Annotated in this window: 43 protein-coding genes and 2 pseudogenes; 26 read left to right on the plus strand and 19 right to left on the minus strand. The window is 53.9% G+C overall.

Annotated elements, in window-relative coordinates; all coding sequences use genetic code 11:
- Positions 1-171 precede the first annotated feature (171 nt).
- Both AC19YX_RS34525 and AC19YX_RS34530 read left to right on the plus strand, forming a co-directional pair.
- Positions 172-504: a DUF2790 domain-containing protein gene (locus tag AC19YX_RS34525; protein WP_042561925.1), complete on the plus strand. Its 333-nt coding sequence runs from the start codon at positions 172-174 to the stop codon at positions 502-504.
- Positions 505-724: 220 nt separating this feature from the next.
- Positions 725-2,050, plus strand: a complete 1,326-nt coding sequence (locus AC19YX_RS34530) for an OprD family porin (protein WP_042556881.1) — start codon at positions 725-727, stop codon at positions 2,048-2,050.
- A gap of 440 nt (positions 2,051-2,490) precedes the next feature.
- On the opposite strand, the gene AC19YX_RS34535 is transcribed toward AC19YX_RS34530, so the two are convergent.
- From AC19YX_RS34535 to AC19YX_RS34560, 6 genes are all read right to left on the minus strand, one after another.
- Positions 2,491-2,958 (minus strand): DUF411 domain-containing protein, encoded by a 468-nt coding sequence (locus AC19YX_RS34535; RefSeq protein ID WP_042561924.1) that lies wholly within the window; start codon positions 2,956-2,958, stop codon positions 2,491-2,493.
- The gene (locus AC19YX_RS34540; RefSeq protein ID WP_080963326.1) at positions 2,948-3,763 is read right to left on the minus strand and encodes a c-type cytochrome; all 816 of its coding nucleotides are present in this window, start codon (positions 3,761-3,763) and stop codon (positions 2,948-2,950) included. Before AC19YX_RS34540 ends, AC19YX_RS34535 begins: the two co-directional genes overlap by 11 nt.
- A 9-nt stretch (positions 3,764-3,772) precedes the next feature.
- Complete coding sequence (locus tag AC19YX_RS34545) at positions 3,773-4,747, minus strand: copper resistance protein B (RefSeq protein ID WP_042556880.1); 975 nt, start codon at positions 4,745-4,747, stop codon at positions 3,773-3,775.
- Complete coding sequence (locus tag AC19YX_RS34550) at positions 4,719-4,967, minus strand: hypothetical protein (protein WP_176393382.1); 249 nt, start codon at positions 4,965-4,967, stop codon at positions 4,719-4,721. Before AC19YX_RS34550 ends, AC19YX_RS34545 begins: the two co-directional genes overlap by 29 nt.
- Positions 4,968-4,979: 12 nt before the next feature.
- Positions 4,980-6,941 carry a copper resistance system multicopper oxidase gene (locus AC19YX_RS34555; RefSeq protein WP_042556879.1) on the minus strand — a complete coding sequence of 654 codons (1,962 nt, stop codon included), beginning with the start codon at positions 6,939-6,941 and terminating at the stop codon, positions 4,980-4,982.
- A 176-nt stretch (positions 6,942-7,117) separates the two neighbouring features.
- The gene (locus AC19YX_RS34560; protein ID WP_042556878.1) at positions 7,118-7,324 is read right to left on the minus strand and encodes a co-regulatory protein PtrA N-terminal domain-containing protein; all 207 of its coding nucleotides are present in this window, start codon (positions 7,322-7,324) and stop codon (positions 7,118-7,120) included.
- Positions 7,325-7,674: 350 nt separating this feature from the next.
- Between AC19YX_RS34560 and flgB the strand changes: the two genes are divergently transcribed.
- Entirely contained in the window at positions 7,675-8,088 is a 414-nt protein-coding gene (flgB, locus tag AC19YX_RS34565) for a flagellar basal body rod protein FlgB (protein ID WP_042556877.1), read from the plus strand.
- 115 nt (positions 8,089-8,203) lie between these two features.
- Here the strand turns inward: flgB and AC19YX_RS34570 are convergent, their stop codons facing one another.
- Entirely contained in the window at positions 8,204-8,404 is a 201-nt protein-coding gene (locus tag AC19YX_RS34570) for a heavy-metal-associated domain-containing protein (protein ID WP_080895979.1), read from the minus strand.
- 6 nt (positions 8,405-8,410) lie between these two features.
- Positions 8,411-8,623, minus strand: coding sequence for a hypothetical protein (locus AC19YX_RS34575; protein ID WP_140396035.1), 213 nt, complete (start codon positions 8,621-8,623; stop codon positions 8,411-8,413).
- A 139-nt stretch (positions 8,624-8,762) separates the two neighbouring features.
- On the opposite strand from AC19YX_RS34575, the gene AC19YX_RS34580 reads away from it, so the two are divergent.
- The 4 genes and pseudogenes from AC19YX_RS34580 (at position 8,763) to AC19YX_RS34595 (ending at position 10,582) form a co-directional block, all read left to right on the plus strand.
- The gene (locus AC19YX_RS34580; protein WP_042556876.1) at positions 8,763-9,038 is read left to right on the plus strand and encodes a metal/formaldehyde-sensitive transcriptional repressor; all 276 of its coding nucleotides are present in this window, start codon (positions 8,763-8,765) and stop codon (positions 9,036-9,038) included.
- A 20-nt stretch (positions 9,039-9,058) separates the two neighbouring features.
- Positions 9,059-9,988, plus strand: coding sequence for a CDF family Co(II)/Ni(II) efflux transporter DmeF (gene dmeF / locus AC19YX_RS34585; protein ID WP_500607998.1), 930 nt, complete (start codon positions 9,059-9,061; stop codon positions 9,986-9,988).
- Between the two features lie 39 nt (positions 9,989-10,027).
- Positions 10,028-10,408 (plus strand): hypothetical protein, encoded by a 381-nt coding sequence (locus AC19YX_RS34590; RefSeq protein ID WP_042556874.1) that lies wholly within the window; start codon positions 10,028-10,030, stop codon positions 10,406-10,408.
- Positions 10,401-10,582: pseudogene (locus AC19YX_RS34595) on the plus strand (DUF1289 domain-containing protein). The gene AC19YX_RS34590 and the pseudogene AC19YX_RS34595 overlap by 8 nt, the downstream one beginning before the upstream one ends.
- 149 nt (positions 10,583-10,731) lie before the next feature.
- Here the strand turns inward: AC19YX_RS34595 and AC19YX_RS34600 are convergent.
- The 4 genes from AC19YX_RS34600 to AC19YX_RS34615 form a co-directional block, all read right to left on the minus strand.
- Positions 10,732-13,089, minus strand: coding sequence for a heavy metal translocating P-type ATPase (locus AC19YX_RS34600; RefSeq protein ID WP_080895977.1), 2,358 nt, complete (start codon positions 13,087-13,089; stop codon positions 10,732-10,734).
- A 2-nt stretch (positions 13,090-13,091) separates the two neighbouring features.
- Positions 13,092-13,343 carry a DUF2933 domain-containing protein gene (locus tag AC19YX_RS34605; protein WP_080895976.1) on the minus strand — a complete coding sequence of 84 codons (252 nt, stop codon included), beginning with the start codon at positions 13,341-13,343 and terminating at the stop codon, positions 13,092-13,094.
- 79 nt (positions 13,344-13,422) lie between these two features.
- A complete protein-coding gene (locus AC19YX_RS34610) occupies positions 13,423-13,959 on the minus strand; it encodes a cupredoxin domain-containing protein (protein ID WP_042556872.1) in 537 nt (178 codons plus the stop codon).
- A 167-nt stretch (positions 13,960-14,126) separates the two neighbouring features.
- Positions 14,127-14,480 (minus strand): co-regulatory protein PtrA N-terminal domain-containing protein, encoded by a 354-nt coding sequence (locus AC19YX_RS34615; RefSeq protein WP_042556871.1) that lies wholly within the window; start codon positions 14,478-14,480, stop codon positions 14,127-14,129.
- Positions 14,481-14,684: 204 nt separating this feature from the next.
- Between AC19YX_RS34615 and AC19YX_RS34620 the strand changes: the two genes are divergently transcribed.
- The 12 genes from AC19YX_RS34620 (at position 14,685) to AC19YX_RS34675 (ending at position 29,859) form a co-directional block, all read left to right on the plus strand.
- Positions 14,685-15,374, plus strand: coding sequence for a heavy metal response regulator transcription factor (locus AC19YX_RS34620; protein ID WP_042556870.1), 690 nt, complete (start codon positions 14,685-14,687; stop codon positions 15,372-15,374).
- Positions 15,371-16,759 (plus strand): heavy metal sensor histidine kinase, encoded by a 1,389-nt coding sequence (locus tag AC19YX_RS34625; protein WP_042556869.1) that lies wholly within the window; start codon positions 15,371-15,373, stop codon positions 16,757-16,759. Before AC19YX_RS34620 ends, AC19YX_RS34625 begins: the two co-directional genes overlap by 4 nt.
- A 363-nt stretch (positions 16,760-17,122) precedes the next feature.
- Positions 17,123-17,506, plus strand: a complete 384-nt coding sequence (gene copC, locus AC19YX_RS34630; protein ID WP_042556868.1) for a copper homeostasis periplasmic binding protein CopC — start codon at positions 17,123-17,125, stop codon at positions 17,504-17,506.
- 3 nt (positions 17,507-17,509) lie between these two features.
- Positions 17,510-18,448 carry a copper homeostasis membrane protein CopD gene (copD, locus tag AC19YX_RS34635; protein ID WP_042556867.1) on the plus strand — a complete coding sequence of 313 codons (939 nt, stop codon included), beginning with the start codon at positions 17,510-17,512 and terminating at the stop codon, positions 18,446-18,448.
- Between the two features lie 73 nt (positions 18,449-18,521).
- Complete coding sequence (locus tag AC19YX_RS34640; protein WP_080896087.1) at positions 18,522-18,863, plus strand: hypothetical protein; 342 nt, start codon at positions 18,522-18,524, stop codon at positions 18,861-18,863.
- 99 nt (positions 18,864-18,962) lie between these two features.
- Positions 18,963-20,219, plus strand: coding sequence for a TolC family protein (locus AC19YX_RS34645; RefSeq protein ID WP_042556865.1), 1,257 nt, complete (start codon positions 18,963-18,965; stop codon positions 20,217-20,219).
- Positions 20,216-21,700 carry an efflux RND transporter periplasmic adaptor subunit gene (locus tag AC19YX_RS34650; RefSeq protein WP_042556864.1) on the plus strand — a complete coding sequence of 495 codons (1,485 nt, stop codon included), beginning with the start codon at positions 20,216-20,218 and terminating at the stop codon, positions 21,698-21,700. Before AC19YX_RS34645 ends, AC19YX_RS34650 begins: the two co-directional genes overlap by 4 nt.
- A complete protein-coding gene (locus AC19YX_RS34655; protein ID WP_042556863.1) occupies positions 21,697-24,840 on the plus strand; it encodes an efflux RND transporter permease subunit in 3,144 nt (1,047 codons plus the stop codon). Before AC19YX_RS34650 ends, AC19YX_RS34655 begins: the two co-directional genes overlap by 4 nt.
- Positions 24,841-25,194: 354 nt before the next feature.
- Positions 25,195-26,361: an SAVED domain-containing protein gene (locus AC19YX_RS34660; RefSeq protein ID WP_042556862.1), complete on the plus strand. Its 1,167-nt coding sequence runs from the start codon at positions 25,195-25,197 to the stop codon at positions 26,359-26,361.
- Positions 26,362-27,612: a nucleotidyltransferase domain-containing protein gene (locus tag AC19YX_RS34665; RefSeq protein WP_047297384.1), complete on the plus strand. Its 1,251-nt coding sequence runs from the start codon at positions 26,362-26,364 to the stop codon at positions 27,610-27,612. It begins immediately after the preceding gene.
- Entirely contained in the window at positions 27,596-29,380 is a 1,785-nt protein-coding gene (locus AC19YX_RS34670; protein ID WP_047297383.1) for a ThiF family adenylyltransferase, read from the plus strand. Before AC19YX_RS34665 ends, AC19YX_RS34670 begins: the two co-directional genes overlap by 17 nt.
- Entirely contained in the window at positions 29,377-29,859 is a 483-nt protein-coding gene (locus tag AC19YX_RS34675; protein ID WP_042556859.1) for a Mov34/MPN/PAD-1 family protein, read from the plus strand. Before AC19YX_RS34670 ends, AC19YX_RS34675 begins: the two co-directional genes overlap by 4 nt.
- 26 nt (positions 29,860-29,885) lie before the next feature.
- Here AC19YX_RS34675 and AC19YX_RS34680 read toward each other — a convergent pair whose 3' ends face one another.
- Both AC19YX_RS34680 and AC19YX_RS34685 read right to left on the minus strand, forming a co-directional pair.
- Positions 29,886-30,434, minus strand: coding sequence for a 3'-5' exonuclease (locus AC19YX_RS34680; protein ID WP_010565120.1), 549 nt, complete (start codon positions 30,432-30,434; stop codon positions 29,886-29,888).
- Between the two features lie 170 nt (positions 30,435-30,604).
- Entirely contained in the window at positions 30,605-31,039 is a 435-nt protein-coding gene (locus AC19YX_RS34685; RefSeq protein WP_080896083.1) for a MerR family transcriptional regulator, read from the minus strand.
- Positions 31,040-31,130: 91 nt separating this feature from the next.
- Here AC19YX_RS34685 and AC19YX_RS34690 point away from each other — a divergent pair, with 91 nt between their 5' ends.
- Positions 31,131-32,093 carry an arsenic resistance protein gene (locus AC19YX_RS34690; protein WP_108184780.1) on the plus strand — a complete coding sequence of 321 codons (963 nt, stop codon included), beginning with the start codon at positions 31,131-31,133 and terminating at the stop codon, positions 32,091-32,093.
- 25 nt (positions 32,094-32,118) lie between these two features.
- On the opposite strand, the gene tnpC is transcribed toward AC19YX_RS34690, so the two are convergent.
- The 3 genes from tnpC to tnpA all read right to left on the minus strand — a co-directional run bounded on the left by tnpC (position 32,119) and on the right by tnpA (position 34,371).
- Complete coding sequence (tnpC, locus tag AC19YX_RS34695; RefSeq protein WP_047297381.1) at positions 32,119-33,645, minus strand: IS66 family transposase; 1,527 nt, start codon at positions 33,643-33,645, stop codon at positions 32,119-32,121.
- Positions 33,646-33,706: 61 nt separating this feature from the next.
- Complete coding sequence (gene tnpB / locus AC19YX_RS34700) at positions 33,707-34,042, minus strand: IS66 family insertion sequence element accessory protein TnpB (RefSeq protein ID WP_042561913.1); 336 nt, start codon at positions 34,040-34,042, stop codon at positions 33,707-33,709.
- Complete coding sequence (tnpA, locus tag AC19YX_RS34705) at positions 34,039-34,371, minus strand: IS66-like element accessory protein TnpA (protein ID WP_108184288.1); 333 nt, start codon at positions 34,369-34,371, stop codon at positions 34,039-34,041. Before tnpA ends, tnpB begins: the two co-directional genes overlap by 4 nt.
- Before the next feature lie 294 nt (positions 34,372-34,665).
- Between tnpA and AC19YX_RS34710 the strand changes: the two genes are divergently transcribed.
- Complete coding sequence (locus AC19YX_RS34710) at positions 34,666-35,298, plus strand: antitoxin Xre/MbcA/ParS toxin-binding domain-containing protein (protein ID WP_080963325.1); 633 nt, start codon at positions 34,666-34,668, stop codon at positions 35,296-35,298.
- Between the two features lie 288 nt (positions 35,299-35,586).
- Here the strand turns inward: AC19YX_RS34710 and AC19YX_RS34715 are convergent, their stop codons facing one another.
- Positions 35,587-35,994, minus strand: a complete 408-nt coding sequence (locus AC19YX_RS34715; RefSeq protein WP_042562261.1) for a MerR family transcriptional regulator — start codon at positions 35,992-35,994, stop codon at positions 35,587-35,589.
- A 95-nt stretch (positions 35,995-36,089) separates the two neighbouring features.
- On the opposite strand from AC19YX_RS34715, the gene AC19YX_RS34720 reads away from it, so the two are divergent.
- Together AC19YX_RS34720 and AC19YX_RS34725 are read left to right on the plus strand one after the other, a co-directional pair.
- Positions 36,090-36,530: a disulfide bond formation protein B gene (locus tag AC19YX_RS34720; RefSeq protein ID WP_047297380.1), complete on the plus strand. Its 441-nt coding sequence runs from the start codon at positions 36,090-36,092 to the stop codon at positions 36,528-36,530.
- Entirely contained in the window at positions 36,527-37,171 is a 645-nt protein-coding gene (locus tag AC19YX_RS34725; RefSeq protein WP_042561909.1) for a DsbA family protein, read from the plus strand. The genes AC19YX_RS34720 and AC19YX_RS34725 overlap by 4 nt, the downstream gene beginning before the upstream one ends.
- A gap of 81 nt (positions 37,172-37,252) precedes the next feature.
- Here AC19YX_RS34725 and AC19YX_RS34730 read toward each other — a convergent pair whose 3' ends face one another.
- Positions 37,253-37,777 (minus strand): hypothetical protein, encoded by a 525-nt coding sequence (locus AC19YX_RS34730; RefSeq protein WP_162184570.1) that lies wholly within the window; start codon positions 37,775-37,777, stop codon positions 37,253-37,255.
- Here AC19YX_RS34730 and AC19YX_RS34735 point away from each other — a divergent pair.
- The 3 genes and pseudogenes from AC19YX_RS34735 to AC19YX_RS34745 form a co-directional block, all read left to right on the plus strand.
- Positions 37,719-39,812, plus strand: a complete 2,094-nt coding sequence (locus AC19YX_RS34735; RefSeq protein WP_047297379.1) for a heavy metal translocating P-type ATPase — start codon at positions 37,719-37,721, stop codon at positions 39,810-39,812. The two genes, AC19YX_RS34730 and AC19YX_RS34735, sit on opposite strands and share 59 nt — an antisense overlap.
- A gap of 177 nt (positions 39,813-39,989) precedes the next feature.
- A complete protein-coding gene (locus AC19YX_RS34740; protein WP_080896081.1) occupies positions 39,990-40,346 on the plus strand; it encodes a TFIIB-type zinc ribbon-containing protein in 357 nt (118 codons plus the stop codon).
- A gap of 158 nt (positions 40,347-40,504) precedes the next feature.
- A pseudogene (locus AC19YX_RS34745) lies at positions 40,505-40,798 on the plus strand (cation diffusion facilitator family transporter); the annotation flags it as partial.
- Between the last annotated feature and the right edge of the window lie 127 nt (positions 40,799-40,925).

The following is a 40,925-nucleotide window of genomic DNA, read 5'->3' on the forward strand; positions in this document are numbered from 1 at the left end:
GCGCTGACTAAGACCTTGATATTGCCCGACCTGGATCGTGGCGCGTTCTTCGACGCTGAGTTCTGTATAGGACATGGCGGCACCTTACCGGAGGGTGAGGTGTTGCACTCAGTTTTTGCGGCCGCCCTCTTTAACTCAGAAAATTGAGCTTAGGAGAAAATCATGAAAGCAATGACAGCAGTGAAAGCGTTTTGCGCCGCTTCGGTTTTGACCTTATCTTCATTAGCCATGGCTGAAGGAGGCGGTGACCGCGTGTATGGTCGGATGATGCAAGAAAACCAACAGGCGATGGAGCAATATGCCTTAAGAAATGGTAAGGCCGTCCCTGAAGTTGTTCATTATGAATATGGTATGAACCTCGATATTCAGAAGGTGATCAGTGTCACACAGGCCAACAAAAACTGTAGTGTTGCGCCTTCGCGCATGACCTATGAAGATTCGGCGGGCAAGCTTAATACCGTGGAATACAAGATTATGGGTACCGACTGCCCACATGGGAGTTAGCCCCTTAAGGTCATGTCTACATCAAATCATTCATTTACGCTTTTTAAGCATGCTTGCTGGTCGCTGACATAGAAGTAATTTTCAGGTCACGCTGAAGTTATCTTTTGTATGAAATTATGTCTGTCGGCACGTAGAGGGAATCCCTATGTGCCGGTGGCTTTTTATAATGATAAAAATATTTCATAAAGAAACTCTGCCAAGCAAAAGCCTGGAGTGTTAAATGAACAATAAAAGCTTTTATGGTCTTTCTCTCATTGCCCTTGGCATGAGCATGGGGCAAGTTGCAGTGGCCGTTGAGCAAAAACCTGAGGGGTTCATTGAAGGGAGCTCCCTTAGTCTTCTCAATCGTAATCTCTACTTCAATCGTGACAATCGAAAGGGCCAGTCAAGTCCCACAGGCAATGGTTACGCTGAAGAATGGGCTCATGGGATTATCGGGCGATTTGAGTCTGGCTTCACCCAAGGCACCGTCGGGTTCGGCATAGATGCATTTGCAATGGTAGGACTCAAGCTTGATTCGGGTGATGGGCGCTCGGGGGCTCGAAGCTCAGTGGATGTCATGCCCTACAACAGCAAAGGCCAACCTGAAGACTCTTACTCAAAAGTAGGCGGAGCCGCGAAGGCTCGCTTTATGGATACGGTGGTCAAAGTAGGAGATGTCTTTCCATCCACGCCTGTCGTGGCATATGGCGATTCTCGACTGCTGCCAGAGAGCTTTAAGGGGGCAACGTTCACCAACACCACCATTAAAGACCTGACCATTCAGGGGGGGCGGCTGCATGCGATGAGCCAACCCAACTCCAGCAGCATGCGTGACGGCTTTTCGACTTTCTATGCCGGTGCTGTTGATGCTCCATGGATTGCTTACCTTGGGGGCGATTACACCGTTAATGAGCATGTTGGTGTGAGTCTTTACGCCAGCCAATTTAAGGATGTTTGGAATCAGTATTACGCAGGCACTTCCCTGAGCTACCCGCTCTCAGAGAGCGTCGCGTTGATCGGTGGATTTAATTACTACCGCGCGGTCGACGAGGGTAAAAAACTCCTGGACAGCTTTGATAACAATATCTGGAGTGGCAAAGCCGGGGTTAAATTCGGCGTCCACACGGTGACCGTTGGCTATCAGCGCAGCAACGGCAATGACGACTTTGATTACCTGCGCCAATCGGACTCGATTTTTCTGGATAACTCCATCCAGTACAGCGACTTCAACTCACCGAAAGAGCAATCCTTGCAGCTTCGCTACGACCTGGATATGCAAGCGTTCGGCATCCCAGGCCTTAGCTTCATGACCCGCTACGCGAAGGGGTGGGACGCTGATTATTCCAACGCGAACAGCGTGTATATGCGTCGCGGAGCAGATGGAGCGCCATTGCAAGACCAAAAGCGTTGGGAGCGAGACATTGAGGCTAAGTACATCATCCAGTCAGGCTCTCTGAAGGACATGTCGCTGCGTGTTCGCCAAGCAACCACGCGTGCTACCGATTTCGAATCTGATTTGGATGAGGTCCGACTGATTGTCGAGTACCCACTGCAACTGCTTTAACGAGCGCTAACCTGCGGCACCAATTGTTCGACTACCAGGTACACCCCGTCTCCTTGTTTCTCCTTTGGTTTGGGAGGCGGCTTAGGCGCCCTAGTGGCGCCTTTTTTTGTGTGGATTGACATAAGTGCGGGACGTCCTGTTGTCAGTACCTGTGTTCGCCCCGCTTGGCAAACCTGCTGTCTAGGAGCTTTTGATCCGTTGACAGGCAATCTCCATTCATAACTGAGACTGAAGGTGCAGAGTCATCGTCGATATTCACTTCGACTGCGTGCGCATCGTTTAGCTGAGGGCGTTATAGAGTGGGGCTGGGGGGAACAGCAGGAGAGACGGCCAACAGTAGCTCATTGTCTTTGCGTGTTACTTGAGCGCGGAATGGACAGTATGTGTCCCGCTGCATGGCTATGTCGCTAACCACGCAGGGACAGGATTGAGGGGCCAGATTAGTTTCCGGGGTATTCAGCAATGACCTGGTCTGCGCCTGCTTTGGACAAACCGATTACCTGGTAAGCATCATGTTTTCCGTTGACTTCCATGCCCGGGGATCCAGCCGGCATGCCAGGAACGGCGATCCCGAGAAGGTCGTCACGTTTGCTCATCGCAATGATTTGCTCGGCGGGCACGTGACCTTCAACAAACTTTCCATTGATCATTGCTGTGTGGCAGGACGAGAGTCGTGGAGCAACACCGAGATCCTGCTTGACCGCGCTCATGTTGGTTTCTACATGATCAACGACGGTGAAGCCGTTAGCTTCAAGGTGCTGGATCCACTTCTTGCAGCATCCACAGTTAGCGTCACGATGGACGTCGATCGTCAGCGACTCTGCTGCATGACCAGCTGAACTGATAAACAGAGCCGCAAATGCAGCGAGGCGAAGTGCCCGACCGGGACGAAGAAAGTTATTTCGCATGGGTATGTTCCTTCCCATCAGCGTGGGTATGAGTTTTTGGCTGAGTGGCCGGAGTTGCAGGGGCGTCATGTGAAGCCTCCACAACCTGAGGATGGGCGTGTTCGGTACTTTCATCCTGAGAAGGCGCTTCGGCCGCCTCATGGGCATGAGCGCTGTTTCTCTCGCCATGATGGTCGCCTGCTTCGGCTATTTCTTCGCCTGTACCCGCATCATGATGCCCCGCGACAGCGCCTTTTTGGCCCTCATGCTGGCCTTCATGGTTATGCATTTTGCTCTCGCCGCCACCGTGTTGATGACCACCGCTGCTGGTTGCGAGAGCTTTGTATTGCTCTGCATCCATTGAAGGCAGCTGCTGGAGAAATGCGACCATTCCCCATATGTAGGGATCGGCCATGCTTTTACCCCAAGCGGGCATGCCTGTGGATTTGATTCCATGCTTGATGATCCAGAAAGCTGCGGCAGGGTTTCCATCAACGCCCAGTTTTGAAAGATTCGGAGGTGCGGGGTAAAGGCTATTACTTAACTCGGTTCCTTCAATACCCGGAGCGAGATGGCAACCGATGCACATAGAGTTGTAGTTGCCAGCACCTGCGCGGATTAGAGCTTCTTCGCTCAGGTCGGGGACTTTAATGTCGCGTGAGCGCACTTCGATCGAGCGATCCCGAGCGGTGGAAAGTAGCGCGTAAACGGGATCGGAGTGTGGTTCATCCGCCCCAACATTGATCACACCAAAATAAACCACGCCGGCACCTGTTATTGCGGCAACCACCCCGGCAGCAGTCAATGTTTTCAACGTTCTTTTCATGTCAGGCTCTTAAAACCACATCCGAATACCGGCGACAAATCGCGCCTCGTTCGCATGCTCTCCTTCATCGCTGGCCAGGTCTGCCGTATTGCCGTAGGAGCGGCTCCAGCTAACCCCAATGTAAGGGGCAAATTGGCGAACAATCTCATAACGCAATCGGAGCCCTACTTCGGTGTTTGCCAATCCAGACCCAATGCCGCGTTGAGGATCATTTTTTCCGTAAAAATTGGCTTCGGCCGTTGGCTGCAAGATCAGGCGATTGGTCAGCAGAATGTCGTAGTCGCCTTCCAATCTAGCAGCGGTTTGACCGTTCTCACCGATATAGGCAGTCGCTTCGGCTTCAAAGTTATAGAGGGCCATGCCCTGAATACCGAGCGCTCCCCAAGTTTGTGGTGATCCGGGCTTGAAGTCTTGTCGTACGCCGGTGACGACATCCCACCATGGACCGATGGAGTGCCCCCAAAGGGCTGAGAGTTCAGCGTTTTCCGTTACGCCATTGGTACGTTCGCCTTCCGAACGCAACCACAGTCGGTCAACGTCACCGCCGATCCATCCTTTTGCATCCCAGGCCAACGCACTACCGTTGTCAGCATCCTGGTACTCAAACTTATCCAGCAGCATGAAGGAGTTGACCTTCTTGTCGTGAACGCCATGACCAGCCACATCAGGGAACGCGGCTGCACGGTCAGCGTCGGTCAGTACAGGGATTGGAGTTCGGCTGGTGGTGGTAGCCCCTCCATCCATACTTTCCATACCGTCCATTGCTCCATTGTCCATGCTCATCTTGCTGTGATCCATTGCCCCCATCTTGCTATGGTCCATAGCTCCCATCGAGCCGCGATCCATCTTGGAGTGATCCATCTCTTCTGCCGCCTGGGCCATGAAAGAGAAAGCAGGACTGGTAGAGACTGCCAGTGCCATCAACGTTGGACGTAAAAACTTACTGGTCATGATCTCAATCTGCCTTTTTGGTTTTTTGGTCATGACCCATCGACTCATGGCTCATCTTGCTGTGATCCATTGATCCGTGATCGGGCTTTGATTCTTTTGTCGCAGTTGCAGGCTTGCTCGTTGGCTCCGCAGGAGTAGCAGGTGAATGAACACTACTATCCTCGACTGCCAGCGCCACGGACGAGAGTCCACCCATCAAGCCGACGGCAAAGAGGCAACCGACCAGCGATTTACGATTTAGGTATGTGCTCACAGATCGTCTCCTTTACTCATCAACCCGTACTTCACGGAACATGCCCATTTCCATATGGAAAAGCAGGTGGCAGTGATAGGCCCAGCGACCTAAGGCATCGGCGGTGACTCGATAGCTGCGCTTGGTACCTGGTGGCATGTCGATTGTGTGCTTGCGCACCATGAACTTGCCGTTTTCATCTTCAAGGTCGCTCCACATTCCGTGAAGGTGAATGGGGTGCGTCATCATGGTGTCGTTTACCAAGGTGATGCGAAGACGCTCCCCATACTTGAGACGAAGGGGCTCAGCGTCAGAAAATTTGATGCCGTTGAAGGACCAGGAAAACTTTTCCATGTGACCGGTCAGATGTAGCTCAATGGTGCGATTGGGCTCGCGGCCATCAGGGTCCTCGAAAGTGCTTTTCAGGTCTGAATAGGTGAGGACTCGACGACCATTGTTCCGCAAACCGATGCCTGGATCGTTTAGCTTTGGCGTCGGGGTCATGGCTTGCATATCAACCAAGGGGTTGTTGGTTTCGGAGGCTGGGTGAGTCTGCATTTCTCCACCCATACCGCCCATGCCAGCCATCTTGCTGTGGTCCATACCGGCCATGTTGGACATATCGCCTTTGTCCATGCCCGCCATCTTGCTATGGTCCATGCCAGCCATGTTGGCCATGTCGCCTTTGTCCATACCAGCCATCTTGCTGTGATCCATACCAGCCATGCTAGTCATATCACCGCCGTCCATGCCGGTCATCCCGGTCATGTCACTTTGGTCCATGCCCGCCATCTTGCTGTGATCCATGCCAGCCATGCCGGACATGTCGCCGCTGCCCATACCAGCCATGCTGCCATGGTCCATACCAGCCATACCGCCCATTCCCATGTCATCCATGGACAAAAGAGGCCTAGGGTCGATCGCAGGCACTTGTGCCTTTAATCCTTCGCGAACTGCGAGGGTTCCGCGTGCATACCCGGTTCTGTCCATAGACTGGGCGAAGATGGTGTAAGCCTCTTCACTGGCGGGCTCAACTATCACGTCATACGTTTCAGCTACGGCGATGCGGAATTCGTCGACGCTGACCGGTTTGACGTGTTGGCCGTCGGCGGCCACAACGGTCATTTTCAAGCCAGGAATTCGAACGTCGAAATAGCTCATCGCCGAGCCGTTAATAAAACGAAGGCGCAGCTTCTCACCTGGTTTGAAAATACCGGTCCAGTTACCGTTGGGCGCCTGGCCATTCATGAGGTAGGTGTAAGTATCTCCACTGACGTCTGCGAGGTCAGTGGGGTTCATTTTCATTTCTGCCCACATCTTTCGGTCGGCTACGGTAGATGACCAGCCTTGCTTGCTGACATCGTCGATGAAATCGCCAACGGTACGTTTGTGGTGGTTGTAGTAGTCAGATTGCTTCTTAAGCTTCGCCATGACGCGACTAGGATCTTCATCGGTCCAGTCAGTCAACATCACCACGTAGTCGCGGTTGTATTGAAAAGGTTCAGGTTCTTTCGAGTCGATAACGATTGGCCCGTAAACGCCTGCCTGCTCCTGTAAGCCCGAGTGGCTGTGATACCAATACGTACCGTTCTGATGGATCTTGAATTTGTACTCGTACATACCGTCGGGTGCGATGCCATGGAAGCTTAATCCGGGTACGCCGTCCATATTGGCCGGCAGGATGATCCCGTGCCAATGGATGGAAGTGTCCTGGTCCAAACGATTTTTCACACGCAGTGTGACTGTCTCTCCTTCGCGCCAACGCAGCAAGGGTCCTGGCAATGATCCATTGATGGTCATGGCCGTGCGCGGCGAGCCGGTGATGTTTACAGGGGTTTCACCAATAAACAGATCAAATTCGTTGCCGGTGAGGACGCTCGGCAAGCCTGGACTGGTCACTGCCCATACAGGAGTGCGCCACAGACCAAGGCCGCCAAGGATGCCACCGGCGGCCAGGCCTTTAACGAATGTCCGTCTAGAGGTTTTGGAATGCATGCCGTTTATTTCCAATCAGTCAAAAGGGAGCCGTTCAAAACAACCCGTGAGTTGGCAAGATGAGCTTCGCTTACCGTTAAAAAGACGAATTTTTACAGCAAGCGAGCTCAGAAATTGCCACATCTAAACCACCTTAGTGATTACATTTCTGTCAGGTTGGCCGCGTGCCTAATCGTTCAGCAGTTTTTATGATCCATCGCTTTCGCTTTGCTCTCAGCGACAGGCGGTTGAGAGCTCTGCGTTTGAGCTACCTGGTACGATTCCATCGAATTATTTTTGGCCAATTCCATACGTGCGAAAGTCCGATCACCACCGCCCTCAGCCATAGCCAAAGATGAAATGCTCAGAGCAGCGATGACGAACAAGGATTTGATAGTGTTCATTTGGGGTTTCCTCAGATCAGTACTGGCCGCCCCTGAATCCAATCGTGCATTGATTCGTAGCGGGTGAGCATTAGGCTCAATAGGACTATAAGGGTCACCCGCTGTCGGGAAGCTTAGGCCAATATTACAGTTGCGTCAGGTTGTGATATTTCTCTTGAAGAACATCGTATTTAGTCCTTAAGGTCTCGGTCTTCCAGCGCGCATCGATATTACTCACCAATAATATCAACGGGCGAACCTTTGTAGGTTTTCGTTACTCAAGGTGACTATGTCTTTGAACCTCTATTGGTCGGAGATGTGAATCCGGAGGTATCGCGTAGTAAATAAGTGAGCTTGTTGAGGATTATTGCTTGAGTATTAGTTTCGAAAAAGCGGTCGGCGTAGCGGAAAGAGCTTTGAATCTTCGTAGCCAAAGAGCCGAAATCCTGAGTAACAACATCGCAAATGCTGATACGCCGAACTACAAGGCCCGAGATTTAGATTTTTCTACTGTGCTCGCCCGCGAAATAGAAAAAACACCTGCCACTCTATTTTCTTTGGAAACAACAAATGTAAAACACATTGCCGGAATAGAATCCGTAAGCGATATTTATGGAATTAGTTTGCTTTACAGTACACCGGCTCAACCTGCCATTGACCAAAATACTGTCGATCAGCAGGTTGAGGTCGCAAAGTACACAGAAAATGGAATACGTTTCGACGCCGCTTTTACTCGGTTGAATGGAGCATTCAAAGGTTTGCTCAAAGCTCTGCGAGGTGATTAGTAGCGCAGGGGCTTGCGAGCGGTAATTGTGGTCGACGCTGCTATGGTATCCCTGAATGTTCACCAAGTGGATCCCCCCTGCAACGGGCGTCTGACCAGGGGCAGCTGTCAGCGCTTCAAGCGCTGATCTGGCAAGGAAAACCTACCGCCTCGACAGCTTTACGAATCTGCTCTGGGCTTTCGCTGCTTTCAACTCTCACCTTACCGGCTGACCGATCCACGGAAACCGTAGCTTCGTTATCCATTGACTGAATCGCCTTGGTGATTTTGCTGACGCAACTGCCGCAACCAATGCCGGAAACATTTAAAACGAACATGGTTTTTTACCTCTCAAGCTGAGCGGTTTCTTTTCGCCGCACCAACAGCATCGACGTTGACACGATGGCAAGGTCAACAGTTATCTGTTTCGGGTTGTGACCGTCATTGTGATGGGTAGTTGGGCAGACTTGACCACTCGTTTGCATTTGACCTGACCAACCATTTGCAGCGTATTCGACTTTGGCCATCGCCGGCAGAGAACGGTTAGAGGCGGACATTACAGCTCCTCTCGCTCCTCGCTCGCACTTGAGGCCTCTTTTCTGCCAGGGACTGTAGATGCTCTCTCCGCTCTATGATCTTGCATAGGCATAGGGGGTATGCCTATCATGCGCAATACATAGGTAGGGGGGGTATCCCATGGGCCATATTGCAGCAAACAAAGAAAATCTTCTCAAACGCGTAAAACGCATAGCCGGACAAATCCAAGCCGTTGAACGAGCATTGGAATCGGATCTCGATTGCGCAAAAACATTACACCTTGTTGCTGCCACTCGCGGAGCAATCAACGGCTTAATGGAGGAAATCATCGAGGACCACGCGCGGGAGCATGTCGCGAACCCTGCGCTCAGCGAAGAAGAGCGTAACAGGGGCGTCGAAGAGCTTCTTGAAGCCATTCGCCGTTACGCTAAGTGAACGCATCTAGGTACACACTCATGAGCAACACCAACATCAATTACACACACGACCACGTGTTCCTTGGCTCAGCGCACGACGAAAATGCCAAGCGTACGCTTTGGGTTGTGGCACTGACGGTGCTGATGATGGTCGGCGAGATCACCGCCGGCTATATTACGGGTTCGATGGCGTTACTGGCCGATGGCTTCCACATGGCAACCCATGCCGGCGCATTAGGCATCGCGGCGGCCGCTTACGGATATGCAAAACGCCATGCTTCCAGCGAGCGCTACAGTTTCGGTACCGGAAAGGTTGGAGACTTGGGCGGATTCGCCTCGGCACTGGTTCTCGGTATGGTCTCCCTGGGAATTGGCATTGAGTCTGTCATGCGCCTCTTGCAGCCAACGGAAGTTCAGTTCGGCACCGCTACGCTCATCGCGATTACCGGTTTGATTGTCAACATTGTCAGTGCGTTGTTGCTGGGCCACGGGCACAGTCATGAGCACGACCATGATGATCATGCCCATGCCCATGCCCATGCCCGTCACGGGAACGACAACAACCTGAAATCTGCGTACGTCCACGTTATCGCGGACGCGTTCACTTCAGTTCTGGCCATTGCGGCACTGCTCGCCGGGCGTTATCTCGGTTGGGTTTGGCTGGATCCGGTCATGGGTATCATCGGCGCCATTGTTATCGCGCGTTGGGCCTGGACCTTGATGGGGGGCACCGCAGGTGTGCTGCTGGATCAGACAGATGCGCACGTTGCCGAGGAAATCCGCGAACTGGTTGAGAAGCCGGGGGATGCCATCATCACTGACTTGCATGTCTGGCGGATTGGGCCGCAAGCCCATGCGGCCATCGTCAGCGTCGTTGGTAAGGCCACTGCGAACGCCGACAGCATTCGTGAACGTCTCAAGCCGGTTCACGAAGTCAGCCATCTGACGGTCGAGTTTCGACCGGCCTGATTCAGAGCCTGCCCTCCATTGTCTCCAAAGGAACCCGCAATGCCACCAGGGAAACGCGAACTGGCGCGGATAGAACGCCGGTTGATTACCAGGCTCACCGAAGCGTGTGAAACAGCAAAAGGTGAAATCAAAGGCTTTATCTGGCTCACCCATACCGCTGACCTCAACGCGCTGGCTGAAACCCTGAAGGTCATCTGGGTATTCGAAACCTTGGCGGATAGAAAGCTCGCCTTGTTTGACGCGAAGGCGCGCATCTTTGAGCTGACGGCTATCGCGTTGAAGGAGGCCGACATCGTCCTGACCCCTTCAGACCACAGCGTCCACTTCGACTCTGAGGAGGAGTGTCAGCGAACTCACGGAGGTTACTGGAACACCCGCCTGACTCAATACGTGTGTCCAAAGGTGGCTGACAATGGCTAAAGAAATCGAGAATCCCTGCATCTCAGTTTGTCAACTCAGTGGTGATCTGTGTATGAGCTGTGGGCGAAGCAAGGAAGACATCAGAAAATGGAAACGCATGAAGCGGCCTGAAAAAATGGCCGCTGTGCAAAGGGCGAGTGTGCGCTTGAAGGACTGAAGAAAACACATGGGTAGTCCCTTGCCCAGATTTACCGCTTTGGGTCGTTATGAGCCCCTCAGCTTTGATGTCTGGTTGGTCAAATTCTCAATCACAGATCAGTCAAATGCGAATGACTGGTCAGGTTCTATGCAAACGCATGGCAAGTGCGCTGCAATTTTGAAGTTCAGTCAATTCGGGTATTCCTCAGTCTCAATGCATTGAAAACTACAGATGCAGAACTGACGCTCATGGCTATGGCAGCGATCATTGGCGACAAGAGGTGTCCCGTCAGTGGATAGAGCAAGCCTGCGGCAAGGGGGATACCCATCGAGTTGTAAAGAAAGGCGAAACCCAAGTTTTGCCGCATGTTTTTTACTGTTGCGACCGAAAGAGCCCTTGCTCGCAAAATCCCCATCAGGTCGCCTTTTACTAGCGTGAGTTGCGCGCTATTCATCGCAACGTCAGTCCCTGTCCCCATGGCAATGCCCACATCTGCTCGCGCCAGGGCTGGTGCATCGTTGATACCGTCACCGGCCATGGCGACCTTCCGGCCGTTTTGCTGAAGGTCTGCGACCAGACGCTCCTTGTCCTGAGGTTTCACTTCACCGTGGACTTCTTCAATCCCCATCTCCCTGGCGACAGCCCGAGCGGTGGTGAGCCCGTCGCCAGTAGCCATGATGATTTTGATGTCATCAGCCTTGAGCTTGGTGACTGCTTCTTTGGAGGTCGGCTTAATCGGATCTGATACTGCCAACAACCCTGCCAATACCCCGTCGACTGCGAGGTAGATGATGCTGATGCCGTCAAGTCGCAACAACTCTGCACGCTTTTGTAGGGGCTTGGTGCTGACACCTGCGGCTTCCATCAACGCGGTGTTCCCCAGTTGGATCTTCTTGCCATCAACGATGCCACTGACCCCGATACCTGAACCAGACTCAAAGGATCCTGGCTTGGTGAGCTTAATGTTCTCGGTTCGGGCGTGATCGACGATTGCATGAGCCAAGGGATGTTCGCTGCCCTGATCAAGGCTGGCAGCAAGCTGAAGAACATCGTGGGGATTGAAACTGGGTGTGGCCTCCACACTGTGAAACACTGGCCGTCCCTCTGTCAGGGTGCCTGTCTTATCGACAATCAGTGTGTCGATCTTGCATAGGTTTTCGATGGCACTGGCATCCCTGAACAGCACGCCCATGCTGGCTGCTTTACCTGTCGAAACCATGATCGACATGGGCGTAGCAAGACCCAACGCACAGGGGCAAGCGATGATCAGCACGGCGACAGCGTTGATCAGACCAAACACCCAGCTGGGCTCAGGGCCAAAAAGCCCCCAACCAACAAATGTCAGTATCGCAATCGCGATAACACCCATCACAAAGTAGCCGGCAATCGAGTCGGCCATTCGTTGCATTGGTGCTTTGGATCGCTGAGCCCGAGCGACCATCTGTACGATCTGTGACAGCATGGTCTCGGCGCCGACCTTCTGCGCCTCCATTACTAAGCTCCCATGTGTATTGAGCGTGGCACCGATCAGACTATCTCCAGCTCTCTTCATTACCGGCACTGGTTCGCCAGTAAGCATGGACTCATCCACCGCACTTTCACCTTCCAGTACTGAGCCATCAACTGGAACCTTTTCACCGGGTCTGACCCGTAGATGGTCTCCAAGGTGGACATGGGTGAGAGGAATGTCTTCTTCCTGTCCATCGGTATTGATCCGGCGTGCTGTCTTGGGCGACAGGCCGAGAAGGGACTTGATGGCGGCGGAGGTTTGCGATCGTGCTTTGAGCTCAAGAATCTGCCCAAGCAAGGTGAGTGAGATGATGACCGCTGCGGCTTCGAAGTAGACGCCGATGCGTCCATCTTGCATGAAGGTGGCCGGAAAGCTTTGAGGTAAGAGCGTTGCCATGACGCTGTAAAGGTATGCTGCGGCGGTACCCAACCCAATCAGTGTCCACATATTTGGGCTGCGATTTCTAATAGATGCTATGCCTCTGACAAAAAAAGGCCAACCTGCCCACAAGGTCACCGGTGTCGCCAGAGCCAGCTCGATCCAGTTTTGGATCGGGCCATGGAAAAGTTGTAACGTGTGTCCCGCCATGGCGAGCAAGGTCACTATCACGGTTAATGGCAGCGACCACCAAAAGCGGCGGGCGAAATCCCGGAGTTCAGGATTTTCTTCTTCATCGAGCGCGGGTATGACCGGCTCTAATGTCATGCCACATTTAGGGCAGTTGCCGGGTCCGGGCTGGCGTATTTCCGGGTGCATCGGACAGGTAAACTCAGTGCCTGTTTGTACCGCAGGCTCTGGAGTGGTGACGCGGGACTCGGCGCTCGAAACATTACTGCTGAAGCGTTCAGGATCAGCTCGAAACTTCTCCTGGCATTTCAGGCTACAGAATTGATACTTCTGTCCCTGATAAGACTCACCAAATTTACTTGATGAAGTGACTGCCATTCCGCACACCGGGTCACGTAGATCATCGTCATTTAGCGGAGCAGCATGGGCGTGACTGTGGTCGTGGTGGCTCGATATGTTAGGCATGTCTATTTCCCTTCTTTGTCCTTGTGGGTTGCTGCCTGATCGCCATGGCTATGTCCGCCATGGCTATGTCCAAAAAAATGCATTAATGGACAGATCAACAGAATCAGATAAGGCCAAAATGGATAAACGTGGCTGAAATGCTCCCGCAACACGTAGAAGGCACCAATCGCAATGAGCATGATTAGGACAACGCCTGTTTTGCGCCTCCAATATGGTGCGGTGGTGTTTCCATCCAGGCGCTGATGGTTACTCATGATCTAAGCCTCACTGTGTACTCTGCAACAGAGCGTAGCCAACTCCTGTGTCGAAGCGGTGGGAGAAGCCGGCTTAGGCTTATTTCAGGTCAAACTGACCGACCATTCCCGATTGGTAATGTCCGGGCACATTGCAGGCAAACTGAAGGCCTGTGCTGTTGTTGAAGGTCCAGATCAGCTCTTGGGTTGCGCCAGGCTCAATCAGGACGCTGTTCGGGTCGTTGTGCTCCATTCCGACCATCTTCATTCCACCCATGCTGTGGCTCATACCGCTCATCGTTTTTCCGGTACCGGTGGGGTTAAGCGTCCCGTTCTGGAACATGCTTGCCATTTCTTTTTGGTGTGCTGCATGAGCAGAGGCTTTGCCGATGTTGAACTCGTGCAGCAGCGAACCATCATTGCGAAGGACAAATCGAATGGTTTCACCAGGCTTAACGTCGATGCTTTCAGGTTTGAAGAAAATATCGCCCATCTCGACCTCCACCGTACGAGTAACCTGAGAGGCGACTCCAGGCTGGCCGATGTCCTCTTTCCCATGCCCTGCGCTGGCCATAGCCGTAGCACCGAAGAGGAGAGTGATTGCTGCGATGACAGGGGTAACGAGCTTAGCTTTCATAGTGACCTCGAGAGTAAGAGGAGTGGGAGCACTGGCTATGCTAAAGACATGGAGCTGCCAGTTAACTGACCTGAACACTACATTTCTGTCAGTTTTCAAAAAAGCACGGCGTCCAAATGACGCCGTATTTAACGTTACTGTTCAAAAAGCCCATTGGAAGCCGGTTTTCACTGATGATTCTCTGAAAGCATCAATTTGTGCTCGCGCTGCATTTGGTTCAAAACGTCATCGACGATTTTGTCGTGCTTTTCCATCCAGGCGAGGTGCTGCTGAGGAGACATTGAGGCGTCTGGATGATCTTTATGGAGTTGGCTCATGAGCTCTCCCAGCATCTTCATATGCTCAGTCATGTGGACATGACGCTGACCTTCAGGAGCGTTTTCAGCTTGTATCAGGACAGCTTCTGCCTTGTTGCGCAGACCCTCCATACGCTCTATAACCCGGTCTCCGCCACTTTCAGCCCATACAGAAGCTGAGACGAGTATTGAGCTCACAAAAAACAGAATTTTCAGGCGATTCATGGGGCAACTCCTTATGGAATTGTTTTCCGGCTCCTAAACGTTTCATGCTGAAGAGTCGGTCGAGCACTAGGAAGTACTCATGCTTGAACCCTAGACAGCGCTCGCTGACATCTACCTGAAGCCAATATTACTTTTCTGTCAGTTGCTGGTTGGCTGCCGGTTTTCGTTGCAGACTCCGCTTCATCACTATCAGAGAACGACCTCATGAGACTTCTTGTCGCTGAAGACGAACCAAAAATAGGTATCTATTTGCAGCAAGGACTCACCGAGGCGGGGTTCAATGTTGATCGTTTTACTAATGGAAAAGAGGCGCTTCAGCACGCTTTGAGCGAAGCGTATGACCTGTTGATTCTCGACGTCATGATGCCTGGATTGGATGGCTGGGAAGTTCTGCAGAAGGTTCGCGCTTCCGGGAAAGACGTCCCCGTACTCTTTCTCACAGCGAGAGACCGCGTTGAAGATCGAGTTAAAGGACTTGAACTCGGCGCAGATGACTACCTGATCAAACCCTTCGCATTTTCTGAATTGCTTGCTCGAGTCAGAACGTTGCTGCGTCGCGGTAACAGCGCGCCTTCGCAAACCTACATGAAATTGGCTGATCTGGAGGTGGACCTACTCAAGCGTCGGGCCATTCGTGCAGGTAAGCGCATCGACCTTACGGCCAAAGAGTTTGCGTTGCTTGAGCTGTTGCTGCGACGTCGTGGGGAGGTGCTGCCAAAGTCACTTATCGCTTCCCAGGTTTGGGATATGAACTTCGATAGCGACACCAACGTTATCGAGGTTGCGGTTAGACGGTTGAGGGCCAAGATAGATGACGACTTTGAGGTCAAGTTGATTCATACCTCGAGGGGAATGGGTTACATGCTAGACGCGCCTGATTCGGAGTCGGAATGAATCGGATGTCCCTGACAACTCGCATGAGTCTGATGTTCATGCTCGCGGTAACGGCCGTGCTTACGGTCGCCGGACTTAGTTTCAACAACCTCAGTCGGCATCACTTTAAGATGCTGGATCAGCAGGCATTGAACGAAAAGCTCCACTCGACCCAGAGAATTTTGTCCGGGTTGAACACCATCGATCAATTCAGCGAATTTAAGCCTGAGCTGGAAGCGCTGCTGGGTGCTCACCGGGATTTGACGGCCCTAATAATCGATGGTGAAGGCAAGCTGCTGTTCGCAGATCCCGGTCCGGTAGATATTCCGAAGGAGTTCCGCACAACCACAAACAACAACGTCTGGGAGTGGCGGGAGCAAGAGCAGATGTTCCGTGGCGTGACAGCACAAGCCGTTGTGACGGGGCAAGACAAGCCGTTGACAGTCATTTTGATCTTTGACGTTACTCAGCATATGTCCTTTTTCGAGACGCTTGAGCGCTGGTTTTGGATAGGGCTGGTAATTAGCGCGCTGGTCAGTGCGGCGCTTGGCTGGATGGTAGCAAGCAGTGGCATGCGGCCTATTCGCCAGGTCACGCGGGTCGCCGCCTCTATGTCAGCAAAATCACTAAAAGAGCGCATCCCTTTAGCGCCTGTTCCTAAAGAACTTCAGCAAATGGTGCTGTCCTTTAACGCAATGCTGTCCAGACTCGACGATGCATTTGTCCGGTTATCGAATTTTTCCGCAGACATTGCCCACGAACTACGGACTCCTGTAAGCAACTTGATGACCCACACCGAAGTCGTGCTTTCAAGAAAAAGGAATATAGAAGACTACGAAGACAACCTGTACTCAAATCTTGATGACTTGAAGCGTATGAGTCGGATGATTGATGACATGCTATTTCTGGCGAAGTCAGACAATGGTCTGATCACCCACGAGAACAAACCAATAGATTTGGTGGAAGTCGTGGAGAAACTGCTTGAATACTACCGTCTTTTGGCAGATGAGCGAGGGATAGAACTGAAGGTTTCAGGAAGGGGCAGCGTCCGAGGCGATGTCCTTATGCTCCACAGAGCTATATCTAACCTGCTCTCTAATGCGCTTCGCTACACCTCGGAAGGGAAGATGATCAGTGTCGAAATCCTCCAGAAGGAGATGTCGGTATTGGTCGTCGTGGAGAACCAGGGTGAACCCATTGCCCCCGAACATCTTGAAAAGCTCTTCGATCGTTTTTATCGCGTGGACCCAGCGCGCAGGGAAGGAAGCCCAAGCAACGCAGGGCTAGGTTTGTCGATTACCCGATCAATTATTGAGGCGCATGATGGCAAAATCTGGTGTACGTCATGTGACGGTAAAACGGCCTTTCATCTCGAGTTTCCTAGTGTTGACTTGCAGGTCAGCTGAGCAATGCCGCATTTGTGATCAACGGCGTTAGCGCGACTTGGGCCTGCATCCAGTTTCGTAATTTTTTGAATGAGTGAATACCCCAGTATTTGCGGCGTGCGGTCTCGTTTCTAAGACTTGCGACCTTCGCCAATTCGATCCCAAACAGCGTGTCAAGCTGACTGAAATGTAATCGAACAGTTTGCGTTCGTGTGGCATCGTGTTCTTGCACTGTGACGTTGGGGCTTAGCGAGATTTTCGTGTTCAACCTGCACTAGAGATGGAAGCTCCGAGTTAACCATCAGTGGTTTTAAATTGAAAATTACAAACTAGTTCTTCCCAAACAAACCTCAAATCAACAGCTCTTGCTGTGAGGAGTCTTGCATGTCATTCCTTAAAACTACGACCGTAGCTGTTGCACTTACTGCTGGTTTGCTTCTGAGTGCCGTAGCTCAAGCACATCCAAAGCTCCTTTCTTCCACTCCGGCGGAAGGCTCGGATGCGGCGGCCCCTTCGAAAATTGAACTGCACTTTTCCGAGAATCTCACCACTCAGTTTTCCGGTGCAAAACTGATCATGACTGATATGCCTGGCATGCCGAACTCTCCAATGGGTGTAAAGGCCGCCGTCGCTGCTGGCGGTGATCCGAAAACGATGGTGATTACGCCGGCTGCACCTCTGACGACCGGTACCTACAAAGTTGAATGGCGTGCAGTCTCCTCGGACACCCACCCGATCACCGGCAACTTTTCCTTCAAAGTGAAATGATCCATGAGCGACTCAATAAATATTGTGGTTCGCTTTGCTCTCTATTTTGACCTGATGTTGTTATTTGGATTGGCCATATTTGGCTTGTACAGTCTCAGGGGAAAAGAAAGGGTATCGGGCACGGTCTTGAATTTTGAGTCGCTTCTTTACGGTACTTCTGTTGCAGGTGTAGCTCTGTCCCTTGCCTCGATGTTGTTGCTTGCGAAAGCAATGAGCGGTGTATCGGAGCTTATGGAGCTACATCACCACATTTTTGAAATGGTCATCATGGGCACCGACGTTGGGTTGACCTGGATGGTCCGAATAGCCGCCTTGGTTGGGGCAATTATGGGCGTCGCGTTGAACAAACGATTTCCGACACCCAGCCTCTGGATCGTCACCGTGTGTGGAGCAATCGCGTTGGCCACGCTAGCCTGGACAGGGCACGGTGCCATGGACGAAGGCAGCCGCCGCTACTGGCATTTTCTGAGCGATATTTTCCATTTATTAGCGGCAGGTGGCTGGTTGGGTGCTCTAGCGGCCTTCGCTCTACTGCTGCGGTTGAAATCGCTGAAGGGCGAGGAGGAAGCACGAATTCTTGCCCGCGTGCTGACTGGCTTTGAGTCGGCCGGCGGTGTGATTGTTGCGATCATAAGCGTAACGGGAGTCGTGAATTACCTTTTCATCGTCGGTCCAAACCTTGATGAGGTCATGCTGAGTACCTATGGTCAGCTGCTGTTTTTGAAGATCCTGCTCTTTGCCGGGATGATCGTTTTAGCCACACTGAACCGCTTTCACTTAAGCCCGCAGTTGGAGCGCTCAGTTCGCAATGGTCAATACTCTGTAGCGGTTAATGCCTTGCGCCGCAGCATGAAATTCGAATTCCTGATGGCAATCCTCATCATCTGTCTGGTCGCATGGTTAGGCACGCTAAGTCCTGAAATGGAAATGAGCGCGCAATAGAGGTTTCTGGCAGCTAACCAAGAAGCCGGGAACGGGATTGTTAGCACCATTTCTACTGGCTACACTTCAGTCCATGACACGCTATGTACGGTTTTGCCTGATATTCCTGATTAGCTTGGCGCTTCCCCTCAGTGGGATGGCGGGTGTTCAGGCGCCGACAGAGCCGTGTCCCATGCAAACCATGGGCATGGCGATGATGGACGGCATGGGCCAAGACTGCTGCCATGACATGAAAAGTCCCACCGAGCATGGTAAACCCTGCAAGCCGGGCCAGGAGTGTAAGACCGGCGGCATGCTGCAAGTCTCTATCATCAAGCCTCTGGTCCCCCTATCTAGCCCCCTCGAAGCGTCCATCTCCATAGACTCCCATCCTGTCCAAACCCCTTCAGGGGTATGGCGACCGCCCCGCATTTGATTCCTGTACCACACTGAGCCTCATTCCGCGTTAGCGGGATGGCATATCTGCGTGCATGTCTGATGAAGCGCGCAGTGGATCATCACAGGAATCGTGAACATGAACTCCAAGTGCTATTGCACAGGGTGGTCCCTCGTGGCCGGCCTGGCGGCAAGCGTACTGGCATTGCCGAGTCTCGCTGCCGCATTGACACTCGATGAAGCTTTGCAGCTGGCTGAAAACAATGCGCCGTCGCTGACTGCACAAGACGCGAAAATTCAGGCTGCCAGTAGTGCGGCCATCCCCGCTGGTGAACTACCCGATCCCAAGTTGCTGCTAGGCGTACAGAACTACCCCATTGGGGGGCCGGATCGCTGGAGCATCGACCAAGACTTCATGACTATGCGAATGGTCGGAGTCAGTCAGGAGATGCCCAGCAGCGCTAAGCGCAAAGCCCGAATCGAGGTCGCTGATGCGGCCATTGAACGCGCCGCCGCTGAGCGCCGGGTCGAACGTCTAAAGGTTCGTCAGGCCACGGCGTTGGCCTGGATCAACAGCTACTCGGTTGAGCGTAAAGACACTCTGTTTCAGGACCTCTACAAAGAAAACCGTCTGCTGGCCGATACCGTCCGGGCACAAATTGCCGGTGGCCGCGCTCAACCTGCTGATGCAGTAACGCCCAAACAGGAAGCGGCACAACTGGAAGAGCAGCAGGACGATCTGATTCGTCAGAGAGCGCAGGCCCGAGCTGCCCTGAAGCGCTGGATTGGACCAGCCGCCAATGACAAACCTGTGGGCAGCTTGCCTGAATGGCCTGTCGAAGCCTCTGACTACTCTCATAAGCTGCAACATCACCCAGAATTGGCAGCTTTTGCGCCAATGACCCGCGAAGCGCAAGCCAAGGTCCGTGAAGCCGAAGCGGAAAAACAGTCGGATTGGAGCTGGGAAGTCGACTATCAGAATCGCGGCCGACAGTTCGGCGACATGGTCAGCGTGCAATTTTCCTGGGATCTACCACTGTTTCCTGACTCTCGGCAAAACCCCAAAATTGCGGCCAAGCACGCTGAACTCAACCAGCTAGAGGCCGAGCGGGAAGCCCTGTCACGCAAGCATACCCAGCAACTGGAGGACGATCTGGCCGATTATGAACGCTTGAATCGTGCCGTTCGCCGAACCCTGGACAGTCTGCTGCCTCTGGCCAAGGAGAAGGTCGAGCTCAGCATGGCCAGCTACCGCGCCGGCAAAGGCGATTTGAACTCCGTCGTGGCTGCTCGGCGCGAGCTTATCGAAGCCCGTCTCAAGCAGATTGATGTTGAAGAGCAGCGTGCTCTCACCAGCGCTCGCCTGTATTTCGCCTATGGGGAGTCCGCTCAATGATCTCTAGAACACGGAAAGGGGTATTTGTTGTCAGCATCTCAGTTGCTTTGGGGGTTGCCGGTGGTTACTGGTTGGCCCAACCGAGGGTGAGCTCGGTACCGGATGCAGCACCGGAGCAGAAGCCTGAGTCATCAGTCGATCGCAAAGTTCTGTATTGGTACGACCCCATGTACCCACAACAGAAATTCGATAAGCCGGGTAAGTCGCCCTTCATGGACATGCAAATGGTCCCTCAGTACGCGGATAGCAAGGGGGACAGTGACACTGTTCGCATTGATCCAAGCCTGACCCAGAACCTCGGTGTGCGACTGGCTACCGTCAGTCGAGGTGTGTTTGCTTCGAGTCTGGACGTTGTCGGAGTGTTGGCTTTCAACGAACGGGACGTCGCCGTCATTCAAGCCCGTACGGCGGGTTTCGTCGAGCGCGTGTATGCCCATGCTCCTGGCGACGTGATCAAAGCCAATGCCGCCATGGCGGATATCCTTGTACCTGAGTGGGCTGCGGCTCAGGAGGAATTTCTCGCACTCAAGCGCAGTGGCGATACAGGCTTGCTGGCAGTGGCTCGCCAGCGCTTGCGGCTCACCGGGATGCCGGCGGCATCAATTGCTCAAGTAGAGCGCAGTGGCAAAGTCCAACCAAACCTGACCCTCACCAGCCCTATTAGTGGTGTGCTGCAAGAGCTCAATGTGCGCGAGGGTATGACGGTGGCCGCCGGCGAGACACTGGCACGCGTTAATGGTTTGAGTAGCGTCTGGCTGGCCTTGGCCGTTCCGGAGACTGAATCTGGATCGATCCTCATGGGGCAAACGGCAGAGGCGCATTTGCCCGCGTTCCCTGGGGTTGTGCTCAAGGGCGTCGTCAGCGCGATTCTTCCGGAAACCAATCCGGATAGCCGCACCCTTCGCGTACGCGTCGAGTTACCCAACCCAGAAGGCCGTCTCAGGCCGGGTATGACCGCACGAGTGAGCCTCAATCGTTCAACGGAGCAAAGTGTGTTGTGGGTGCCGAGCGAGGCCGTCATTCGCACCGGTCGACGTGCTCTGGTGATGCTTGCTGAAGACGCTGGCCGCTATCGTCCTGTTGAAGTGTTGATCGGGCAGGAAAACGATGACAAGACGGCGATCTTGAAAGGTCTGGAAGAGGGCCAGAAGGTGGTTACCTCTGGCCAGTTCCTGCTCGACTCGGAGGCCAGTCTCAAGGGCATCGTTGCAAGCTCGGAGGAAGAGTCACCACCCAGCGCAGCAGTCTCCAGTTTTCATGAGGCGGATGGGCAGATCGTTGAGATCAACGACAAAGAAGTCACACTCGCCCATGGTCCCTTCAAAACGTTGGGCATGCCTGGCATGACGATGACGTTCCCACTCGCTACTCCGGCGCTGATGCTGGGCCTCAAAACGGGCGATAAGGTTCGGGTTGCGGTGAGTCAGACCGACGATGGCCTGCGTGTTGAGCGTCTAGACAAATCGGGGAGCCAGCCATGATCGCCGCCCTGATTCGCTGGTCAGTGGCCAACCGATTCCTGGTGCTACTGGCGACACTTTTTGTCACGGCTTGGGGCATCTGGTCGGTGCAGAGCACGCCCATTGATGCGCTGCCGGATCTCTCCGATGTTCAGGTGATCATCCGCACCCCGTATCCGGGACAGGCACCGCAGATTGTCGAGAACCAGGTGACCTATCCGTTGGCCACCACCATGCTTTCGGTGCCTGGCGCCAAGACCGTGCGCGGCTACTCCTTCTTTGGTGACAGCTTTGTCTATGTGCTGTTCGAAGACGGTACTGACTTGTATTGGGCCCGCTCGCGGGTGTTGGAGTACCTGAGCCAAATACAAAGTCGCTTGCCGGCCAGCGCCAAACCGGCGTTGGGGCCAGATGCGACAGGCGTTGGCTGGATTTTCCAGTACGCGCTGGTAGATCGCAGTGGCGGACACGATCTGGCGCAACTTCGTGCACTTCAGGACTGGTTCCTCAAGTTCGAACTCAAGACTCTGCCCAATGTTGCCGAGGTGGCCACCGTGGGTGGGATGGTCAAGCAGTACCAGGTGCAGCTTGATCCACTCAAATTGGCCAGCCTCGGTATCACGCAGGCCGAGGTGACCGAAACGATCGGCAAGGCCAATCAGGAAACCGGCGGCGCCGTCCTAGAGATGGCAGAGACCGAGTTCATTGTGCGGGCTTCCGGCTACTTGAAAACGCTCAATGATTTTCGGGCGATCCCACTCAAGCTGGGATCGGGCGGTGTGCCGGTGACCCTTAGCGATGTCGCCACGATCCAGTTGGGTCCGGAAATGCGGCGTGGCATCACCGAACTCGACGGCGAAGGCGAGACGGTTGGCGGTGTGGTAATTCTGCGCAGCGGCAAGAATGCTCGCGAAACCATTGCGGCGGTCAAGACCAAACTCGACGAGTTGAAAAGCAGCTTGCCGGCGGGGGTGGAAATCGTCACCACCTACGACCGCAGCAAGCTGATCGACCGCGCCGTGGAAAATCTCAGCCACAAGCTAATCGAAGAGTTCATCGTCGTCGCGTTGGTCTGCGGGATCTTTCTCTGGCACCTGCGTTCATCTCTGGTGGCAATCATCTCCCTGCCGGTGGGGGTACTGATTGCCTTCATCGTGATGCGCTATCAAGGGATCAACGCCAACATCATGTCCCTGGGCGGGATTGCCATCGCCGTCGGCGCCATGGTCGACGCTGCCGTGGTGATGATTGAAAACGCGCACAAGAAGGTTGAGGCCTGGCACGCGGCCAATCCTGGGGAGGAACTGAAAGGTGAACGTCATTGGCACGTGATGACTGAAGCGGCGGCGGAGGTAGGACCAGCACTGTTCTTCTGTTTGTTGATCATCACGCTGTCGTTCATTCCGGTGTTCACCCTGCAAGCGCAAGAGGGGCGGCTATTCGGCCCGCTGGCTTTCACCAAGACCTACGCCATGGCCGCGGCGGCGGGATTGTCAGTGACCTTGGTGCCGGTGTTGATGGGCTACTGGATTCGGGGACGAATTCCCAGTGAACAACAGAACCCGTTGAACCGCTGGCTCATCCGGATCTACCAGCCGGCTCTGGATGCAGTCTTGCGACGACCGAAGATCACGCTGCTGGTCGCGTTGCTGGTTTTTATCAGCGCATTATGGCCAATGTCGCGCTTGGGTGGCGAGTTTCTTCCACCGTTGGACGAGGGCGACCTGCTCTATATGCCTTCGGCTCTGCCGGGATTGTCGGCGCAGAAAGCGTCGCAACTGCTGCAACAGACCGACCGCCTGATCAAGACCGTGCCGGAGGTCGAACATGTCTTTGGTAAAGCCGGTCGTGCTGAAACTGCCACCGACCCGGCGCCGTTGGAGATGTTCGAAACCACCATCCAGTTCAAGCCGCAGGAGCATTGGCGTCCAGGCATGACTCAGGAAAAGCTAGTGGAAGAGCTGGATCGAGTGGTGCGAGTTCCTGGGCTGACCAATATCTGGATACCGCCGATTCGCAACCGTATCGACATGCTGGCTACGGGGATCAAGAGTCCTGTTGGGGTGAAAGTTGCCGGCACCAATCTGACGGAGATTGATGCCGCGACTCAGGCGGTCGAGCGAGTGGCTAAGGGCGTACCCGGTGTCAGTTCGGCTTTGGCCGAGCGATTAACCGGTGGGCGTTACATCGACGTGGATATCGACCGAAAAGCCGCCGCCCGCTACGGACTGAATATCGCCGATGTGCAGTCGATCGTGGCCGGCGCTATCGGCGGTGAAAATGTCGGCGAGACCATTGAAGGGCTTGCACGCTTCCCAATCAACGTCCGCTACCCTCGGGAGTGGCGGGATTCGCTCGGTGCTTTGGAGCAGTTACCGATCTACACCCCACTAGGCAGCCAGATCACCCTTGGCACCGTGGCGAAGATCAAGGTCAACGACGGGCCGCCAATGCTCAAGAGTGAGAACGCACGGCCTTCAGGCTGGGTGTACATCGACGTGCATGGCCGGGACATTGCCTCCGTGGTGGCCGATCTACGCCGGGTCGTCAGTGAGCAGGTAAAGTTGCAGCCCGGCATGAGCTTAAGCTACTCAGGTCAGTTCGAGTTTCTTGAAAGGGCCAACGCACGACTCAAACTGGTGGTGCCTGCCACGCTGTTGATCATCTTCGTGTTGCTCTACCTGACATTTGCACGCCTTGATGAGGCTTTGCTGATTATGGCCACGCTGCCATTCGCTCTCACGGGCGGGGCATGGTTTCTCTATCTGTTGGGATTCAACCTGTCGGTCGCCACCGGGGTCGGCTTTATCGCCTTGGCCGGTGTTTCTGCAGAATTTGGCGTGATCATGCTGCTCTACCTGAAAAATGCCTGGGCCGAGCGTCAAGACCTCGGTGACAACACAGAACACGGGTTAATGGCCGCGATTCGTGAAGGCGCTGTGCAGCGCGTTCGACCCAAGGCCATGACCGTTGCGGTGGTTATCGCTGGTTTGTTGCCAATACTTTTGGGAAGCGGTACCGGCAGCGAGGTGATGAGCCGCATTGCCGCCCCGATGATTGGAGGTATGGTTACGGCGCCCTTGCTATCGCTGTTTGTGATCCCGGCGGCCTATCACCTCATGCGTCGTCGACACTTGTCCGTTGAGCCTGGCAAGCACTGACGCGTAAAAATGCATACAAAAGGGGCTGCGCTTGCAGCCTCGTTTGAACTGCACAGCCCGTTTTCATCAGTCCTACGCGCGGTATGTATCGAAATTAGCAAGTTTATGTCTTTTGCATAAACTCGCTAATTTCGATACATACGCTGTGGTCAGTGCCGTTACCCACCAGCACTTGCCAGAAAAACGAACGCTGCCCTACTGTGTTTCGATGAGCCACAAACAGCATCCTGCTCAAAGCCGACTCAGCATTCGTCACCCTCAGATCACTCTTGAAATCGAGGCGAATGACCTTAATATGATCTTATCTTGCCATCATCGTTTTCAATCATGGATGTTTCTCTGGGGTAGGTCGGAATGGCAGAACAAGAAGACGCTAAACCCGCAAGCGGGCGCTTCAACACAAATGATGAGACGAAGCGGATCGTATGGACACAGACCGCTGGTCATTGTGAACTGTGCGGCACGGATCTGACGTTCGATTATCGTGCCGGCAAGCCAATGAAATGGGGCGAAGTGGCGCATATCCTGCCCGCCAGTCCCAAAGGCCCTCGGGGACGCGCGGATCATGATGCTGAGGCGCACACAAACAATACCGCTAATCTGATGCTCCTGTGCCCAGGTTGTCATGACAAAATTGATCGTGACGCAGATGGGTATCCTGAAAATGATTTGAGTGGTTTACACCAAGCGTACCTGGAACGCATCCGGCTCGCGGCAACGACCCCCGATGGTGGCAGAGCCATTCCGCTCATCGTCCAGAGTCAGCATTTTCAGACGATCAACGATATCCCCGTTCGCGATCTGTTGACTGCGATGTCCGCCGAGGGATTAACCGCCTTCGATCAAGGCATCAAAATCACCTTCGCTGCGCCCGGACCACGTGGCAGGGACACTACCTATTGGCAGAACGTCAAAGACAGCGTCCAGTATGAGCTGGAGCAGCAACTCAAGCGTCGCGGCGGCACCTATGGCGACTCGCCTGCGCTAGCAGTAGTCGGCTTGGCCGACATTCCGGCTTTGATGATGTTGGGCCAGAGTATCGGCGACCGTTCCAAGCGCTTGATCTTCTCCTTTCACCGCGAGCATCTTTTGCGCTGGCCAGATCAGTCCGCTGAGCCGCCCGCTTTTTTGTTTACACCTCCCCCCGACGGCGACGGGCCACTGGCGCTTGTGCTCTCCATTTCTGCGCAAGTTCCAGTTCGCGACGTGGCCGAAGCTCTGCCCGGTGCACGTATTGCAGAGCTGTCGATCCCAGAGCCAAGCTATGCGATGGTACAAAACCGTCGGGTGATTCATGCCTTTCGTGACGCACTTCAAATACGACTGAGCCAGCTTGAGGCTCTGACTCCTGACCCTATCCACGTCTTCGCCGCCATTCCTGCGGCATTGGCCATCGAGTTTGGCGCGTTGCTCACAACACAGCATCAACATACATACCTGATCTTCGATCGGGACAAAGAAAACCAAGATCGGTTTACGCAAACACTGCAATTGGGCTTGGTGGCCCAGGAGGCTAGGTAAATGCTTTTGAGCAACGAACAGACCAAGCGCAGCAGTTGGGAATATTTTCTGCTTCGCGCTGCGCGGGAAATCTCGCTGTCGGAAGCGCAGTACGAAAAAATTAATGACCGCTACTCCCAACTGGAAAAAATCCTCTCGGCTTCCGACAACCCGCTGCTCGCTGAGGCCCATATCTTTGTGCAAGGCTCGATGCGGCTGAAAACGACCATCAAGCCAATCCCCGGCGCGCCTGCGGATCTGGACACCATTGATGCGGACGCGATTATCTGGCTCCCTCACGCTCAAGGCGCTAGTGCGAAGGAAGTTCTAGAAGCGATTGAGCAGCGTTTTAGGGAAGGCTCCCGCGTCCAAGAAGAAGTTAAGCAATTACGTCGTGGCATCCGGATCGTTTATGCCGACGAAAATCCAGGTTTCCACATCGATGTCACGCCTGCCCGCGCGATCAACGGAAATGGCGAAGCAAACGGCGAAGGTAAGCTGGAGGTTCCGGATCGGGTCACAGGGTGGAAAGCAAGCAGCCCTATCCCTTACTCGAATTGGTTGCAGGTTGCTTCTGCCCAAGAGATCTCTCTGGAAAGCTTGGTAGTTGCCAAAAGCCAGCGGATGCTTGATGCCGCGACACAAGATCCTTTGCCGCATTATCAGGATTACATCGATCAAGATCCCCTGCGTGCAACCATTAAGCTGCTCAAGCGGCATCGCGATGAATGGGCCATTAAGACAAGGAGCGCTGATACTCGCCCAATATCTGCGGTCATCACCACCCTGGCCACGCACGCATACCTGGATGTCGTAAAGGAGTCGCAGGCGAAGCCTCTGGCACCGCTCGATGCAATTTTGGAAATCGTTCGCAGGATGCCGCAGCACATCGGGCAGAGAGGTAGCGACTGCTATGTCTGCAACCCTGCCGATAACGGCGAAAACTTTGCAGAGAAGTGGAATCGACCGGGCGAGGGGCAAGGCTATCGCCAAGCATTTGCCAAATGGCATGCGGACGCCAGTGCATCTGTTTCATTGGGTTTGGAAAGTTTTGAATCCAACGATTCCTTTGCCGAGGCAGTGAAAAAGAATTTCGGTATTGCACCGGCATTCATTACGGCAGTGAACAATGAGATCCCTGCGAATTGGACTATGCCCGGCCGACCGGATGGCACTACTCGAAACTCTGCTTCGATGGGTTCGCTCTTCGGAGGGGCCAGCGGTGGCGGAACCTCTCAGTCGAGCGTAAAGCCAGTTGGACGCCTTGGCTGATCCTCTTAAGACGCCATTGCAGCGCGGAATCGCCGCGCTGCGAAATACCCTAGGTCAGGATGCAGCCGATGCATTGCTCCAGCTCGCACCCATGCGGGCTGACGAAGCGGCGTGCTTTCACTTCCCCTTGCCCATCGATTACACGGGGCAGGAGCGGCGTCTGCGTATTGGTTTCCCCTCCAACTTTCCCCGTGGACTCTTGCGGCTGAACGTCGAACCCTCTCCATGGCTGGTTTGGCCGCATGCCACCAAGTCGGGGCTTTGCCTTCATGGCTTTCAGGAACGCCCCATCATGGGCTCCCCAGAGGTCGTGGTAGAGGACAGCCTTGCTCGCTTGGCCCAGATTGTTTCGTTGTCCAAGATGGGATCAAGCCAGGCAACGCGCGATATCGAATTTCAGAATGAGATCACTACCTACTGGTCGTTTCAGCACGGTCAGTCATTCCAGAACCTCTTACTGTTGGATCGACCTCAGACTGCCTCGCAGTTGTTTGCGCTCAGCGATCCGCGCCGGGCTGTGCCATCCGGTCAGGAAACGGTTTGGTTAGCATCGAATGTAGCAGCACTCAAAGGGCATTACCGGCGGGTTGTCGGGCGCTCCGCTGTCATTCGCGCGGCCGAAACTCCCGGTTTTTACGTCAAGCTTCAGACTTATCCGGATATCCGCACCCCGGATCCAGAAGATTTATTGCTGTGGCTAAAGCCACACCTTCAACCTGACGATGCCGAGCAATTGCTGGCATGGTTTGAGCTGCATGGAACGTTGGCGAGTCGATGGATTGTTCTGGAGCTTCCAGGAGGGGCAGGTGCTCCAACATATTGTCTCAATGTGCGCTCGCTCGGCGTACAGCAGGAGCGGGGGGCAAAATTCGGCTTGCGTACAGCGCGCCGGCGGCCAGCTATCGCAAATGCACATCCTCCGGCACTTGTCCGCGCAACTGCCCTGGACGTGCTTGATCGAGCGTCCATTCTGTCCCGCGATATAAGTGGCACTGCACAGCACCTTGAAAATGCTCGAGTCGTTTGTGTTGGCGTTGGCTCATTAGGCAGTGCGGTGGCAATACAATTGGCACGATCCGGTGTCGGCCACCTTACCCTCATCGATCCTGACACTTTGGTGTCAGCCAATCTGGGGCGGCACGTTCTGGGAGCGGATAGCCTAGGGAGACTGAAAGCCTCAGCGTTGAGGGACAAGATTCTGTTAGATCTTCCGACTACAGAATGCACCGCTTATTCGACTTTCGCCGAAGTAGTTATGAGCAGCAAACCAGAAGTGTTCGATAACGCAGATCTTGTGGTGATTACGACAGCGGACTGGCAGTCGGAGGTCACTGTATGGCGAGCCAAATCCAGCGGCGTTTCTTGGGGACTTTTACAAGCCTGGAGCGAACCGTATACCCAGGTAGGCCACGCGCTATTCGCACCAGCCGGTACCTTTGATGGCCGTCATTTATTCACGGACATCGGCGATTTTCTTCATAAGTTTACCGAGTGGCCGGGAGGAGGTGTGGTTCCACTGCCCGCTTGTGGGGAGAGCTTTATTCCAGGCGGATCGCTGGGGATGACCAATATCGCCTCTATGGTGTCGCACACGGCTTTACGTGCATTGACCTGCAACATCACCACTGCATCTTGGGTCAGCAGTATCTACAGGCCTGAAGATGTGCCGAGCCTAGGAGGCCAATACCATGGGCCCAAACTTCCAGAGGGGGCGCAGCAACTCCTACTCGAGCGCGGATGGCCGGAACATAAGGATGAAATGGTATGACGGATATCGCTTGGCGCTGGAGATGGGCGGAGGTGGATTCCGAGCTATTGGTGTCGCAAGCTGTCGCGGACATCTTGGATAGTCATCGGCAGGGCCTCTTTGGCGTGGAGCGAGGGGGACAGTTATTCGTCAACCCGGTTAATCCGAAAGGGTTGCTGCTGGCCTTGGCCACGTTGCCTCATCGCGCCGATCGGTCAGGCTGGTCTTGGCTAGAGTTGGATGCGGAGCGGTGCCGTCAGGAGATCCAAGCTGCCAACGAACAAGGGTTACGTCTGGTGGGCTATTGGCATACGCATCCCCAATCTGTTCCGGTGATTTCTCCGGCAGACATAGGAAGTTTCTCCAGATTTGCTGCGCGTTACACGCAGGATCTACCGCACCCAATAGCCGTTATCGTTGGCAAGTCCGAAAAACCAGAAGGCATCAAGGCTTGGTCGTTCAGGGGCGGCAGATATGTTGAAGCAACTTGGCTTAGATAAGCTTCAAGTCAGTGCCATGGGAGGCGTCAGCGGTTACCCTTACCCGCCAGCATTAGCGCGAAGAGCTCTGCCTGAAAGCGAGCATCATCCAATGCGTTATGGTTCGGTTCGCTGAGTGGCTTCAGCGCAGCGGTCATCTTGGATGATTTTGTTTCCTGCCAGCTGCAACCTACAGCTCCCATGAAGTAGGCCTTCATGTCGATAGCGGTAAAACCAAAGGGGTTGGTTTCCAAGTATTTGTGGAAGTAGTAGTTGACGAATGACCAGTCAAACGGTGCATTGAGTCCTACGAAAATGACCTTCTGCCCCGTTTGGCAGGATGATTTCAGCCATTCACCAAATGTCAGCATCGCCTGTTGCGGAGTGAGTCCTTCGCGCTCCAGCTTCTCCAGACTCAGCCCCGATACTGCCAGTGCTTCTGGGTCGTGTTTTGGACTGTCAGGTCGTAGTTCAAGATAGATGGACGTGGCAGGTTGATCTACAAGGCAAGCTCCAATGGAAAGCAGGCTGTATTCGCCTGGTATAGGTCCAGAAGTCTCGACGTCGACGGAAACATAAAGCTCATCAGGGTTCATGTCATATCCTTTTCGTGTAGTTGCCAGATCACGCTCAAGCTCGGTAAGCGTCTGCCGAACACATCTTGTACCAGCCCGTTTGGTGTAGACGGACGCTCGAAACACCCTGTCGAGGCTATCGCGCTATTCGGTTTCGATGGCAGCTTGCTCCCCCTATGCTCTTGACTCGTCTAGGAGCAGCAACCAGAGCGAACCCCAGCAGCAGGTTCAAAAAGTGACTCAACAATCGTGCAGTCTGGAGTGTTCAAACCTAGGCATGTTGACTCACACATACCTGCCATTGAGAGCAGCTCTACCCGGATTTGCTGAAGCTTTGCTACCTTCGACTCTACTTCCGCTAGGTGCTTCTTGACCACCGAAAGCGCGTCAGCGCACGGACGATCAGCATCTGCTGCGAGCGCGATGAGTTCTCGGATATCTTCGAGCGGGAAACCCAATTCACGATTCTGCCGGATGAAGACGAGTCTTGATCGATGCTTTTCAGTATAGATTCGATGCCGCCCAGTCGACCGCAGGGCGGGAGGTAAAAGGCCTATTTTCTCGTAGTAGCGAATCGTTTCAATGTGGCAACCCGTTGATTTCGACAGCGCCCCGATTCCTGACATGCAAACTCCCCAAGCATTTTCTTGAACCTGTAGCAGCTACAGATATTAACCTGTCTTCAGAAAATAATTTCACGCGCTTGAAGGGCATTTTGTGGACAGAGAACAGCTAGAGACTAACCAGATTCCCATTTACTTCGTCGCGGTCATTGTCGCGGCCCTCGGAGGCCTGCTCGCCCCCAATGCGTCTGAAGCATTAGGGTCGACGGTGACACCCACCATCGCAGTGCTGATGTACGCCATGTTTCTACAGATCCCGTTCTTGGATCTCCGTAATGGCCTCGCAAATAAGCGTTTCATGGCAGCGCTGCTCACAGCCAACTTCGTGGCCATCCCCTTGCTGGTTTGGGCATTGACGATGGGGATAACCAATCACCCGGCGATTTTGGTGGGTGCCCTGTTGGTCTTGCTGACGCCTTGTATCGACTATGTGGTGGTTTTTACCCATATCGGTAAAGGCGACTCCAAACTCACTCTGGCGGCCACCCCATTGCTTCTTTTGATGCAGCTTGTGCTGCTGCCGGTGTACCTGACCTTCATGCTGGGTAACGACTCAACAGTGGTCATTTCTATAGGCCCATTTGTTGAGGCCTTTGTGATGCTGATCGCTTTGCCTTTGGTCTTAGCGGTAGCAACAGCTGCCGGGGCAAAGAGATCACGCATCGTTGAAAGCTGGAACAACGCATGGGCCTGGATGCCTGTACCGGCTATGGCGGCTGTATTGGTCGTAGTGATCGGCGCTCAGATTTCAACGGTGGTCAGAGACATCGACAAGCTGCTGCCTGTTATTCCCGCCTACATTGGTTTCACGCTCTTGGCACCGGTGGTAGGTGCGCTGGTGGCTCGGGCGTTTAAGTTACCGGCCAGCACGGCAAGATCAGTCGCTTTCAGCAGTTCGACACGAAACTCATTAGTGGTTCTGCCATTGGCATTGGCCTTGCCCGAGGAAATCAGAGGGCTCGCTGCGGCAGCAGTCATTACTCAAACGCTGATTGAGTTGGTCAGCGAACTAATTTACATCCGAGCAATTCCTGCTTTGGTGTGGCGCAAAATGTAGATGCCAGGGCAGACACCCTGCGCGATTAAACAGGCGCCCACATGTGCGGCAGCAGCTTGTTAATCTCACTCGCGCGCTGCGTCGGCAGGCGCATGAGAACATCCTTTAGATAGGCGTACGGATCATGGCCATTCAGCCGTGCTGACTGGATCAAGCTCATGATCGCCGCAGCCCGTTTTCCGCTGCGTAGCGACCCGGCGAAGAGCCAGTTCTTGCGCCCAAGAGCCCATGGCCGGATCTGGTTCTCCGCCCAATTATTATCAATGGGAACCGCCCCGTCATCGAGGTAGCGCGACAGCGCTGCCCAGCGTTTAAGGCTGTAATCGAGTGCTCTGCTGATGGCCGAACCTTCGGGCACAAGATCACGCTGCGCGATCATCCAGGCATGCAGCCTATCCATCACCGGTACGGCTTTTTCTTGCCGTATTCGGCGCCGTAAATCCGGCTCCAGGTCTCTGACTTCTCTTTCGATTTCGTACAACAACTGGATATAGCGCAGGGCTTGCTCGGCGAGCGTGCTTTTATTCGTAGCGTGCAGTTCGAAGAACTTGCGCCGTGTATGGGCCATGCAGCCGATCTCTGTCACGCCGAGTTCAAAGCTGGCCTTGTAGCCGCCAAAATCGTCGCAGACCAACTTGCCCTTCCAGTCCTGAAGGAAGTTGCGAGCATGCTCTCCGGCGCGACTGGAGCTGAAGTCATAAACCACCGCTGCCACATCCGAGAACTGGCTGGTAGCGTAGGCCCACACATAGGAGCGATGGGTTTTCTTTGTTCCCGGCATGAGCATCTGCACCGGTGTTTCATCTGCGTGGATGACTTGTTGCCCAAGCACTACTTCGCGCAGCGCATCGACCAGCGGCTGCAACTGAACTCCGGTCACGCCAACCCATTGAGCCAAGGTTGAACGTGGAATCGCCAGGCCCGCTCGACCGAAGATCGATTCCTGACGGTAAAGCGGCAGATGGTCAGCAAACTTGGCGATCATGACCTGTGCGAGCAGGCCCGAAGTCGGGATGCCCTTATCAATGACCTGCGCCGGAACCGGTGCCTGGATCAGCGTTTCGCAGTTATCGCAGACCCACTTGCCACGGACATGGCGCTCGACGGTGAACACGCCGGGCGTGTAGTCCAGCTTCTCGCTAACGTCCTCACCTATGCGCTTGAGGGCGCAGCCGCATGGGCAGTGAGTGTTGTCCGGTTCGTGATGGATCAACGTTCGCGGAAATTCTGCCGGCAATGCCGTGCGCTTGGGCTTTTGCTTTTCCTCGGTCGCCGTTGGTGCTATTTGCAACGCCTGAAGCTCGGCCTCAATCGCCGCGATATCAGTATCGATCAGGTCATCTAGCAGGCTGGCCTGTTCAGGATTCATCTGCTCGCTGCGCTTGGCAAACTTCAAACGCTTGAGCTGGGCGATCTCATGGGTCACTTTCTCAATGACTGTTTGATCACGGTTGATTTTCTTGCCCATAGTGTCGACTTGCGAGAGCAACTGCGCTGCGAGGACGCGCAGTTGAGTGGGAGACAGTTGGTCGAGATTGGGCGAAGAAGTCATACGCCGGACTTTGCCAGAGCAGGCGTTTCGCGACGATAGACCGATAGGCTAATGGCAGCCGTTAAAGCAGTATGATCGAGCCTCCAGAACCTGCGCGTTGCCATGGCAGCCCCAGCACCAATGCTTGAAGTTGCTCGGCATCCAGTTCCATCTCAGAACCATGGCGAATGCCAGGCCAGTGGAACTTGCCTTGGTTTAACCGGCGCGCCGCCAGCCATATTCCGAAGCCGTCATGCACCAGCACTTTCATGCGATTGGCGCGACGGTTGGCGAACAGATAAGCGCAGTGCGGCTGCGCCGCACCGAACACCGCGATCACCTTGGCTAGCGCCGTTTCGGTGCCTGCGCGCATGTCCATCGGTTCGGTGGCGAGCCAGATAGAGTCGATGCGAATCATCGCAGAATATCTCGAAGAAAAGCCGCGCAGGCGGCAGCACTTTCAGTGGGCCAGTTCACTTTGATGATGCCGCGCGGGTGCTGTATTTCAACGCAGATATTCGATGATGCTGGATGGGAGTTCGCCCCGGCCAGCGGCATGGCTAACGGAATAAATGCAGGTGGCGGCGCCGGGATTTTCTGCGCTTGCAGCCGAATCCATTTGTGGACGAGGTTTGCGTTGAGGCTATGACCGAGCGCGACGCTGGCAACCGAAGCGCCTGGTTGGGCGCACTCTTGAATGATCTGGGCTTTAAAGGATTTGGAATAGGAACGGCGTGTTGGCTGCATGAAATACCCGCTTAAAAGGCTAGAACTGGTGTCCACTTAATTTAAGTGCACACCATGTCTTCGCTTTGCAGGGCTGGGTAGATGACTTGGCCGGACGGTTACCAAGCTCGTAACCATGTGACGGTGGAAAGGCGGCAAAGCCATTGCCCCATTTTTTGCTGTTGCACTCGCTATCCGGCGTTCGAGCAGCGGCAGTGCATGTCTACTGGAGGAGTGCACGTTCCTTTGGTCAGCTCTGCGCCCGAGCATAATGATGTGTGTCATTCTCTAGTCGCGGATGAGGGCCGGACAATCATGAGCGAGCATTGGATAGTCAAGTGCCAGAATACTGAGGACGGTACTGGCGACATCATCATTGACCTACCTCCAGAGTTGCTTGACCAAATGGGGTTAGGTGTTGGTGATCATTTAGAGCTAACGATAGCGAATGGCACATTAGTGCTGACGCCCATGAACAGTGCAATATCAGTACGGCCGATGTTTGCTGGAGTCCTGCGTGAGGATGCCTATCATGCTTACCGCAAGCGGTTGGCTGCGTATCTCCATATCCCTTCCAACGCTTCGGATCAAGACATTCACGACATGATAGTAGCTGGCTTTTCGGCCGGCCTGATTTCATCGCTTTGTGCTGATGGCACCGTAAATCCGCAAGAACGCGACATAATCATTCACCCCAAAACGCTCAAAACAAAATTGGCAAGCGATCAGCTTTTAACGTCGGATGAGAGCGATCGCCTGTTCCGGTTCGCACACATTACCGCCATGGCCGAGATCATGTTCGGGGACGAAGGGAAGGCCAAACAATGGCTTTCCAAACCCAAAGCCCGTTTTTTGGGAAAAAGCCCACTGGCAATGGTCACTACGTCTCACGGCACACATCTAGTTGAAGAAATGCTGATTCAGGTGTCTGAAGGCATGTCATTTTAATCCTGCCACAGTTAACAGTGTGGACGGAAATAACGGGCAGCAGCATGCCCACTTCTATGACTATCACTGAATCTGAGAGTCAATCACTATGATCAACGCAAACGCTCTAGCCGGTATAGGCATCAAAGCCCAAGCGTTGGTTCATCCCTCAACGGCGTGCGTTACGTCATTGCACCTGCGACTCTTGATACCGCCAAGACGGAGTCGAAACCACCACATAGTCGATATAAATGATCAGTTCATTCAACAGGACTCCCGCCAAAATTGTGGGGTGGCCGGTTAGCATCCTTAACGGGGATTGGACATCGACTCGATAATACGGCACTGCTCGATCACGCCGCCCTCGCAACAAGCAATCAAACGCTCCAACTCCACCTCCAAGCCTTGCAGGTCTCGGATGCGCATTCGAACCTGCTCTAACTGCCCCTCGATTTTTGCGTCCACCCTGGCGCAGGAAGCGTCGCGGTTATCCGCAAAGCCCAGCAACTCTCGAACATCGTCAAGGCTGAAGCCCAGTGTGCGGCTACGTCGGATGAACAATAGACGGTCGCGCTCCTCGTCGGTGTAGAAGCGATAGCCTGATGCTGAACGCCCTGCAGAAGGCAGGAGGCCGACCTGCTCGTAATAGCGGATGGTCACCGCTTTGGTATCAGTCGCCTTCGCCAGATCACCGACTGTGTATTTGGTCGAACTCATTTCGCTTGACCTTATAGTTGCTAGAATCTTCATTCTACGCGCCTTAGGCGATAAGCAAATCTGCGTGCGCTCAATAGAAAAGTGGACTGAATCCTATGGAAGCCCCCTTAAAACAACATCAATCCGGAGCTTGGGCGCTGTTGCTCTGTGCCTGGTTGCTTGCTCTGGTATCAACAATCGCCGTGCTATTCGTTGGTGAAGTCATGGGGCAACTGCCCTGTGTGCTCTGTTGGTTTCAACGAGCCTTCATGTTTCCACTCGTCCTGGTATTGGGCGTCGCCTGCTGTTTATCGGACACCGGTGTTTGGCGCTATGCACTGCCATTAGCAGTCATGGGTTGGCTCATCGCTCTGTATCACAACCTGCTTTATTTCGGACTGATTCCTGAAAGCATCAAACCTTGCGGGGCCGGCCCTTCCTGCTCCGGTGCCGACATGACCATCCTCAGTGGTGTTCCGCTGCCACTTTTATCGCTGGGCGCGTTCAGCCTGCTGATCATTTTTCTCGTTCTTATCCGTCGGAGATTTACCGTATGAGCAGACGCGCCGTCGTCCTCTCCATCAGCGTGCTAGCCATCGTAGGCTTTGCCGTCGCAGCATTTTTCTACAATCGTGCTGCCACTGTGCCCCAGGCTACAGCACCTGTACCGCAAACCAGCGCGCTAGTGCGGTTTAACTCACCAAGCTTCGGCCCTGCCGACGCCCCGGTGACAATCGTAGAATTCTTCGATCCATCTTGTGAAAGCTGCCGTGCCTTCTACCCCATCGTCAAAAAGATGATGTCACAACACCCAGGCGATGTTCGCTTAGTGCTGCGCTATGTGAAGCTTCACGTAGGGTCTGAAGAAGCCATACGTCTGCTCGAGGCTTCACGTAAGCAGGGTGTTTTTGTGCCGGTACTTGAAGCTGTCCTCGCTGCTCAACCGCAGTGGCATGACGATGCGAAAGCATCAGCAGCTTGGGACGTAGCGGCCCAAGCGGGCTTGGACGTGGCTAAGGCTCGTGAGGACATGATGTCGCCGGAGATCACCGCCACGATAGAAAGAGATGCCGCTGATGCCAAAACTGTAGGTGTGAAGGGAACACCGACATTTTTCGTTAACGGTAAACCCCTGACTAACTTCGGCGCTCAACAGCTCTACGATCTGATTTGGAGCGAAATCAACCAAGCTCGTTAATAAGGGCGCGTGCGGAATGCGGAATGAAAAAAGCTCACCGGGCTCGACAATCCGCTTGACCTTATAGTGGCTATAGGGTGTTCACTCTTCACAATAAATTGTGGAGAGTGCCTTTATGAAAAGCTGTTGCGGTGATGAACAAACACCGAAAAGTGACGCCGCCGTTGAGGTATTTGACCCGGCAGCACCGACCGGCTGCTGTGCACCTGCCGCGACTATGTGTAATACAACTACAGCACAGTCCAACAGTAGTTGCTGCTCCGCGAAAACTTTGGACGTCAGCTCAGCGCCTTCTTCAGTAAAGGGCGCGGGTTGCTGCTCCCCCGGCTCCGATATCAGTAAATCGAACTGCGCTGTCGTAGCACCGCCATCTGCCCTGTACAGCCTTGCCGAGCCGAGCCAGCCTGCTGCTACGGTTGATAATGACCTTTTTATCGATGCTTGCTGCCCACCATCTGCTGCGGGTAGTCCCAAAGTCGGCATCGAAAACGTGTCTCCCACCAATACCGACGAAGCGACTCGTTTCAGCAGTTTCAGGATTGGGCAGATGTGCTGTCCTTCCGAGCAGACCATGATCGAGGACAAGCTCGCGAAGATGAGCGGCATTCAAAAGCTCGAGTTCAACATGATGAACCGCACGATGGCTGTCTGGCACGAGCTACCCGACACCTTGGGTATCGAGGCAGCAGTGCTATCGCTGGGCATGCACGCCGAACCTTTGAGGGCTAATGGCAATGCAACCAGCGCAGATACGCCAGAAGTCCTTCCCCAGGCGGAATCACCTAAGAGCACATGGTGGCCATTAGCGCTTTCCGGTGTCGCTGCCGTGGGTGCTGAAGTCCTGCACTTCACTAACTCCGCGCCTGAATGGGTGATAGCGGTCATAGCCTTGTTCGCCATCGTGCTCTGCGGGCCTACGACCTACAAGAAGGGTTTGATCTCGATCAAACACCTCAACCTGAACATCAACGCGCTGATGAGCATCGCGGTTACCGGAGCGGTGTTGATCGGACAGTGGCCAGAAGCCGCGATGGTCATGTTTCTCTTCACCGTTGCGGAAATGGTCGAAGCGAAATCGCTGGATCGTGCGCGCAATGCGATCAAGGGGCTGATGGACTTGACCCCTGAACGAGCTACCGTGCGCCAACCCAACGGTAGTTGGCTGGAAGTCGATGTAAAAACGGTCGAGATTGGGGCCTTGGTTCGTGTCCGCCCCGGCGAACGAATTGGCCTGGATGGTAAAGTCTCTTCTGGTAACTCTACTGTTAACCAAGCGCCCATCACGGGCGAGAGCTTGCCCATCGAAAAAGATGTCGATGATCCTGTCTATGCCGGCTCCATTAACGAATCCGGCTCCTTCGAGTATCGAGTGACAGCTGAGGCCAACAATACGACCCTTGCTCGAATCATTCACGCGGTTGAAGAAGCCCAAAGTTCGCGAGCTCCAACCCAGCGGTTCGTTGATAAGTTTGCCAAAATTTATACGCCAGGGGTGTTCTTTTTCGCCGTCGCGATTGCGGTATTCCCACCACTGTTTATGGGCGGATTGTGGACTGACTGGATCTATCGTGCACTGGTGCTTCTGGTGGTTGCTTGCCCTTGTGCGCTGGTCATTTCCACTCCGGTGTCCATCGTCAGTGGTCTGGCGGCAGCGGCTCGCAAAGGCATTTTGGTTAAAGGCGGCATCTACCTGGAAATAGGCGCCAAGCTGAGTTTCGTCGCGCTCGATAAAACCGGCACCATTACCCATGGGAAACCGGTTCAGACAGACTACATTCCGGTAGCCGAAGACTCAGAGGTACATCCTCAGATTGTTGCCGCCAGCCTCAGTGCACGCTCGGATCACCCCGTATCACAGGCAATTGCCAAGTACGAAGGCTCGGACGCATCAACGTTCCTGCAAGTGGAGAGTTTTGAGGCCCTTCCCGGTCGCGGGGTAAAGGGGATGATTGAAGGCCAGCTCTTCTACCTGGGCAATCACCGACTGATCCAGGAGTTGGGGCTCGGTACTTCGCAGTTGGACGAATCTCTGACTAGCCTGGAGCGCCAAGGCAAAACAGTCGTAGCCTTGACCAGCGCCAGTCAGGTTTTTGCGTTGTTTGCTGTAGCCGATACCGTAAAGGACTCAAGCCAGACAGCGATCAAGGAGCTGCATGCATTGGGTATCAAGACCATGATGCTTACAGGCGACAATTCGTACACGGCTGATGCGATTGCCAAACGAGTTGGGATAGATGAGGCGCGGGGAAACTTGTTGCCCAGCGACAAGCTTTCAGTAATTGATCAATTGAAGGGCCGTAAGCACGTGGTGGGGATGGTCGGTGATGGGATAAACGATGCACCTGCATTGGCCAAGTCTCAGATCGGATTCGCCATGGCCGCGGCTGGCACGGGAACCGCTATTGAAACGGCTGACGTTGCTTTAATGGATGATGATCTGCGCAAGATTCCGGCCTTCGTCCGCCTGTCACGCGAGACAGCTGTGATTCTTAAGCAAAACATTTTGTTCGCCTTAGGTATTAAGGCCATTTTCCTTGTGTTCACCCTCATGGGTTTGGCCACCATGTGGATGGCTGTTTTTGCAGACGTTGGAGTGAGCATACTTGTCGTGCTCAATGGACTTCGATTGCTAAAGAAGTAGATCGCGAGGTGAGGATGAAAGATAAAAGCGTCTTCGCCCGGCCAAGCAACTTTGTGGATGGCTCTTTTCGCCGATATGGGGACGAGCCCGCTTGTGGTATTCAATGGACCACAACTATTGCGGTATTGATTCGAAAGCTACATTGTCAAAATTGATTACTCACATAAGGAATTAAATATGCAATGTCCTATCTGCAAAGATATAGCTTTAGTAATGACTGAGCGCCAGAGCATAGAAATTGACTATTGCCCGCAATGCCGCGGTGTCTGGCTTGACCGAGGTGAACTCGACAAGATTATTGAGCGTAGTCAGCGACAAGAGACCGTTAGATTGCTTCCACAGAACCTCACATCACCTGTCCAAAGTTCGACGCCAGCAGAACAACCTGGTTACAACCAGTACGGGAATAAGCATGGTCATGGAGATCGAGGGAGCCACAGCGGTGGATGGAAAGAAGGTGGCCATCAAAGTCAAAGTGGGCATCAGGGACAACCGAGTCGCAAAAAATCGTTTTTGCAGGAACTATTTGATTAAGATGGCGATTTCTCGCTTATGATCTGAATACTACATCAAACCAGTATCCACCTTTGAATGATTGGTTTGATGATATGGAACGGTTTGGGTGCTAGTAGGTCTTTATATTCTACAGTCCACTCGTTGGATCTTCATTAGGCTACATTTGGGGAAAAATCATGAGTTCAGGGCACAGTCACGGTCAAGTACGTGCGGGTCATGAAAAGATGTTATGGATCGCACTCGCCCTGACGACAAGTTTTATGATTGCTGAGGTCATCGGAGCCTTTGTCACGGGCAGCCTAGCCTTACTGTCGGATGCTGCGCATATGCTGACAGACGTTGTGGCTTTGGCAATATCCTTGCTGGCTATTCATATTGCCAAACGCTCTGCTGACAGGAAGCGCACGTTCGGGTATGCACGATTCGAAATACTTGCAGCCACATTCAATGCTGTCTTGTTGTTTTTAGTCGGGCGGCCGCAAAAACTGAGTGCAACACCTCACCCTCCGGTAAGGTGCCGCCATGTCCTATACAGAACTCAGCGTCGAAGAACGCGCCACGATCCAGGTCGGGCAATATCAAGGTCTTAGTCAGCGC

Source organism: Pseudomonas sp. MF09150, assembly GCF_059862355.1.

Excerpts from the sequence above, each read along its gene's own strand:
- AC19YX_RS34525 (WP_042561925.1), top strand. The coding sequence starts at position 172 with ATGACAGCAGTGAAAGCGTTTTGCGCCGCTTCGGTTTTGACCTTATCT.
- AC19YX_RS34530 (WP_042556881.1), top strand. The coding sequence starts at position 725 with ATGAACAATAAAAGCTTTTATGGTCTTTCTCTCATTGCCCTTGGCATG.
- AC19YX_RS34535 (WP_042561924.1), bottom strand. The coding sequence starts at position 2,958 with ATGCGAAATAACTTTCTTCGTCCCGGTCGGGCACTTCGCCTCGCTGCA.
- AC19YX_RS34540 (WP_080963326.1), bottom strand. The coding sequence starts at position 3,763 with ATGAAAAGAACGTTGAAAACATTGACTGCTGCCGGGGTGGTTGCCGCA.
- AC19YX_RS34545 (WP_042556880.1), bottom strand. The coding sequence starts at position 4,747 with ATGACCAAAAAACCAAAAAGGCAGATTGAGATCATGACCAGTAAGTTT.
- AC19YX_RS34555 (WP_042556879.1), bottom strand. The coding sequence starts at position 6,941 with ATGCATTCCAAAACCTCTAGACGGACATTCGTTAAAGGCCTGGCCGCC.
- AC19YX_RS34560 (WP_042556878.1), bottom strand. The coding sequence starts at position 7,324 with ATGAACACTATCAAATCCTTGTTCGTCATCGCTGCTCTGAGCATTTCA.
- AC19YX_RS34570 (WP_080895979.1), bottom strand. The coding sequence starts at position 8,404 with ATGTTCGTTTTAAATGTTTCCGGCATTGGTTGCGGCAGTTGCGTCAGC.
- AC19YX_RS34575 (WP_140396035.1), bottom strand. The coding sequence starts at position 8,623 with ATGTCCGCCTCTAACCGTTCTCTGCCGGCGATGGCCAAAGTCGAATAC.
- AC19YX_RS34580 (WP_042556876.1), top strand. The coding sequence starts at position 8,763 with ATGGGCCATATTGCAGCAAACAAAGAAAATCTTCTCAAACGCGTAAAA.
- dmeF (WP_500607998.1), top strand. The coding sequence starts at position 9,059 with ATGAGCAACACCAACATCAATTACACACACGACCACGTGTTCCTTGGC.
- AC19YX_RS34590 (WP_042556874.1), top strand. The coding sequence starts at position 10,028 with ATGCCACCAGGGAAACGCGAACTGGCGCGGATAGAACGCCGGTTGATT.
- AC19YX_RS34600 (WP_080895977.1), bottom strand. The coding sequence starts at position 13,089 with ATGCCTAACATATCGAGCCACCACGACCACAGTCACGCCCATGCTGCT.
- AC19YX_RS34605 (WP_080895976.1), bottom strand. The coding sequence starts at position 13,343 with ATGAGTAACCATCAGCGCCTGGATGGAAACACCACCGCACCATATTGG.
- AC19YX_RS34610 (WP_042556872.1), bottom strand. The coding sequence starts at position 13,959 with ATGAAAGCTAAGCTCGTTACCCCTGTCATCGCAGCAATCACTCTCCTC.
- AC19YX_RS34615 (WP_042556871.1), bottom strand. The coding sequence starts at position 14,480 with ATGAATCGCCTGAAAATTCTGTTTTTTGTGAGCTCAATACTCGTCTCA.
- AC19YX_RS34620 (WP_042556870.1), top strand. The coding sequence starts at position 14,685 with ATGAGACTTCTTGTCGCTGAAGACGAACCAAAAATAGGTATCTATTTG.
- AC19YX_RS34625 (WP_042556869.1), top strand. The coding sequence starts at position 15,371 with ATGAATCGGATGTCCCTGACAACTCGCATGAGTCTGATGTTCATGCTC.
- copC (WP_042556868.1), top strand. The coding sequence starts at position 17,123 with ATGTCATTCCTTAAAACTACGACCGTAGCTGTTGCACTTACTGCTGGT.
- copD (WP_042556867.1), top strand. The coding sequence starts at position 17,510 with ATGAGCGACTCAATAAATATTGTGGTTCGCTTTGCTCTCTATTTTGAC.
- AC19YX_RS34640 (WP_080896087.1), top strand. The coding sequence starts at position 18,522 with ATGACACGCTATGTACGGTTTTGCCTGATATTCCTGATTAGCTTGGCG.
- AC19YX_RS34645 (WP_042556865.1), top strand. The coding sequence starts at position 18,963 with ATGAACTCCAAGTGCTATTGCACAGGGTGGTCCCTCGTGGCCGGCCTG.
- AC19YX_RS34650 (WP_042556864.1), top strand. The coding sequence starts at position 20,216 with ATGATCTCTAGAACACGGAAAGGGGTATTTGTTGTCAGCATCTCAGTT.
- AC19YX_RS34655 (WP_042556863.1), top strand. The coding sequence starts at position 21,697 with ATGATCGCCGCCCTGATTCGCTGGTCAGTGGCCAACCGATTCCTGGTG.
- AC19YX_RS34660 (WP_042556862.1), top strand. The coding sequence starts at position 25,195 with ATGGCAGAACAAGAAGACGCTAAACCCGCAAGCGGGCGCTTCAACACA.
- AC19YX_RS34665 (WP_047297384.1), top strand. The coding sequence starts at position 26,362 with ATGCTTTTGAGCAACGAACAGACCAAGCGCAGCAGTTGGGAATATTTT.
- AC19YX_RS34675 (WP_042556859.1), top strand. The coding sequence starts at position 29,377 with ATGACGGATATCGCTTGGCGCTGGAGATGGGCGGAGGTGGATTCCGAG.
- AC19YX_RS34680 (WP_010565120.1), bottom strand. The coding sequence starts at position 30,434 with ATGAACCCTGATGAGCTTTATGTTTCCGTCGACGTCGAGACTTCTGGA.
- AC19YX_RS34685 (WP_080896083.1), bottom strand. The coding sequence starts at position 31,039 with ATGTCAGGAATCGGGGCGCTGTCGAAATCAACGGGTTGCCACATTGAA.
- tnpC (WP_047297381.1), bottom strand. The coding sequence starts at position 33,645 with ATGACTTCTTCGCCCAATCTCGACCAACTGTCTCCCACTCAACTGCGC.
- tnpB (WP_042561913.1), bottom strand. The coding sequence starts at position 34,042 with ATGATTCGCATCGACTCTATCTGGCTCGCCACCGAACCGATGGACATG.
- tnpA (WP_108184288.1), bottom strand. The coding sequence starts at position 34,371 with ATGCAGCCAACACGCCGTTCCTATTCCAAATCCTTTAAAGCCCAGATC.
- AC19YX_RS34710 (WP_080963325.1), top strand. The coding sequence starts at position 34,666 with ATGAGCGAGCATTGGATAGTCAAGTGCCAGAATACTGAGGACGGTACT.
- AC19YX_RS34715 (WP_042562261.1), bottom strand. The coding sequence starts at position 35,994 with ATGAGTTCGACCAAATACACAGTCGGTGATCTGGCGAAGGCGACTGAT.
- AC19YX_RS34720 (WP_047297380.1), top strand. The coding sequence starts at position 36,090 with ATGGAAGCCCCCTTAAAACAACATCAATCCGGAGCTTGGGCGCTGTTG.
- AC19YX_RS34725 (WP_042561909.1), top strand. The coding sequence starts at position 36,527 with ATGAGCAGACGCGCCGTCGTCCTCTCCATCAGCGTGCTAGCCATCGTA.
- AC19YX_RS34735 (WP_047297379.1), top strand. The coding sequence starts at position 37,719 with ATGTGCTGTCCTTCCGAGCAGACCATGATCGAGGACAAGCTCGCGAAG.
- AC19YX_RS34730 (WP_162184570.1), bottom strand. The coding sequence starts at position 37,777 with ATGCCGCTCATCTTCGCGAGCTTGTCCTCGATCATGGTCTGCTCGGAA.
- AC19YX_RS34740 (WP_080896081.1), top strand. The coding sequence starts at position 39,990 with ATGCAATGTCCTATCTGCAAAGATATAGCTTTAGTAATGACTGAGCGC.